At 59.5% G+C, this 57,671-nt stretch carries 43 protein-coding genes and 11 pseudogenes (1 of these 54 running past the window's edge); 19 read left to right on the top strand and 35 right to left on the bottom strand.

Going from position 1 to position 57,671, the window contains the following annotated elements:
• A pseudogene (locus AC0L17_RS28150) lies at window positions 1–470 on the top strand (hypothetical protein); the annotation flags it as partial.
• A 195-nt stretch (window positions 471–665) separates the two neighbouring features.
• Here AC0L17_RS28150 and AC0L17_RS28155 read toward each other — a convergent pair.
• The 3 genes and pseudogenes from AC0L17_RS28155 to AC0L17_RS28165 all read right to left on the bottom strand — a co-directional run.
• A pseudogene (locus tag AC0L17_RS28155) lies at window positions 666–1,088 on the bottom strand (DapH/DapD/GlmU-related protein); the annotation flags it as partial.
• Between the two features lie 74 nt (window positions 1,089–1,162).
• A complete protein-coding gene (locus AC0L17_RS28160; RefSeq protein WP_473518173.1) occupies window positions 1,163–1,771 on the bottom strand; it encodes a hypothetical protein in 609 nt (202 codons plus the stop codon).
• Between the two features lie 327 nt (window positions 1,772–2,098).
• Window positions 2,099–2,798, bottom strand: a pseudogene (locus AC0L17_RS28165) (transposase); the annotation flags it as partial.
• A 169-nt stretch (window positions 2,799–2,967) separates the two neighbouring features.
• Between AC0L17_RS28165 and AC0L17_RS28170 the strand changes: the two are divergent.
• Entirely contained in the window at window positions 2,968–3,960 is a 993-nt protein-coding gene (locus AC0L17_RS28170; RefSeq protein WP_473518174.1) for an HNH endonuclease, read from the top strand.
• 306 nt (window positions 3,961–4,266) lie between these two features.
• Window positions 4,267–4,764 (top strand): hypothetical protein, encoded by a 498-nt coding sequence (locus AC0L17_RS28175; protein ID WP_473518175.1) that lies wholly within the window; start codon window positions 4,267–4,269, stop codon window positions 4,762–4,764.
• Between the two features lie 329 nt (window positions 4,765–5,093).
• Here AC0L17_RS28175 and AC0L17_RS28180 read toward each other — a convergent pair whose 3' ends face one another.
• Window positions 5,094–5,318, bottom strand: a complete 225-nt coding sequence (locus AC0L17_RS28180; protein ID WP_473518176.1) for a hypothetical protein — start codon at window positions 5,316–5,318, stop codon at window positions 5,094–5,096.
• A gap of 211 nt (window positions 5,319–5,529) precedes the next feature.
• Window positions 5,530–6,507: an IS5 family transposase gene (locus AC0L17_RS28185; RefSeq protein WP_473518177.1), complete on the bottom strand. Its 978-nt coding sequence runs from the start codon at window positions 6,505–6,507 to the stop codon at window positions 5,530–5,532.
• A gap of 116 nt (window positions 6,508–6,623) precedes the next feature.
• Here AC0L17_RS28185 and AC0L17_RS28190 point away from each other — a divergent pair, with 116 nt between their 5' ends.
• The 3 genes from AC0L17_RS28190 to AC0L17_RS28200 are packed head-to-tail and all read left to right on the top strand — an operon-like array spanning window position 6,624 to window position 8,851.
• The gene (locus tag AC0L17_RS28190; protein WP_473518178.1) at window positions 6,624–6,821 is read left to right on the top strand and encodes a hypothetical protein; all 198 of its coding nucleotides are present in this window, start codon (window positions 6,624–6,626) and stop codon (window positions 6,819–6,821) included.
• The gene (locus tag AC0L17_RS28195) at window positions 6,805–8,250 is read left to right on the top strand and encodes a DNA cytosine methyltransferase (RefSeq protein ID WP_473518179.1); all 1,446 of its coding nucleotides are present in this window, start codon (window positions 6,805–6,807) and stop codon (window positions 8,248–8,250) included. The genes AC0L17_RS28190 and AC0L17_RS28195 overlap by 17 nt, the downstream gene beginning before the upstream one ends.
• Entirely contained in the window at window positions 8,204–8,851 is a 648-nt protein-coding gene (locus AC0L17_RS28200; protein WP_473518180.1) for an endonuclease III domain-containing protein, read from the top strand. Before AC0L17_RS28195 ends, AC0L17_RS28200 begins: the two co-directional genes overlap by 47 nt.
• Window positions 8,852–9,015: 164 nt before the next feature.
• On the opposite strand, the gene AC0L17_RS28205 is transcribed toward AC0L17_RS28200, so the two are convergent.
• From AC0L17_RS28205 to AC0L17_RS28240, 8 genes are all read right to left on the bottom strand, one after another.
• Entirely contained in the window at window positions 9,016–10,788 is a 1,773-nt protein-coding gene (locus tag AC0L17_RS28205; protein ID WP_473518181.1) for a DEAD/DEAH box helicase, read from the bottom strand.
• Complete coding sequence (locus AC0L17_RS28210; RefSeq protein WP_473518182.1) at window positions 10,778–12,304, bottom strand: ParB N-terminal domain-containing protein; 1,527 nt, start codon at window positions 12,302–12,304, stop codon at window positions 10,778–10,780. Before AC0L17_RS28210 ends, AC0L17_RS28205 begins: the two co-directional genes overlap by 11 nt.
• Window positions 12,301–12,921 (bottom strand): RNA polymerase sigma factor, encoded by a 621-nt coding sequence (locus AC0L17_RS28215; protein ID WP_473518183.1) that lies wholly within the window; start codon window positions 12,919–12,921, stop codon window positions 12,301–12,303. Before AC0L17_RS28215 ends, AC0L17_RS28210 begins: the two co-directional genes overlap by 4 nt.
• A gap of 192 nt (window positions 12,922–13,113) precedes the next feature.
• Complete coding sequence (locus AC0L17_RS28220) at window positions 13,114–14,457, bottom strand: hypothetical protein (protein WP_473518184.1); 1,344 nt, start codon at window positions 14,455–14,457, stop codon at window positions 13,114–13,116.
• A gap of 65 nt (window positions 14,458–14,522) precedes the next feature.
• Complete coding sequence (locus AC0L17_RS28225) at window positions 14,523–14,918, bottom strand: helix-turn-helix domain-containing protein (protein WP_473518185.1); 396 nt, start codon at window positions 14,916–14,918, stop codon at window positions 14,523–14,525.
• Window positions 14,918–15,289 carry a type II toxin-antitoxin system RelE/ParE family toxin gene (locus AC0L17_RS28230; RefSeq protein WP_473518186.1) on the bottom strand — a complete coding sequence of 124 codons (372 nt, stop codon included), beginning with the start codon at window positions 15,287–15,289 and terminating at the stop codon, window positions 14,918–14,920. The genes AC0L17_RS28225 and AC0L17_RS28230 overlap by 1 nt, the downstream gene beginning before the upstream one ends.
• Window positions 15,290–15,417: 128 nt before the next feature.
• On the bottom strand, window positions 15,418–15,990 hold the full coding sequence (locus AC0L17_RS28235; RefSeq protein ID WP_473518187.1) for a tyrosine-type recombinase/integrase: 573 nt from the start codon (window positions 15,988–15,990) through the stop codon (window positions 15,418–15,420).
• Window positions 15,918–16,541 (bottom strand): hypothetical protein, encoded by a 624-nt coding sequence (locus AC0L17_RS28240; protein ID WP_473518188.1) that lies wholly within the window; start codon window positions 16,539–16,541, stop codon window positions 15,918–15,920. Before AC0L17_RS28240 ends, AC0L17_RS28235 begins: the two co-directional genes overlap by 73 nt.
• 275 nt (window positions 16,542–16,816) lie before the next feature.
• Between AC0L17_RS28240 and AC0L17_RS28245 the strand changes: the two are divergent.
• Window positions 16,817–16,940, top strand: a pseudogene (locus tag AC0L17_RS28245) (transposase); the annotation flags it as partial.
• A 213-nt stretch (window positions 16,941–17,153) separates the two neighbouring features.
• Here AC0L17_RS28245 and AC0L17_RS28250 read toward each other — a convergent pair.
• On the bottom strand, window positions 17,154–19,400 hold the full coding sequence (locus AC0L17_RS28250) for a heavy metal translocating P-type ATPase (protein ID WP_473518189.1): 2,247 nt from the start codon (window positions 19,398–19,400) through the stop codon (window positions 17,154–17,156).
• A gap of 70 nt (window positions 19,401–19,470) precedes the next feature.
• On the opposite strand from AC0L17_RS28250, the gene AC0L17_RS28255 reads away from it, so the two are divergent.
• On the top strand, window positions 19,471–19,893 hold the full coding sequence (locus AC0L17_RS28255) for a MerR family transcriptional regulator (protein ID WP_473480639.1): 423 nt from the start codon (window positions 19,471–19,473) through the stop codon (window positions 19,891–19,893).
• A 518-nt stretch (window positions 19,894–20,411) separates the two neighbouring features.
• Here the strand turns inward: AC0L17_RS28255 and AC0L17_RS28260 are convergent.
• The 3 genes and pseudogenes from AC0L17_RS28260 to AC0L17_RS28270 form a co-directional block, all read right to left on the bottom strand.
• Complete coding sequence (locus AC0L17_RS28260; RefSeq protein ID WP_473518190.1) at window positions 20,412–21,527, bottom strand: Fic family protein; 1,116 nt, start codon at window positions 21,525–21,527, stop codon at window positions 20,412–20,414.
• A gap of 180 nt (window positions 21,528–21,707) precedes the next feature.
• Window positions 21,708–22,647, bottom strand: a pseudogene (locus AC0L17_RS28265) (IS481 family transposase).
• Window positions 22,648–22,834: 187 nt separating this feature from the next.
• Window positions 22,835–23,816, bottom strand: a pseudogene (locus AC0L17_RS28270) (LLM class flavin-dependent oxidoreductase).
• Here AC0L17_RS28270 and AC0L17_RS28275 point away from each other — a divergent pair.
• Window positions 23,745–23,939, top strand: a complete 195-nt coding sequence (locus AC0L17_RS28275; RefSeq protein ID WP_473518212.1) for a hypothetical protein — start codon at window positions 23,745–23,747, stop codon at window positions 23,937–23,939. The pseudogene AC0L17_RS28270 and the gene AC0L17_RS28275 overlap by 72 nt on opposite strands.
• A gap of 11 nt (window positions 23,940–23,950) precedes the next feature.
• Here AC0L17_RS28275 and hisC read toward each other — a convergent pair.
• Together hisC and nifA are read right to left on the bottom strand one after the other, a co-directional pair.
• A pseudogene (hisC, locus tag AC0L17_RS28280) lies at window positions 23,951–25,107 on the bottom strand (histidinol-phosphate transaminase).
• Between the two features lie 232 nt (window positions 25,108–25,339).
• Complete coding sequence (gene nifA / locus AC0L17_RS28285; protein WP_473480733.1) at window positions 25,340–27,124, bottom strand: nif-specific transcriptional activator NifA; 1,785 nt, start codon at window positions 27,122–27,124, stop codon at window positions 25,340–25,342.
• A 1,152-nt stretch (window positions 27,125–28,276) separates the two neighbouring features.
• Between nifA and AC0L17_RS28290 the strand changes: the two genes are divergently transcribed.
• The 3 genes from AC0L17_RS28290 to AC0L17_RS28300 all read left to right on the top strand — a co-directional run bounded on the left by AC0L17_RS28290 (window position 28,277) and on the right by AC0L17_RS28300 (window position 33,037).
• Window positions 28,277–29,578: a dicarboxylate/amino acid:cation symporter gene (locus tag AC0L17_RS28290; protein WP_473518205.1), complete on the top strand. Its 1,302-nt coding sequence runs from the start codon at window positions 28,277–28,279 to the stop codon at window positions 29,576–29,578.
• A gap of 282 nt (window positions 29,579–29,860) precedes the next feature.
• Window positions 29,861–30,925, top strand: coding sequence for a LacI family DNA-binding transcriptional regulator (locus AC0L17_RS28295; RefSeq protein WP_473518206.1), 1,065 nt, complete (start codon window positions 29,861–29,863; stop codon window positions 30,923–30,925).
• Window positions 30,926–32,356: 1,431 nt separating this feature from the next.
• On the top strand, window positions 32,357–33,037 hold the full coding sequence (locus AC0L17_RS28300; protein ID WP_473518191.1) for a transposase: 681 nt from the start codon (window positions 32,357–32,359) through the stop codon (window positions 33,035–33,037).
• A 424-nt stretch (window positions 33,038–33,461) separates the two neighbouring features.
• Here AC0L17_RS28300 and AC0L17_RS28305 read toward each other — a convergent pair whose 3' ends face one another.
• From AC0L17_RS28305 to pdxR, 3 genes are all read right to left on the bottom strand, one after another.
• Window positions 33,462–34,304 (bottom strand): TIM barrel protein, encoded by an 843-nt coding sequence (locus tag AC0L17_RS28305; protein WP_473518207.1) that lies wholly within the window; start codon window positions 34,302–34,304, stop codon window positions 33,462–33,464.
• Window positions 34,305–36,018: 1,714 nt separating this feature from the next.
• A complete protein-coding gene (locus tag AC0L17_RS28310; protein ID WP_473518192.1) occupies window positions 36,019–36,741 on the bottom strand; it encodes a B3/B4 domain-containing protein in 723 nt (240 codons plus the stop codon).
• Window positions 36,742–36,926: 185 nt separating this feature from the next.
• Window positions 36,927–38,465, bottom strand: a complete 1,539-nt coding sequence (gene pdxR, locus AC0L17_RS28315) for a MocR-like pyridoxine biosynthesis transcription factor PdxR (protein WP_473518208.1) — start codon at window positions 38,463–38,465, stop codon at window positions 36,927–36,929.
• A 68-nt stretch (window positions 38,466–38,533) separates the two neighbouring features.
• Here pdxR and AC0L17_RS28320 point away from each other — a divergent pair, with 68 nt between their 5' ends.
• Together AC0L17_RS28320 and AC0L17_RS28325 are read left to right on the top strand one after the other, a co-directional pair.
• Window positions 38,534–39,772, top strand: a complete 1,239-nt coding sequence (locus AC0L17_RS28320; RefSeq protein ID WP_473518193.1) for a trans-sulfuration enzyme family protein — start codon at window positions 38,534–38,536, stop codon at window positions 39,770–39,772.
• Window positions 39,773–39,812: 40 nt separating this feature from the next.
• Window positions 39,813–40,715: a dihydrodipicolinate synthase family protein gene (locus AC0L17_RS28325; protein WP_473518194.1), complete on the top strand. Its 903-nt coding sequence runs from the start codon at window positions 39,813–39,815 to the stop codon at window positions 40,713–40,715.
• Between the two features lie 280 nt (window positions 40,716–40,995).
• Here AC0L17_RS28325 and AC0L17_RS28330 read toward each other — a convergent pair whose 3' ends face one another.
• Window positions 40,996–41,265: a DUF982 domain-containing protein gene (locus tag AC0L17_RS28330; RefSeq protein WP_473518195.1), complete on the bottom strand. Its 270-nt coding sequence runs from the start codon at window positions 41,263–41,265 to the stop codon at window positions 40,996–40,998.
• Between the two features lie 377 nt (window positions 41,266–41,642).
• Here AC0L17_RS28330 and AC0L17_RS28335 point away from each other — a divergent pair.
• Both AC0L17_RS28335 and nodU read left to right on the top strand, forming a co-directional pair.
• Window positions 41,643–42,586, top strand: a protein-coding gene (locus AC0L17_RS28335; protein ID WP_473518209.1) for an IS630 family transposase whose coding sequence is annotated in 2 segments (ribosomal slippage) — window positions 41,643–41,979 and window positions 41,979–42,586 — 945 coding nt in all. Because the reading frame shifts where the segments join, the coding sequence is not laid out codon by codon here.
• A 178-nt stretch (window positions 42,587–42,764) separates the two neighbouring features.
• Window positions 42,765–44,450, top strand: coding sequence for a nodulation protein NodU (gene nodU / locus AC0L17_RS28340; protein WP_473518196.1), 1,686 nt, complete (start codon window positions 42,765–42,767; stop codon window positions 44,448–44,450).
• Window positions 44,451–44,802: 352 nt separating this feature from the next.
• Here the strand turns inward: nodU and AC0L17_RS28345 are convergent, their stop codons facing one another.
• Window positions 44,803–44,952 carry a hypothetical protein gene (locus AC0L17_RS28345; protein ID WP_473518197.1) on the bottom strand — a complete coding sequence of 50 codons (150 nt, stop codon included), beginning with the start codon at window positions 44,950–44,952 and terminating at the stop codon, window positions 44,803–44,805.
• Window positions 44,953–45,040: 88 nt separating this feature from the next.
• Between AC0L17_RS28345 and AC0L17_RS28350 the strand changes: the two are divergent.
• Window positions 45,041–45,902: pseudogene (locus AC0L17_RS28350) on the top strand (MFS transporter); the annotation flags it as partial.
• A gap of 301 nt (window positions 45,903–46,203) precedes the next feature.
• Here AC0L17_RS28350 and AC0L17_RS28355 read toward each other — a convergent pair.
• From AC0L17_RS28355 to AC0L17_RS28370, 4 genes and pseudogenes are all read right to left on the bottom strand, one after another.
• Window positions 46,204–46,337, bottom strand: a pseudogene (locus tag AC0L17_RS28355) (nitrogen fixation protein NifQ); the annotation flags it as partial.
• Window positions 46,338–46,421: 84 nt separating this feature from the next.
• Window positions 46,422–47,327 (bottom strand): LysR family transcriptional regulator, encoded by a 906-nt coding sequence (locus AC0L17_RS28360; protein ID WP_473518198.1) that lies wholly within the window; start codon window positions 47,325–47,327, stop codon window positions 46,422–46,424.
• A gap of 51 nt (window positions 47,328–47,378) precedes the next feature.
• The gene (nolL, locus tag AC0L17_RS28365; RefSeq protein ID WP_473518210.1) at window positions 47,379–48,500 is read right to left on the bottom strand and encodes a nodulation factor fucose acetyltransferase NolL; all 1,122 of its coding nucleotides are present in this window, start codon (window positions 48,498–48,500) and stop codon (window positions 47,379–47,381) included.
• A pseudogene (locus AC0L17_RS28370) lies at window positions 48,500–49,087 on the bottom strand (GNAT family protein). The gene nolL and the pseudogene AC0L17_RS28370 overlap by 1 nt, the downstream one beginning before the upstream one ends.
• 115 nt (window positions 49,088–49,202) lie before the next feature.
• Here AC0L17_RS28370 and AC0L17_RS28375 point away from each other — a divergent pair.
• Window positions 49,203–50,138 (top strand): LysR family transcriptional regulator, encoded by a 936-nt coding sequence (locus AC0L17_RS28375; RefSeq protein ID WP_473489059.1) that lies wholly within the window; start codon window positions 49,203–49,205, stop codon window positions 50,136–50,138.
• A gap of 14 nt (window positions 50,139–50,152) precedes the next feature.
• Here the strand turns inward: AC0L17_RS28375 and AC0L17_RS28380 are convergent.
• The 6 genes and pseudogenes from AC0L17_RS28380 to AC0L17_RS28405 all read right to left on the bottom strand — a co-directional run bounded on the left by AC0L17_RS28380 (window position 50,153) and on the right by AC0L17_RS28405 (window position 54,173).
• A pseudogene (locus AC0L17_RS28380) lies at window positions 50,153–50,998 on the bottom strand (TIM barrel protein).
• A gap of 218 nt (window positions 50,999–51,216) precedes the next feature.
• On the bottom strand, window positions 51,217–51,864 hold the full coding sequence (locus AC0L17_RS28385) for a LysE family translocator (RefSeq protein WP_473518211.1): 648 nt from the start codon (window positions 51,862–51,864) through the stop codon (window positions 51,217–51,219).
• A gap of 28 nt (window positions 51,865–51,892) precedes the next feature.
• Window positions 51,893–52,516 (bottom strand): FMN-binding negative transcriptional regulator, encoded by a 624-nt coding sequence (locus AC0L17_RS28390; protein WP_473518199.1) that lies wholly within the window; start codon window positions 52,514–52,516, stop codon window positions 51,893–51,895.
• 465 nt (window positions 52,517–52,981) lie between these two features.
• Window positions 52,982–53,641 (bottom strand): chitooligosaccharide deacetylase NodB, encoded by a 660-nt coding sequence (gene nodB, locus AC0L17_RS28395; RefSeq protein WP_065010656.1) that lies wholly within the window; start codon window positions 53,639–53,641, stop codon window positions 52,982–52,984.
• Complete coding sequence (locus tag AC0L17_RS28400; protein WP_473489080.1) at window positions 53,638–53,745, bottom strand: hypothetical protein; 108 nt, start codon at window positions 53,743–53,745, stop codon at window positions 53,638–53,640. Before AC0L17_RS28400 ends, nodB begins: the two co-directional genes overlap by 4 nt.
• 92 nt (window positions 53,746–53,837) lie before the next feature.
• Window positions 53,838–54,173 (bottom strand): hypothetical protein, encoded by a 336-nt coding sequence (locus AC0L17_RS28405; protein ID WP_473518200.1) that lies wholly within the window; start codon window positions 54,171–54,173, stop codon window positions 53,838–53,840.
• Window positions 54,174–55,065: 892 nt separating this feature from the next.
• Here AC0L17_RS28405 and AC0L17_RS28410 point away from each other — a divergent pair.
• Window positions 55,066–55,200, top strand: a complete 135-nt coding sequence (locus AC0L17_RS28410; RefSeq protein WP_473518201.1) for a hypothetical protein — start codon at window positions 55,066–55,068, stop codon at window positions 55,198–55,200.
• Window positions 55,201–55,634: 434 nt separating this feature from the next.
• On the opposite strand, the gene AC0L17_RS28415 is transcribed toward AC0L17_RS28410, so the two are convergent.
• Window positions 55,635–57,671: the 3' portion of a carbamoyltransferase family protein gene (locus AC0L17_RS28415; RefSeq protein ID WP_473518202.1), read on the bottom strand. 3 nt of this gene lie beyond the right edge of the window; only the last 2,037 of its 2,040 coding nucleotides appear in the window; its start codon lies beyond the right edge, outside the window; it ends in the stop codon at window positions 55,635–55,637.

Consider the following 57,671-nt stretch of genomic DNA (forward strand, 5'->3'; position numbering starts at 1 on the left):
CGAACGCGGATGAAAGGCGTAACGGACAATCTTCTTTGCCTCGCCATCCTGATAACGGGCATTATGAGCCCAGTCCGACCGGAACCGGCAAGTCGTGGCTGGCCGGCGCCTTCGGCCGGCAAGCAGCAGGGCTCGATCGTTTCGTGCTCTATGTGCGCGTGGCCCTGTTGGAGGATTGCGCTCGCCCATCTCGATGGACGCTTCCCAAGCCTTCGATCAGGATCGCCCGCTCGCAACTGCTCGTCCTGATGGCTCGGAACCCTTACCGAGCAACAGCGCTCGCATCTGTTCGAAATCGTCGAGGAACGATATCGCCGCACCGCCCAGGTCCCGGTGGCCAGATGGCACGACCTCATCGCACCTTCACCGTCGCCGACGCCATTCTCGAACGGATCGTCCAAACGCACACCGCACACCGGATCGTGCTCCAGGGCGACAGAATGCGGAGAGCAAAAAGGCCGCGCCCCTAAACCGGCCTCAAACCGGCGAAAGCAACCATCCGTGAACGCAAAAGGCACCCAAGGACGGTCGCCGCCAAACTGCCCGGAGATTGGCCAAACACTGTCCCGCTTTTGCGAAATGCGCATCGATGCCCAATCGGCATTCACCAGGCAACATGGAGCTCCCAGGTTTCGCGTCGAATCGCCTGCTTTGTCCTCACCAAGTCATCTTACCCGAGCCGGACTTCCCATGACCTTCGCAGCTGCGGCAACCTCTCGAGTGACCACGCTGCCAGCGCCGACGGCCGCATCATCGCCAATCGTGACGCCCGGCAGAATGATTGCTCCATCACCGATCCAGGCACGACTGCCCATCCGAACAGGACGCCCGAACTGCATCCCAGATTGTCTCTGCTCGGGATCATGTTGATGATCGGCTGTATAGATCTGCACGGCAGGGCCAATTGCCGTTCCTTTGCCAATTCTCACCTTTGCCACGTCAAGGATGACGCAGTTGAAGTTGAGGCAGACGTCGGCCGATGGAATTGAAACCTTAATCGCAGAAAAAGGCGGACGGATGACCGCTCCGGGTCCAATCTCTCCGAGCCGCTCGGACAAGAGCGTATGCCAATGATCCGCAGTCGGCCCAGTCCATCATGGGCGCCACGGCTACTCTATCGTCTTGATTTCGCCATTTTTTCTCTAACATCAAATCGTTAGACCTACCGAGTGCACACAAATTTACGCCCGAATACGACCCTCTTCGCCATGCTTCGTTCTCTCAGTGCACACGGAGCGCACACGAAAAAGTGGCTACCTACACAAAGCTCTCGTCCGGTTCCTTGCGTGTCCAAGTCCGTCGCAAAGGTCGCTACGTCAGCGAGACCTTCCTGCGCCGAGACGACGCACGGCGCTCGGCGACCGAAACCGAGCGCCAAGTCGCTCGCGGTGAGACGCCCACGAAGTCCCGTATAGCGCGCCTGAAAACTTTCGGCGAACTCATCGACCTTCATATCGACGACATGTGCGATGTAGGCAAGTCCCCTCGCCGCTCCAAGGCCGCAGCCCTCGATATGCTGCAGAGGCATCTTGGGAAGTGCAGCATCGCCGCTCTCGATCGCGAACGGCTCATTCGCTTTGGTCGTGATCGAGCCGCCCAAGGTGTTCATGTCAGGATGAATAGCCCCATCACGGCCAACAGCAAGCGCGGCTGGGCAATGCTCAGCATCCGCGCCGCGGACAGGAATGCCGCAGCCGACAAACCCAGAGATGGAAAGCTTGGGTCTGGCAGCAGGCTTGCAGCGACCGGCGCGCGCTTCCAGTGGCGCCATCGAGCCTAAGCACCCGCTGTGCGAGAGGATAGCGCCAGCAGACAAGCCTGCGCTCGGCCGCCAACATACGGCCGACGCTGGCGACGTCAGCTCTCGTCACGCCGCAACGTAGGCTGCCTCGACAGCCGGACCGACCGCCCATCACGAGTCACGGGAAGCCCCCTCGACGAGGTTTGATGTAGCCGATCCACCGCCTAATGACAGCCGACCAGAGGCCACCTTAGCGACCTACCGGGGCCTGTTCCGAGAGTTCGTTTCCGGTCGCGCGAGGCTCCGTCGCCCCTAGCCGCGCCCGCTTCCCGGCACAGCCTTCGCAAGTCCTGGCTCGACGTCGCGCGAGCGGCGGAATCGCGTGGGATCGTCGATCGCCGTCATGAACGAAAGCGTCGTCACCGGCCCGACGCCGGGGATCGCCATGAAGCGCCGGCACGGCTCGCTGCGACAATCGTCACGACGAGATCATGCAGCCGGCAATACTGTTTCCACAACGCCGCGCGTGCCGACAGCATCACGTCCATCAGTTCGGCCGACAGCGGATCGTCCGCCGCCGCCTGACGCACGGCTTGTTCGAAGGCGCCACGTCCGACCTACTCAAGCGGATGCCGAACGACTTCAGCGAGTGGCGGACGGCATTCTCCAGGTCGAGGAACTTGGCCTACAGATTGCGTCGGTGGGTCAGCAGAAGCCGCGTGCGGTAGCAGCTCTCCGACTTGATGTAGGCCTCGCGGAACCAGCCGGTGCCTATGATGTGGCGATGCCGAGCGCATCGGCCTTGTCGGTCTTGTTGCGCTGCGCCGGCATCGCGGCGCGCGCATGCTGCGTCTCCAGGCAGATCACTGGCAGGCCGAGTCTCTTGAGTTCCGGACGCAGCCAGGCAACAGCGAGACGGCCTCGTGGCCGACGCGGCGCAGTCGCGTCAGAAACGGCTTCAGCACCGCAGCGCCTCGAGTCGGTCATCACCGCCATCTCCAGATGCACCGCGCCTTGATCGTCGACGACGCAAAACCGCCGTCTGGTCCATCGCCATCGTCCACCTCCGGCGCTGTTTGCAAGCAGGTTTTAATTTGCAGCGGCTCGGCTGTGATTGGGCTTGGCTGGCCCCACAATGGCCGATGATCACCGGCAGTTTTGGGAGCTGCGCTTTTCGAAGCATGCACTCGCTACCCATCTCGTAAGATGTAAATTAGGCTTCGCCGATGCGTCGATTCTGGTGGGTTAATCACAATCAGACGGCCCGCCAAGAAATCGACGGGCAATACCTTTGGTCGCCTAAGGTCGAGAGGAATGGCGCGCGTAGCGAGTTTTACAACAATATGCGCCGCGCCACGCCAGGTGATTTGGTATTGTCTTATTCCGACCAAGCCATCAGGTACGTAGGGCGAGTAGCCGAATTCGCCTTTGCTGCACCCAAGCCTGCAGAGTTTGGTGTCACCGGCTCTTACTGGAACACCGACGGATGGCTCCTACCGGTCTTCTGGACCCCACTGACACCTCCGGTGCGACCTCAGCGAATAATGGAAAGGCTTGGCCCCCTCCTGCCGTCCAAATATTCCCCAATCCATCCGAAGTCTGGCTCGGGCAATCAAAAGGCCTATCTCGCTGCAATCCCGGATTCGGTTTTCAGTGAGATTGCGGCGCATTCCCATTTTGATCGAGACGTCTTAGCTCGCGGAGGATCGAACAGCCTCACGTACCAAGTGGTCACAGAACTCCTGGACGACATCGTGGAAAGGCAGGTGCTGGATGACGTTCGATTGAGCGCCACGATCAAAGAGATGATCGTCAAAGCGAGGCGGGGCCAAGGCAAGTTTCGAGCAGACGTCCAGGCCGTCGAGCGAGAGTGTCGCTTGACGGGGGTAGACAAACCCTCTTTGCTGATAGCAAGCCACATAAAGCCCTGGCGACTATGCAGTTCATCCGAAGAGCGCTTGGACGGGATGAATGGACTGATGCTTACACCCGACGCTGATCTGTTGTTTGACCGCGGCTTCATCAGCTTCGAGGATGACGGTGAGATTTTGGTCTCGCCGCGCTTTGACCGCGACGACCTTCGGCGTCTCGGCTTCCAACGACATACCTGGGAGCAGCTTGAATTTGCCGAAGTCCCGACTCCTTGGCGGACAAAAAGTTTCGTGGCGCCTCAGCGCACCTATTTGGCCTTCCACCGCTCAGAAGTGTTCGTTGCATGATTCCACAAGAGAATGCGGCATAGCTCGAGGGAGATGGGGCGGGCTTGATAGCAAATCCAATTGAGATTATCAGACTTGTGCGAGAGTTTACCGGGCCTGACTTGACTCGGACTTTGTCCCGCATCAGGGCACCGTGCGCGGCGTGAGCGCTGCAAACTGCGCGAGCTTCCTCGAAAGCGCGGGCGCGGGCCGAGAGGCACTGGCCGCCGCGGCAGAGATGAAGCGGCTGGCTGGTCAGATTAACGTCACAATCCAGCGCTCGGCATACTGTTGTGCCTACCACACATTCTAGAACCCGGCGAGCATGTGGAATATGTATCCTTAGGTGCCGGGAACACTGGACGACGCTTCGATCTCGAGACCAACTTGCGGGTGGTGGAGTTCAAGTTCATCCACTGGCGCGGCGGGCCTGAAGCTATCCGCCAGAATTCGGTCTTTAAGGACTATTTCCTACTCGCAGATCACGTCACAACCAAACGGAAGCAACTTTACCTGCTTGGCACGGAGCAGGGGCTGGCCTATCTGAGAGGAAGACGAGCTCTGAATAGTGTGTTGAGCCAAAATGAGAAGGTGCGTTCGGTTTTTGCGGAGCGCTTCGGCGAGCGCTACCGTACTGTGGGCGAATACTATGCCGAGCATGGCAGTGCTGTCGTGATTGACGATACATCACTATACCTTCAGAATTGGCGGAACATCTGGTGGAAGAGACGACACTGGACACCGACGGCTCCTAAGCGAAGACACTCGTGGGGTGCGGATAAGATCGCGGGGGGCATGGCGTCGAACATTCAGATCGGTCAGTAGGCCTATGTTTGTCGGAACCGGCTTCCAGCGCTTCCCGACCAGGGAAAGGCGTTCTATAGGGGCGAGGTCAACTCGGGATGGGCGATCCGTTCGCGTCCGAATGCCCGATGGGACGGACAGCGATCTGGTAGCGACGAAGTTCGTTCATCACCGCGTCGGCGCGGCCATTCTTGAATTTGGTGACTTTAGTTCGGAAGCCACGCTTCTCGACCCGCTAGCGAAGACGTTCTACAATACTGCCGCCTGCTTTTCGGAGATGACGACTACGTCCGCTCGTTCAAAATCCGGAGCCGGACCGAACTTCATCGCCTTTGTGAAACAAGCAGCTTTCATCCCTTCGAGCACATCGTTGGCATGGCAGCAAGGATGGCGAGATCTGCGCTGCTGTGGAAAATGTTGCGGTTGAGGCAGCGATTGGAGAGTTCGCTCTCAACAGCCCTCAACCGTGGGATTTCACCGTCCTTTGTTGCTATCTTGGGCGAACCGCATTCGGCAATAAGTTTTCGAACGCCGGTTACTGCAAGAGCATGGTCGCCCCCGACAACAGTGTCCATGGTGCCGTGTCAGCGCAGTTTGTCCAGACCTATCTGATCAAAGCTCTGCTGGAAGGAGGGCTTTGCACGGGGGCCGAAGTTTGACGCAGATGGCGCATGGGGCGTTTTTTGAACCGCAATCAAGCCACATTCGCCCGGTTGCAGGGCATTTTTGCCCGCCTCGGGGGCCCAATTGGCCCCCCTCGGCGGATTTTGGGCAGACTCCGCCCCCTCATGCCGGCTTCCTCACCGGGAAGAGAACGGCGGTCGCCCGTTGCAGATTGTAGCTGCAGCCGGCAAGCACGCACTGCGTCCGGTTGGTCGCCAGGTTGAAGAAGCGCAGCCGCCGCATGCCGTAGCGCTGCTCGAACACCGCAAACGGCCGCTCCACCGCCGCCCGCACCTTGGAGATCAGGCGGTTGCGCTGCTTCTGGCGCGGCGTCAGCGGATGGTGCTTGTTGGGCCGATGCATCAACCGGTCCTTGATGCCGGCCTGCTTAAGCCGGGCATGCCGGGCATGGGTGTAATAGGCCTGGTCGCCATAGGCCGCCTCCTCGTCGCCGCAGATCAACGTGTCGGCCGGCTCGGTGTCGGTGATCGAAGCATCGGTGAAGTGCATCCGCCGGATCAGCGTGTGAGCCTCGTCGACGCCGTTGTGCACCTTATAGCCGAACACCGTCTTTTTGCCCTTGCGTCCCCAACGCGCATCGGGGTCGGCCGATGGCCGCGCCGACGTCTCCTCACCCTTCTTCGGCTTCGCCGGCGGGCGGGCGGCGGCCTGCATGAACGATGCATCAATCAGCGTGCCGCGCTTGAGGATCAGGCCCTTCTGCTCAAACTGCCGGGTGATCTCATCGAACACCCGATCAATCAGCCCGTCGCGCTTCAGCTCTTCGCGGAAGCGCCACAGCGTCGAATGGTCCGGCGTGCGGTCCGACAGGCTGAAGCCGGCAAAGCGGCGGAACGACAGCCGGTCGCGCAGTTGCAGCTCAAGGGCGGGGTCGCTGAGATTGTTCCACACGCCCAAAAACAGACAGCGCAGCAATGTCTCGGCTGGATAGCTGGTGTTGCCCTTGCCCGGCCCGCTGCGCTGACCAAGAAGTGCCCGGATCGGCATCCAGTCGATGACGGTCGCAATCTGGTCGAGCTGCGTCGTATCCGACCACGCCAGCCCGTCCGCCAGACTAGTCTCTGGCGGCGAGGCAGGCATGAGGCTTGATCACTGGAGCCACGTCCAACGCTGTCTGCTGCCAGCGCGAGATATTTGGTGACCTTTGGTGAGTTCTGGTGTATTATTGTGCCGAAGCACGTCGGGGTATACGCGATATGTCAAAGGACGAGCCGCGGCTCACCGTCACGGTCGAGCCTAAGATCTATGAAGGTTTGTTAGATGTCACCGACCGTCGACACCCGCGGCTGACGAAACGCTATGTGATCGAACTCGCCCTCACCCGCCTCTTTGAGGACGTGAATCGTGGGCAACTACAGCTTGGCTTGGAGGTGCAGAGTGGCCGACGCAATTGACGCGCCGGATCTCCCGGTCATCTCGCTTTTCTCAGGGGCCATGGGGTTGGACCTTGGCCTGGAGAGAGCCGGCTTCCGTGTGGCAGTGGCTCTTGAGTGCAACCCCTACGCGGTGGCAACGATCCGGAAGAACCGGCCAGATCTGCCGCTGATCGACCGTCCTATCGAGGGTGTGTCGACCGAGGAGATCCTAGAGGCAGCCGGCCTAAAGCCGGGTGACCCTGTTGTGGTCGCCGGCGGCCCTTCATGTCAGGTTTTTAGCACGGCCGGAGCTCGCGGCTCCCTCGGTGATCCGCGCGGGGAGCTCTTCGAGCATTTCGTCCGAGTGGTGCGCGAGAGCCAGCCACGGTTCTTCGTCATGGAGAACGTTCGCGGGCTTCTGTCGGCAGCCGCCCGGCACCGGCCGCTGAGCAAGCGTGGTCCGGGACACCCTCCCCTTGCACCTGACGAAGAGCTCGGTTCGGCATTTCAGGTCGTCGTGGAGCACCTGCGCGATTTGAAATACTACACTGTCTTTGACATCCTGAACTCCGCGGACTACGGGACTCCCCAGACGCGGCAACGTCTCCTGTTGCTGGGGAGCCGCGACGGTGAGGCCCTCAAGATGCCGGTGCCGACGCACATGCGGGAAGGTGCGGACGGCAAACCCCGATGGCGTACTCTGCGAGATGCCGTAAGCGGTCTCACGGATCCGGTTCCAGAATTCTATACGTTCTCCCCAGCCAGGGAGAAGTTCTTGAAACAGGTACCTGAGGGCGGCAACTGGCGCGACCTGCCACATGAAGTGCGCAAAGAGGCGCTCGGTCGCGCGTTCGACTCATGGGGCGGTCGGTCTGGCTTCTTCCGCCGCCTTGCCTGGGATCGACCGAGTCCGGCCCTCACGACCCGTCCCGATAGCAAAGCGACGAGCCTCTGTCACCCGACCGAGCTGCGTCCGCTGAGTGTACGTGAGTATGCTCGTGTCCAAGAATTCCCTGACGACTGGACATTCGCCGGCCCTGTCCGCAAAAAATACGAGCAAGTTGGTAACGCTGTCCCCCTCGGTCTCGGCGAGGCAGCCGGCCGTGCGCTCCGCAACATCATGTCCATGCCTTCGGTTGCCGGACGGTTTGGGCACGTCGAGTGTTTCAACCTTGACCTGTTGACGAAGCTCACGAAGCGTCCGCGGACAATCGTGAACCCACCGCGTATGCGGAACGATACCGAGACGGAGACGATCACTGGCTGGTACAAGGAACCGGGCCGGTTGCGGCGAGATGCGCTTGCCTACGCGGCGCCTGAGATCGAGGATGAACTCCGCGCGCTTATGCGCCTAGCCGCAGTCGCGGAGGTACCTGATCTGTACGAGGAGTCGACGAACTGTGATGGAGAAGGCGCGGCGGGTGACTGGCCTGCTGAAGGCGAGGTACCGCTCGCCGCGGCTGAATAATAAAGACGACGCTCTCGACGAGCTCTTTTTTATCCTCTTGTCGCAGATGACGACAGGACCGAGCTATGAGCGTGTCTATAACCGCTTGAAGGCAGCTGTACCGAACTGGTCGCAACTGCTGAAAATGGATCTGACTGTCCTGACAGCCCTCATTGGAGACGCCGGTCTCGCCAACCAGAAAGCACCACGTATGGTCGCTATCGCCAACCAACTCGCGCGAGACTTTGGAGAGGTCACACTCGAACCGCTCCGACGGATGACGGACACAGATGCAGAGACTTTCCTCACCACGCTGCCCGGCGTCGGACTGAAAACCGCGAAGTGCGTGCTCATGTACAGCCTCGGTCGCAAGCTGCTCCCGGTCGATACGCACGTCGCCCGCGTGTCCCGCCGACTGATGCTCGTTGGAGATGCGCCGAGCCGGCTCTTCGTCGCCAGTCTGGAAGCAGCGGTGCCGCCGGACTGTAGGTACGACTATCACGTAAATGTACTCCAGCACGGTCGAGAGCTGTGCCGGCCCTTGCGTCCCAAGTGCCCAGAGTGCCCGCTCTTAGCGCTATGTCCTTCAGGATACGATCAGCGCCAAAGCAACGCGGGTTGACCAAGGTGGGGGCTCGCACCAAGCCGCCCCACGCGGAGAGCCGCGACAAGCCTCTCCCGCCCGGGTGGACGTAAGGGTTTAGGCGAAGCGCGGCAACCTGTCGATGACTGTCAATGTGTCCGTCGGTAGCGGCGTTTCGTGCTGGTGGCTTGGCACGCCCAGTGTCAATCTTTCATCAGGAGGTCAGCGGCAGCTCGAGCCTCTTCCAGGAAAGTATCGCGGGTGGGCGGAGGGGTGACCACGTCTCCGAGGAGCGACTGTGCGGCCAGTTCCTTGGTTACGAGCCGCTCATACTCCTGGATCTCGAGGGTCTTGTCGCAGAGCAAGATGAGATACTCAACGTCCCGCTGCTGGCCGCGCCGATGGATGCGGTCGAGACTCTGCAGGTAGTGCGCCGCTTGGTTGGACAGCGATTCGTACACTGCAAATCTTGCACGATGTAACGTGAGGCCGGCCCCGGCAGCCGCTGGGTTGGCCACCAAGATCATCGACTCGTTGTCCTCCTGAAAGCGGCGGACCGTCTCTCTACGCGTATCGGTGTCGGTAACCTGCCCGTCGTAGCGCATGGCTCCATGCGCCTTATAGCGCTCGACAATAGCTGTGATCGACTGCGTATAGAAAGACCACACTAGCACCTTTTCGTTCGCCGACATCAACCGGCTGACCACGGCGTCTAGCGCTTCGAGCTTCGCGGGCGTCTCGCTGTATGAGGGATCGATCGCCGAAGGGTTCGAGCACAGCTGGAGGAGCGCAGATCTGCGGGCGAGGAAGTTGGCGTATCGGCGCCCGAACCCCTTCTCGTCGGTCTGCTCGATATCCGAGACCAACTCGTTAAGGGTATGCTTGTAGAGGCGTCGCTGCTGCCGGGCGAGCGGGACGAAGATGCGTTGAAAGCTCTTCGCCGGGAGGTCGGGCAGCACCTCCGCCTTCAGGTGTCTAGTGTATAGGCCACGCTTGTCGATCACGGACTGCACGACGGGAGCCGCCTCCGCTCGATCAGCAGGGACTTCGACACCTTCGAAGGCGAGGCCGAAGTCAACTAGGCTGAACTGCTGGACAAGGTCCTGTGGAGCATTCGGCGCAGGCGTCCCGCACAGTACGTAAGCGCGACCACACCACTCCCTGAGCCTCCGGATGGCGCGGGTCCGCCGCGCGTCCATGGACTTGATAAAGAACGACTCGTCGACTGCGAGGACCGTACGGCCTGGACGACTGCGGAGCAGTGCAGAGAGTTCTTCCTCCATGCTCACGGCAGTTTCGAAGTTAGTGACCAGTACCTCGGGGTCATCCTGCAATACGCGACGCTTCTCGCGTGCAGATCCTGAGACCACTGCTATGCGATAGAGGTCTGGCCTGAACCGCCCGAAGTCCTTCGGCCACTCGGGCACCATGCTCTTGGGCGCAATGATCAGGACGCGATCAGCCTCATTCCTCGCGGCAAGGAGGTCGAACGCATAGATAAGGGTGACTGTCTTGCCCGCGCCCTGCTCGTCAAAAACGCAGAGCCCGAACCCTTCCTTGATCGTCATGGCCGCAACATTGAGCACCTGGTGCGCGTCGAGAACGGCAAGACCCGCGCTGTCCTCGACCTCAGTCCGGGCTGCGCCCAACCCCTCAGCCTTGAGCCGTTGGACCTGACGCACCGATTCGTCAAAGATCTCGGAGGCACGACGCCTGTTCTCAACGAAGCGGCGTGCCTCTGGTGTCCACCGAAGGATAAGATCGTCAATGCGCTCGAGCTGACCGGCAAGCTGGTGCGGCACGAATATTCCGTTCGCAGAGCGTCGCACCGAGTTACCTCCACCAAGCGCGGCCTTAACAGTAGCCAACAGCCCTACCGCGTCTCGGGAATCTCTCCCGGTTAGGTACAGACCATCGAGCCCATCGCCGACACGCACATCGGCGGCGGTCTGAGCAACCCACTGTTCATGCCGCATTGTGGGCCTCGCTCGAGGTCGACGCATCGGAAGGCACGACGTAGCTCTCAACAAGCTTTAGTGCGCGGTACAGGCGATGGAGGTTCTCCTGGGAGAGCGCATCGGGAGGGCCAGGCCGAAAAATCTTAACGGGTGCGTTCTCGAGCCATTTCGTGAAGACCTCTACACGCTTGTTGGCTCCGACCGTACGCTCGACCTCTCGATTTGCTTTCGAGAGCGCGATCCCCGTATCGATTAGCTGTTGCCCCTCCTTCCGGTTACGCTCTCCGGCTTCACGGAAGCACGTCATTGCCTCATCATCTAAGGAGACGGCGCGCAGTTCGCGGATCTGGTTCCAGTTCTTGAACTTGTCATCGTACAGTAGGTCGTAGACGAGGCTCTTGAAGCTCTCATCGTCGTTCAAGGCTGCGAGCACGCCGTTACGCCGACCCTTGCCGAGTTCATCGAAGTACTGGAAGTACTTCTCTGCCTTGTGCTTAACGGCGTATTTGTCCTTCTTTCCTTCCGTGACATGGTAGTCCTCGAACTCCGATGCGAGCTCGATCATCCCGACGTAGCGGCTGACCTCGTCCGTGGCGATCGCGAACTTGCGAGCGATCTCCCGCCGAATATCCTTCTGCCGTCCAGGCGCTGGATTGGCGCGTCCTTCTAGCGCGAGGAGGGCCTGCCAGTGTTCGTAGACCTTCCGCGCCTTCACGTACTGAGGCCAGTCCTGCTTGTGATCTGGCTCGAAATTGAGCGACACGATGACTGCCTCGCGGTCGTCCTCGGTTGCGTGTTCTGTCAGCTGCCACACCTGCACCCACTCGGCGCGTCGCTTCTGGTCAGCGTCGAAGTCGTTGCTGTTCAAAATGAAGTAACAAGCCGTGATCCGACGGTTGCCGTCCAGGAGGTTGCCTTCCCGGTCGATTATGGGCGGTTTGCGGACGCCGTTTGCCGCGATGCTGCGTGCCAGCACTTCAATCTCGAACTGGTCGTCCTCAGCGAGCCCCGGCAGACTCATCTTCCCGAGCATGATCGCCAACAGCTCGTCTGCCTTAGGCGTCCGACCGTGGACTTGGAAGAATTGGTTCAGGTGAATATCGATGCGCTGATTCTCACCCCAAAGATTGATGTCACGCGTGCGAACGAAGCCCTCCCATACAGGGACGCTACGTTCGTGGAATACAGGCGTGGGGCGGATGGGTCGCGGTTCGACGCCGTTGTGCCCGACGAGCCGTACGCTTGGGTGGTCGGCTGGGCTCTGAGGGCGGAGTGCGAAACGCACGGCCTCGACGCGGTCGATGAGCGTGTCGAGATCCGCGGTCATCTGTGCAGTGACCACACGATCCTCGCGCGCCTCGGCGCGTTCGCGCATCACGGTGAGCACGCGACCAAGCAGGGTGCGGGCCTCGTCTCGGTCGAGAGGCTGATCAAGGCCAGCCTGCAATACGTCGCGGACGATGTTCCCCATGTCGGTAGAGACGCGCTCTGCTGCAGCGATGAGGTCGCGGAACTCTTTGGAGAGGTCATTCATTGGTAGGTTTCCTCTTCGATAGTCTCGGAGTTGTCGTTGGCGCCCAGATCGGACGGGATTTCTTCTGGCAGCTCGATCCCATAGGCTCGAGCGGCGGTCTTGAGGCGGTCAAGCCCGCGCGACATCAGCGCGCGCGTGGCGTCGCGGCTGATGCCGAGTGTGTCAGCCACGACTTCAGCAGAGAGGTCGGGTTCGCCTGCCTCGACAGCCTCAATGACGAGTTCCATCACATCTCGAACCTGACCGTGACCGATCGCGCTGAGCAGTTGGCGTGCGAATCGCACTGCTTCGGTCCGGCGGTATTCGGCAAGATCGTCGGCCTGACGTCTCTCGTCGGGGGACAGTTCCGCATCGCCGGCACAGTCCGATACGTCATCGATCTCACGCATATCCAGGTGGTCGCGGTTCCATCGCTCGTTCGCGATGTTGTCTGCCGCCTTCCAGAGCCAGGCACCTATGCTGCCGACCCTGCGGCCTGTCGAGACAGCGGAATACGCGCTCTCGACCGCCTCGGCGACGCTATCGTCAACGTCGGCCGCTGGCAGTTTGGACCATTTGGACTGGAGCATACGCTTCAGACCGGCAAGGTAGCCACTCGCATGCAGCGCCTCGATCATGCCTACTGCGTCCTTCGCCCCAGCTGCTGCCTGGGCATTCGACAACAAGGCCGACGCCTTCGCGATGGGATCTGACCCCAGGGGTTCTTCCTCGTTCAACCTCGCCGCCCCTTTTTTTGCGAACCAGCGGGTTGCCGGTCACCTACATACAGTAGTCTAGGGGCGAAACAGGGTCAGCAGGAGCGCAGCGAATCAAGGCTTAGGAGCCCATTTTGCGTAAAGGCTCTTCGAGGCTGTGGGGACCGTCTTCGCATCAACGAGAGCGACGAGCGCACGGAACCGCTTCTCGCAGCCGCTATTCGAGTTGATACGACTTCCGACGAGGGTTGAGGCCTTCGGTAGATCCAGCATCAGCTTGACCTCGTTTGGCGAGAACGATTTGACCATCTCACTGTAGGATGGCGAGGCCGCGTTCGATACGCCGTAGGAGTTGCCCGTCGCAGCCGTCACGACTGCCTCCACAAAAGTGGCTTGCGCCGTTTCCGGGACACGGTTTTTCCGCGACAGCTTGAGGAGCCTTTCGGCGAAAGGCGGCTCGTTGTGGAAGTTATCCCAGCCGTTGTGCACACTTAAGAGCTTTCTACTCGCTGATGTGAAGATACTGTGGACCTCGACTTCGCTCAGCAGCGACAATTGGCCCAGTGTCTCGAAGAACTGCAGCGAAGCCTTCTGACGGGCTTCGTCGCCTTTTGCCTTATAGTCCTGGTGTCTATCCACCAGCGCCGACCTGGTCCTGGGGCTGAGCTCGCTACTGAACGATTCGCAGATTGCGATGGCGTTCAGGCGCGCCTCCTCTCCCGACGCCGGGTCACAGTAGATGCCGTGTAACATGACGAAGATCAGCTCGCGCTGGGCCTCGAATGTTTCCTGGATACGGCGTTCCCATTCTTGTCGTTGATCCTTCTTGAACTTCGTTGTTTTCAGCGCGACGAGCAGGGACTTTGTGTCCACCCCCTTTGGGTTGTGGGCGCTCGAGAGCGCGTGCTTCTGGCAGCGGCTTAGGAAGCTCAGGAACTCGTCTTCATCGACCGTCCCCGCAGCCGGGTGTGCGATAGAGAAACTGTTGCGTGTGGCCCTGCACTGGTCGAGGAAGAAGAAGTCGTCGTCACCGATCAGGTTGAGCTTACGGCAGAGGTCGAGGAGCTCGGCGTCCTTGAGGTCGAGGAGCGTGTCCTCGTCGAAGGACTTGTCGTCGAGGATCTGAGGGACGACGTTGATGCCGAACCGTCGCACCTTGTCGCGCAGCTCCACGACGGCCGCGTTCCACACATAGTTGATGGCTGCGTCGAATAGGCCGCTGGCGACCGCAACACACATTTTGACGATCCGCTCATCGCGCAGGTGCGGGGGGATCTTCCTGATCAGGCGTGGGAGCTGGGACCAAGCATGGTCGATCTGATCGTCCTCGGCGAGCACATTGCGGGGGACGCCCAAAGCGGCGGTTAGTTGGGCTAACATGGGCGAGGAGAGAGGTGTCACGTCGGGTAATGTGACAGCGGGCAGGTCAATCTTTGGCTTAACTAGGGCTTTGCTCATACCTACTCCCAGCATCGACGAGACCATCTCGCCCCATGGTAGTCTCTAGCCGAAACAGGGTGAGTTCAGCCGGCGCGTGCGGTCTTCGTGCGGTTACGTCCACCTGCCGCTCTTTTAGCTGTACGCACGGAGACGGTTTTGGGAGCCACGACGTCGCCGAGCCGCTCTATACGGAGAGGCGGGCGCGAGGGGAGGCGAACGACGAGGTCGAGTTGCCCCCCGATCGCCTCGACGTAGCTTTTAAGGGTAGACAAATACATGTCGGCTTGTTTCTCGATCTTGGAGACCGAAGGCTGCTTGATCTTGAGGGTCGAAGCGATTTCGGCCTGGGCCTTTCCAGCGGCACGGCGCAGCTCGCCCAGGCTCTCAACTTCTCCCTTTAACTCTTCGAAACGTGCGTCGACACGCTCCCGACGATCCTCGGGGAGCGCAGCGATTAGGTCGTCAAGCCTACGTCCCATCACTTCTTCTCCTTCTTCGCCGCCGCCAAGCGGTCGAGATGTCCTTGATAGCGCTTGTCCGCCTTGGCGATCAGATTTTTATAGAAGCGCTTCTCACTCACGCCTGACTTGTCGCCGGCGACGAGCAGGATCGCCTTCCGCTTTCGGTCGAATGCGAACGCAACCCGCCAGACACCATCATCGGCGTCGAAGCGCAGTTCCTTCATGTTCGCGAACGACGACTCATTCAAGGTGTCCGCATGTGGTCGCCCCAGCTGGGGCCCGAACACACCGAGCAGCTTAGCCGAGGCCAATAGCTCATCTTGGACTGTCTGGGGCAACGCCTCGAACTCCCCATCGAACTCATCGCCGAAAACGACTTCCCAAGTCATATATAGCTCCTAGGCTATGTGGTCAATATCAAGCTGTCGAACGATAGTCTGCGGCCGAAACAAGGTATCGGTAGAGAACGCAAGAACGCTCTATACACTTGGTGTCGCCGAGAGCCGAACGAGCGAGATCAACGTTTAGCGGCGATCATGTCCGTCACGATAACCTTAACCCGTGCGGCATCAATGCCCTCGACCAAGAGGCGTTTGGATAATGATTGGATCAACCGATCGAGGTCAGCCAAACTCCCCGGAGCTGCGGATTCCCCCAAAGGCTTGCGCGAAGCTTGGTTACTTCCTGCGAGCGCCGCAGCAATTTTCTTCGTTACTCGATTAGCGGCGCGCCGAGACGGGTCGTTCTGCACATCAGCGCAAATAGCTGTCGAACGCGGATTTGAATGGCCCAGGATCGCGCCCGTCAACGCCAGTGCCTCACCCGTTGAGATCGCGGTCGAGCCGATAGTGTGCCGAAGTGTGTGAGGCGTAACGCCGGGAAGCTCAGCTTTCTTGATCGCCTTCGCCCAGATGCGCTTGGTGCCTTGGAAATAGCTGTCGCCACGTTCAGCCGGGAATACGAAATTGCTGCCTGCCTCACGCGGCAGGCTTTCGAGCAGCGCAACCGCAGCAGCTCCTAAGGGTCGGATTGACTTATCTTGCGATCGTCGAGCTGCAATGGTCCATCGCCAAGATTTACCTCGGTCCATTTGAGCGCCGCGATCTCCTCTCGGCGGCAGCCAGTCAGCGCCCAGAGCCGTGCAATATTGACCGCCTTTGAGTTAACCCCTCCGGCCTCTAGTTCATCCAGCGCCGACCCAAGGCGCGTCACTTCGTCGAGGGCGAGGAAGCGTTTTCGCTGATTGTCGGTCTTGCGGACAGCCGCCGTCTCGCAAGGATTCCGCTGGACGATCTCGCTGCGGATCGCGAAGCTGAAAACGGCAGACAAGTCTCGAACAACCTTACGAGCCGCGCCCTCACCGCCGCGTACAATGATGCGTTTGCGCGGAGCGATCTTCTCATCTCTGTTCGTCTTGCCAGCGGTGACGTCACGGACGAAGCGTTCGATGTCACCGGCATTCAATTCGCTGACGCGCTTATGTCCGAGCAACGGCACGACATGGTTGCGCAGGCGTGCCAGTGTGAGTTGCTTGGTCAACGGTTTCATCGGCTGACCTTGCCGCTGTCCGCGCTGGATAACGCAGCCTTCTTCTTCATACAGGTCGATCAGGCCGCAGATCTTCATCTCACGCCGCTTCAAGCGGCGCTCATCCGCTGGATCCTCGCCCTTGGCGACACCGCCGAGAACAATCTTCGCCTGCCTGCGTGCCTGTTCGGGAGTGAGAGGGCCAAACCGGCCTATCGTGACGAAACGCTGGGCCGCCGATCTACCACCGCCTTCGGCACGCTACCGGGCAAACGAAGGTCTTGGCGCCGCTCGTTTCGACCCGCAGGCCGAAGCCGGCCAGTTCGCTGTCCCAAATGAAGTACCGCTGGTCCCTCTTATCGGTGGCATCAACCACCCGTTTTGTAAGAGCTATCCCAGGTGTCGGTCCGGTGACGGCGCTTTCGCTCATGACTTCGATCGATGATCCGACGCGCTTCCGCCGCTCGCGTGACGTTGCGGCCTACTTCGCTGACGTCGCGGCGCTGGCAGTCGATGGCCATGAAGCGCCGGCACCGCTTGCTGCGAGATGCAGCAAGAGACCTACCCCATCAGCACGCCGGCTAGCATCAGCCGGGCGCAGCTGCTCACCCAAAAGGGCAATCGCCAGAAATGCCCCGATAAACGGCGCGGGCGAATAATAAGCGCCGCTTCGATGCGAATGGTTGTTGCTCATCGGCCATCCCAAACGACATAGAAGGCGGCAATCTACACCCCACCTTTCCAGCGCAACAGCCGCATGGCGTTGGCTGTCACCAGCACCGTCGCGCCTGTGTCAGCGAGAATGGCGGGCCACAGGCCGGTGATGCCGACTACGGTCGTCACCAGGAACACCGCCTTGAGCCCCAACGCCATCGTGATGTTCTGCTTGATGTTGGCCATGGTCGCCTGAGACAGTTTTATCATCGCCGCGACATCGCCGACGCGGCCATGCAGCACCGCCGCATCTGCCGTCTCCAGGGCGACATCGGTGCCGCCGCCCATGGCAATGCCGATGTCGGCCGCGGCGAGCGCCGGCGCATCGTTGATGCCGTCGCCGACCTTAGCGACCGTCAGCCCCTGCCCTTTCAACTCGCCGATAATGCGCTGCTTGTCTTCGGGCAGCAGGTCCGAGCGCACCTCGATATCGAGGTGCTTGCCGATTGCTGCCGCCGTGCGCTGGTTGTCGCCAGTCAGCATGACAGTCCTGATGCCAACATCGGTCAGCGCCTTGAGGCCGGCCTGCGCGTCCGGCCGAGGCTCGTCGCGCATGGCGATGAAACCGGCCAGCACATCGTTGATTAGCAGCACCGACACCGACTTGCCCTGGTCGTTGAGTTCGGCGATGCGGGCCGCCTGCTCGGCCGGCAGCGCGACCTTCTCGCCTCCAGCGATCGGCGAGCCCAGGAACACGTTCTTACCGCCAATGCGACCTACGACGCCCTTGCCGCCGAGCGCCTTGGCCCCCGCCGCTGGCGGCATCGGCACGCGATCGGCCTTGGCCTTTCGCAGGATAGCCAGGGCCAGCGGATGGCTCGATCCGGTTTCGAGTGCAGCGGCCAGCGATAGCACCTCTTTTTCGCTGATCCCGATGGCCACGACATCCGTCACCACGGGCTTGCCTTCAGTCAGCGTCCCGGTCTTGTCCAAAGCCACGGCGGTGATCTTGCCCAAGCCTTCCAGCACCGCGCCGCCTTTCATTAAAAGACCACGCTTGGCGCCGGCCGAGAGCGAGGCGGCGATTGCCGCCGGCACCGATATGACGAGCGCGCAGGGGCAGCCGATGAGCAGCAGCGCCAGGCCTTTGTAGATCCATTCGTTCCGGTCGCCGCCGAAGGCCAGCGGCGGGACGACGGCCACCAGAGCCCCCACGGCGACGACTGCGGGCGTATACCAGCGTGAGAAACGGTCGATGAAGCGTTCCGTCGGCGCCTTTCTTTCCTGGGCCTCCTCGACCAGCTTGACGATGCGGGCGATGGTGTTGTCGGACGCCGCAGCTGTGACGGTGATGCGCAACACGCCGTCGCCATTAATGGTGCCGGCGAACACGTCCGCGTCGACGCCCTTGCGCACCGGCACGCTTTCCCCCGACACCGGCGATTCATCGATGGCGCTTTCCCCCTCGATGATCTTGCCGTCGGCTGGAATGCGATCGCCCGGCCGCACCAGAATGACGGCGCCAACCCCAAGGACTTCGGCCGGAACTTCGCGCGTGGCGCCATTCTCCTCCAGGAATGCCGTCTTGGGCACCAGCGTGGTCAGCGCCTGGATGCTGGAGCGCGCCTTGCCGGCGGCCACGCCTTCCAGCAACTCGCCGACGAGGAACAGGAAGACCACGGTGGCTGCTTCCTCGCCGGCACCGATGATGACGGCGCCGATCGCGGCGATGGTCATCAGCATTTCGATGGTGAAGGGAATGCCGGCGAGCGCGGCCATCACAGCTCGCCGTGCAATTGGCACCAGTCCGATCAGCATGGCGGCAATGAAAAGCCAGACGCCGGTGGCCGGCCAGACATAGTGAATCGCAAAAGCTGCGGCCAATGCGGCGCCGCTGGCGATGCTCAGCCGGCCTTTGGCGCTGTTCCACCACGGCCCCGTGGCCGGCGTGCGGTCGTGGCCATGCAAGCCCTCCACGTCGTCGTGGTCATCTTTGGCTGTGCCGGCATGGTCGCGGCCAGCATGGTCGTGGCCAGCGTGGTCATGGCCGCCTTTGGTGCCGTGCCCGACCGGCTTGGCAATCTGTCCGGCTTCGCTCGTGAGCTGAGCCACAGAATAGCCGAGGCCCGTCACCTTCTTTTCGATCGCGGCGAGGTCGCTTTCGGCAGTGTGCCTGACGGTCATGGTGGCGGCAGTGACCGAGACGTTCACATCCCGGACTCCATGCATGCGGCGCACCGCGCTATCGATTTTCGTCGCGCAGCCGGCACAATCCATGCCTTCAACGCGATAACGAGTTTGTGCGGCGGTTGCAGCCATCGTCTCACTCCTTGAACCATTCCAGCGGCACGCTACATTCTCTAGCGACTAGAGGAGCAAGCGAAAAATCATGCGCAGTGTCCCGATTGGCGAAGCGGCACGACAGAGCGGCGTGAAAGTGCCGACCATCCGCTACTATGAGCAGATCGGCCTGCTGCCCGCGCCGAACCGCAGCGAGGGCAATCGACGGCACTATGAAACCAGCGATTTGCGCCGGCTGGCGTTTATTCGCCATTCACGCGAGTTGGGGTTCGACATCGAAGCCATCCGCACCCTGCTGACGTTGCAGGATAATCCCAGCCAACCCTGCGCCACGGCCGACACCATAGCCCAGGCGCGGCTGGCCGACGTCGTTCAGCGGATACGCAGCCTCACGGCATTGAAGGCCGAACTGGAACTCATGGTCGAAGGCTGCCGGCACGGGAAGGTCGGCGAATGCCGGGTGATTGAGGTGCTGGCCGATCACAGTCAATGCGAACACGCCCGGCACTGACTGGACCCGATCTCGAACGATCTAATCATTCGTGAGCCGGCCTTTCCGCCACCATCCAGGTCATGAGGCGCGACTGCACGGCGAGGTGATTTTTGACCACGGCGAAGCCACGAGCTGAAGTGCGGCTTGCACTCCGGCAATTGTCCGGAAACGGTAGCAGCGGCCCTCTATTCCTTTGCATCGGCGCGTCACAAGGACGTGATTTGCTTTGCCCATGTAACAAACCAGATGGGCCAGACCGAAGGTGATTTGAGAAAGGCGGAGCGGCACCGCCGATGCGTTGGCCGTATCGCTTCGGTCGCCCGAAATGCCATGAACATTGCCGACACTTGAAGATAAAAACAAGCTGGGACCGCAACCGTTGCCCTGAAATTCTCAGCGAAATGCAGACGGACCCGTTTAAGTCGGACTTGGTGCCCAGGCGTTGCCCAGCGCGATCCTGAATTCATAGACCTTTTTGCTCAAAACTTCGGACGTGTAGCTGCGCGAGTAAGGTGGCAATAAATCTGTGCTGCGGTTTACCTGCGGTCATCCAGAATGTTCAGGGCGTAACGCGTGTGTCGCCGTTCGCCAGTTCTTGTCATCGCGCCCTTGGAAACGAGGTCTTGCAGATCTCTTGTCGCCGTCGCGCGCGATGCTTGAGTGATGGCGATATAATTCTCGGCGCTGAGCCCTCCTTTGAACCCGTCGATGCCTGCGCGGAACATTCGGGCGATGACCTTTTCCTGCCGCTCGTTGAACTGGTTTCGGTAGCGTTCGTAAAACTTGGCTTTAGCTACGGAGAATTCGACGCGGACCAGCGTTACGCGTTGCGCTTCAAGGATCGTGTTGGCAAAGTAGAGCAGCCAATTTGTTACCGCGTTGCTCTTATTGCTGGCCTGCAGGTTGTCGTAGTAGGCCTTGCGGTGGCGTTCGATCGTGTATGCCAAAGCGATGAGACTTGGTTCACCCAGGCTTTGAGCAAGCGCCTTTTCGCAGAGGGCACGGCCAACGCGGCCGTTGCCATCCTCAAACGGGTGGATGCTCTCGAAATAAAGGTGCGCGATACCGGCTCGCGTCAACGCCGGGAGCGGCGTCTTACCTTTAGGCGCGGTATCGTTGAACCAAGCGGTGAAAGCATCCATTTCGGCTTTGACCCGCGCTGAGGGAGGTGCCTCGAAATGCATTTTGGGCTTATCCAGCCGATTGGAAACGATCTGCATGACGTCGGCATGCTGGCGGTAATTGCCAATGGTCTCAATACGCCGTTCCCCCGACATCACCATCTTGTGCCAAGCGTAGAGAGTGCGATGCGAGAGGGCATGGCCAAAATGTAAATACACGTCGGCCATCATTTCCGCGATGCCGCGCTCGGCAGGCGGAATGCGCCTGTTCTCGCTGCCCAGCCCAAGTTGCTGGCGCAGGGATGATTGCAGGCTCTCGCGGTTGAGGTATTCCCCTTCAATCGCGGATGTCTTCAAGGCCTCTTCACTGATAAGATCGATGCGTATCTGGTCGCGATCGTCAGAACCGACGTGCCGAAAGACACCCAGGAACTCACCCGATCGGAGCAGGAATTCGCTTTCCAGCGGTTCCGATTCTTCCTTATCGTAGGTAAAATGCGGCCAGTCAGCCTGCTCCCAATTCCATACCATGAGTTATAGCGCACCTTTCTATAACTCATAGTGCGCTAAATAATGAGCTATAGCAATCTTCCCTATGCCTCTCTATGCCTCAGAAGCTGGGGCTTTGCCCTGGTACGCACAAGTCCGGCCCTCTCTCGCGAAACGAAATCGGGGCGATTTCTTAATCGGCAGGCCGGTCGCTCCAAGTATCTAGGTGTTTAGTCCCGGCATTTGATGGGTGGGATCGAATCGGAACCGTTCAGGCTCTTTTGCCCAGATTTTGCAGATGAACTCGTGGGGTGTGAGGCCCTTGAGGGTCTTAAGCCGGCGCGCGAAATTGTAAGAAGTCGGCGAGATGCCGGCGCAGTTGATCGTGATCGTCATAGTGGAAGCGCTTGACGGTGGCGTCCTTGATGGTCCGATTCATCCGCTCGACCTGGCCGTTCGTCCAGGGATGGTTGATCTTTGTGAGCCGGTGCTCGATGCCATGTTGGTCGCAGATGCCGTCGAAGATGTGCTGAAGGGCATGCCGGTCGCAGGTCCGGTTGGTGAACTGAATGCCGTTGTCGGTCAGAATGGTATGGATGGCATAGGGCACGGTCGCGATCAGGTTGCGAAGGAATTGGGCGACCGCCATCTTGCCCGCCGTCGGGTGCAATTCCGCATAGGCGAATTTCGACGTCCGATCGATGGCCACGAAAAGGCGCAGCTTGCCCTCGGCGGTCTGCACCTCGGCGAGGTCGATATGGAAATAGCCGAGCGGATAGGCGTTGAACTTCTTCCTGGCCGGCTTGTCGGCGTCCTGCGGCAGCCGCGAAATGTCATGGCGCTGAAGGCAGCGATGCAACGACGAGCGCGTCAGATGCGGGATCGAGGGCTGTAGGGCATAGAGGCAATCATCCAGCGCCAGCAACGTGTGCTTGCGAAAGGCGACGATCACCGCTTCCTCTTCGAGCGACAGCACTGTCGATCTTGGTTTCTTCGGGCCGGTGGGAAGATCGGCGGTCGAGGTCCGGTTCCTCCACTTTCTAACGGTCTTCTGATCGATGCCGTAGCGCTTGGCCAGCGCTCTCAGGCTCTCTTGACTATGCTGTATCGCTCGACGGACTGCCTCTGTCGTCGTGGCGCGGCGGTGTAGAACCTGTCCCATAGCGCATCCTTTGATTCGGACGGCAATGATGCGCCATTAAAGTCCGGGATCAAACATCTAGGGCCTCCACAAGCGTGCGCGCCCTCCACCCACACACCAAGCACTATATCGGCATCATGCGCGGGACCGGGAAGGTGATGGTGCGCCGGAGAAAATTCAACTCCGAAGGCGGAGCGCGCATTCCACGTCAGGTAACTCGAGCCATGATTTCAGATTGGATCGTCCTTGCGGTGTATAGCGAAGCGTCTAAGGACAGATTCCCAAATGCAAGTTGGCAAAGTAGATAATTAGCACCGGCCTCTTCGAGCTGATCAAGAAGAGCTTGTCGCGCGGAAGATGCCGTTCCCACCACGCACAATTCGCTTTCGATTGCTGCATCCAAGCTCAGCGGCAGATTTGGGGGCGTCTGGAGCGCATTGAGGTCGTAGAGGAACCTGAAGCTCTTGAGCCATCGTTCGTAAGCGGATGCCGCGAGCGCATATGCATCTGTTTCCGATCGCGCGATCACGACCATGCGGAGCATTCCAAGAAATGGCCCTCGCTCGTCCGCGTCGGCACTGCGCTCCCGGCAGGCTCGGAATGCATCTGTGATTCTGCGAACAGAAGAGGCAGGTCCCAGGCACGCGATATTGGCGCCACTTGAAGCGGCCCAGCTGGCCGACTCGGGTCTATTGGTGGCGATCCATGTCGGTGGATGGGGGCGCTGATAAGATCTCAGCGTCAAAGGGACGTCATTCAGCTCAAAATGGCGGCCGCGATAGGACAGCGTGTCGCCCTTCATCGCCTTGATGAGGATTTCGCTGGCTTCCGCGTAGTGACCTGGCGCCGCCTCCGCAGCAATCCCGAAGTAACCCAGTTCGACTGGGAGAGAGCCGCGCCCTATACCCAGTTCGACCCTGCCACCACTCAATTGGTCCAGCATGCAGATCTCCTCGAACGCACGCAGCGGATGATAAAGGGCAAGGAGCATTACCATCGGGCCGACGCGAAGGTGCCGGGTGCGCTGGACGACGCTAGATAAGAACAGATTCGGCGATGGGGCCCCTCCCGTGCGGAGTGCAGTGGTGCTCTGCCAGATGATATGCGTAGAAACCAAGGTGATCGCAGGCCTCTGCCAAACTCAGGCGATCGGCGTATTGCCGGGCAATCTCGCAGCCGTCCTCGTCCAGATGGTCGAATATGCCGAAGGTCAGGCCCTGTGGGAAGGCATTCTTCACGCGATTTTCTCCAACTCTTTGCAACAGTTCGTGGCTCGCAATGATGCAAGCAAATTCAAATTATCGGTCGCTTAATGGCCGGGGAGCTATCGACTGGTTAAGGCAGCAGCCGCTGACCGCCGGCACAGCGGGATCGTTTCCTCCGCCCTTCCTGCTATCTCTCTGGCGGCGTCAAGGAATTCATCCATCTCGGTTTTTGTACCGATGCTGATGCGGATGTAATTTTCCAGCCCTGCATCCGGAAAGAAGGCGACGAGTATCTTTTGCCTTTCCAAGGCTGCTTGCCACCATGAGCCTTCCTGCCCCGGTGGAACACGCGCTAGCAGGAAATTTGCGTGAGAAGGTATTACGGAAAATCCGAGTTTCGACAGTGCCACCGTCACTCGCTGTCTTTCATCCCTGATGTGCTTGTGGTTCTCGGCATAGGCGCCGCGGTGCCCAAGCACACTGATGCCAACAGCCTGGCCGATCACGTTCATGTTGAAGACGTTCTGGAGATCCCGCAGCCTGCCAATGACTTCGGGGTGGCCAAGTCCGAAACCGACGCGAATGCCGGCGGTGGCATAGCTTTTCGAGAATGTTCTCAAGATCAGGAGGTTTGGATAGCGATCGAGGAGATGCAGACCATTGTCCGGTGCAAAATCGACATAGGCCTCATCCAAGACAATCAGACGGTCTGATTGTGATACCAGGCGTTCAACATCGGCCACAGGAACAAACGTTCCGGTCGGATTGTTTGGGTTGGCCAGCAGAATGAACTTGGCATCTTTTGCCGGTCCCAAAAGCAAGTCTTCGACGGGCAAGGAATGATCTGCGCACCATCCGATTTCGAGAAATTGAGCACCCTGCAAACGGGCAAGTTTGCGGTTGAACGAAAACCCCGGCGACATCATCGCCATTCTGTCTCCTGGAACCAGGAAAGCTCTGTAGATAAGCCCGAGCAGTTCAGACGATCCGTTTCCGGCGATCACCTGATCCTTCGAGACGCCGTAGGCTTCCGACGCTGCTTGCCTTAAGCTGACGTTGTCGTCTTCTGGATATAGATTTCTGGATATAGATATTGCCGTTCAAGAGCCGCCATCGCACTTTGCATTATGGCTTTCGGCAACGGAAACGGGTTCTCGTTCGTGTTTAGCTTGACGCAACAAGGATCCGGCGCCGGTTTGTCGGACAGCAGAACATCTAACTGTCCCGCTACCTGCGAAAGGGAAGAAAGCACAGTTTGCAGTTTTGCATCAGACATCAATTTTTCTCCGTTTCAGTCTCAGTGCGTCCGGCACGAGCTGGTGATCAAGACAGGGCCTGGACCACCGACGATAGCGCTGCCGTGAGACCCGGGTGCACGGTGGGGCGACGACCGCGGGGGCAGCGCGGTCTGTGCGATCGGATCGGAATTGCAGGAGCCCCGCATCACTCCTCAAGGGCGCCAAGGCACGAATACTTGATTGTCCCAGCTACTCGGCTCGGTGATTTGTTCAAAGACGTTTGATCACGATGCCGTATTTCCTCAACACGTAGCCGATCTGGCGCGGCGTCAGTCCGAGCAGGCGTGCCGCCTTTGCCTGGACCCAGCCACATCTCTCCATCGCCTGGATGACACGTTCGGCATCGGCCATTCTCGCAGAGTGGACTACCCCGACTGGGTCCAGCGGCGGCTGCCCTTCGGTCGCTGACGGCGGTGGGACGGCGGCAGAACTAACCCCAGCAGCCGGCGGTATGGCCCGAACCACTGGTAGCGGCCCGATCGGCGAAGGTTGCAGCGCGACTTTGCCAACTCTGCAATTATGCAGCGCCTCGGCGAAGCATTTGCCCTGGCAGCATGCAAAGTCGTCTTTCCCGATTGATGGCCCCGCCGCCAGAACCGCGGCACGATACACGCAGTTTTCCAGTTCGCGAATGTTGCCGGGAAAGTCACAGTTTATCAGTACTTCGATCGCGCTCGGATCGAAGGTCAACATAAGGCCATTCTCATCGTTGAAATTCTTGAGAAACTCAGCTGCAAGTAGCGGAATATCGCTGCGCCTTTCGCGAAGCGGCGGCACCAGCAAGGGAACAACACTGATGCGGTAGTAGAGGTCGGCACGGAACTCGTTTCTGGCAACTGCCTCTTCCAGGTTCTTGTTCGTGGCGGCAATGATGCGGACGTCGACTTTAATGGTTTGGTTGCCCCCGACCCGCTCAAACTCCTGCTCCTGCAGCACGCGCAAGAGCTTTGCCTGGAACGAGGCCGAAATCTCGCCAATCTCGTCTAGGAACAATGTCCCCTTGTCGGCGAGCTCAAAGCGCCCCTTGCGCGAGTTGAACGCACTTGTGAATGCACCCTTCTCATGGCCGAACAATTCGGATTCCAGCACAGTCTCGGGTAGCGCCGCGCAATTGAGCTTGATGAAGGGCCGCTTGGCGCGCGGGGACAACTCGTGGATAGCCTTGGCGACCAGCTCCTTACCGGTACCGGATTCGCCTCGCAACAGAACCGCAATCTTGGCCTTGGCTACGAGCGCGACCTTCTCAAGCAGACCTCGCAACGCCAAACTGTCGCCAATCATCCCCTCCACGTGAGTGTTACGCTGCGGGGCCAGGCGCTTCTGCTTTGGCAGGGAGTCCTGCTTTGCCATCGGTTGCTCGCGGTCGCCCTCGAAAGAGCGATGCGACTTCACTGCCTGCCCTACCAGGTTGGCGACTAGCGGGAGCAGACAGAGGCTGTAATCGAGCCAAACTCTTGAGCCATGGCGCAGTACGTGGTCGATAGTCAGCGTGCCCACGACATTTGCATCGACGCTAATGGGAACGCCGATGAAGGACACTGGTATGTCGTCGGAAGCCCCGAGCACGTCCATGTCGGCGGCGGTGAAAGCCGGATGAACCGCGATGTTCTCGGTGGCCAGGGGCTTGTCCGTCGCCAAAACCTGGTCGATTGCATTCCGCGGAAGGTACGTCCGGCAGCGCTCACTGCAGCTCTCGGTCCGGCCAGCGCCTGCGATGATTTCCAGTTCGCCATCACCGTCGAAAAGAGAGATGATGCCGTGCCTCATCTGCAGAAACGATCGCAGCAGGTCTACAACCTTGGCCAGCCTGACCTCGAGCCCGGAGGGGGCGGTGAGCGCTTTCGAAATTTCGTAGATGCCGGCAAGCGCGCTCGCGCGCGACGGCAGAATGGCGGGTTCCAAGTCATCCCTTTTGGTGTCGTGGAGTGATGTGCAGCTTGACGAAGTCTGCTCAGCACTTTCTTCAGATTGGCGACCATTGTCCTGATCTAACATGTCATCCTCGATCTTGGGGCGCGACAGCAACGCCGCGCCATCTGGATCTGCGATGTCCCCGGCGTAGACGCATCGTCAGATGGCATCAGGGCCCGAACCAACGATGGCCGGCACCAACAAGAATTTCTTCGCCCCGCGAGCCGCAGCATGATTGGCGCACTTGCTTGCGGGTGGGAGCCGCTTACCGGAACGCTTGAGACGTTGATGCAGGTAGTCGTGAGGTGTCGGCGGCAGGACGCCAGAGTTCCGCAGGCGACATACTGCCTTGCATAAGATCAAGTGTGGGTCACGGTTTTGGGCGTCGGTCAGGCCCTGACGAGGGGCAAGCCCGAAAGACGCCGGAGGCAAGGCTTGATGCATGGCTCGGCTATTCCTTACTGAACTGGGGCGCGGTTCAGGCTTCCGGAGCGCAGCCACACGTTGCCCTACAGAGCGGGAATGAGGATGGCTAGTCAACCGAGCTTTCCTCGCATTTCTGAAAGGAAAGCACGAGGACATGATAGAATTCCATCAACTTAGATTTGCCGACGGATGGACATCGAACGGCAGAGTAACCGCGGCGTGTTCACGGAGGACCGGCGCGGTGAGCGTACAAGGTCGACGCCCCCGGGATGCTGTCGGCATTAGGGCGGCTGCGTCGACACTACGGCCCGAAGTGTCGTCGAGCGGCTAAAGTGTTCGCGCTATGAAGCATCTTCTGAGTCGCACCGATGCGCACCAAGTCCCGTGAATCATTCCGTCTTATCGACGACCCGTCGAGAAGCCACGGCTGCAGCGGGAGCGCGGTAAGAGCCCGCTCGTGTAGGGAATCCTCCACTTCCGTGCCCGGCCGGGTCGCAAATGCGACAAAGAAGCGAGCGGGCACAGCGGATCGCAGAGTTACCGACTGGTGGCTGTCAGGCTAAAGCAATGGGTGCAAAGCTGGCGTTAGTGTGGGATTTCGCCCGAGATGACGGCAACAGTGCGGAAGCTCGCACAACCCGCCCTTACTGAGGCTGCCTCACCGAGCGGAGGAATACCTTATTGGGCGCGGGCCTCCACTTGGCACAACACTTGCTGTCGACATGCCAGCAGCGCGTGACCGGAGCGCCGCGATGGGAGAAGCGCGGGAAGGGAGGAGGCCCCACCCCGATCCGGTCAGGGAGAGAAAAGCTGTTGGCTCCACCAATCCGAAGCGCGGGTCCCGTGCCCCGCAAGGCCTTCTACGCCCAGCTCTACATTCAGGTGCTTACCGCCATCGCCCTCGGTGTCGCAGTTGGCTATTTCTACCCGGAGGTCGGCGAGAGCCTGAAGCCGCTCGGCGATGCTTTCATCAAGCTTGTCAAGATGATTATCGCGCCGGTGATCTTCCTAACCGTGACGACCGGCATTGCCGGCATGAATGACCTCAAGAAGGTCGGCCGGGTCGCCGGCAAGGCAATGATCTATTTCCTCACCTTCTCGAGCCTCGCATTGATTGTCGGTCTCATTGTCGCAAATGTCGTTCAGCCGGGTGCCGGCCTGAACATCGATCCGGCGTCGCTCGATGCCCAGGCCGTGAAGGGCTATGCCGCCAAGGTCCACGAGCAGTCGGTGACCGGCTTCCTGATGAACATTATTCCCTCGACGATCGTTAGTGCCTTCGCCGAAGGCGACATCATGCAGGTCCTGTTCTTCTCGGTGCTGTTCGGCATTGCCCTGGCGATGGTTGGCGACACGGGCAAGCCTGTGCTTTCTTTGCTTCAGGCGCTCCTCGCGCCGGTGTTCAAGCTGGTCGGCATTCTGATGAGGGCCGCGCCCGTCGGCGCTTTCGGCGCCATGGCCTTTACCATCGGCAAATATGGCATCGGTTCGGTGGCCAACCTCGCCATGCTGGTCGCCACGTTCTATTTCACCGCCTTCCTCTTCGTATTCGGGATTCTAGGCGCGGTCTGCCGATACAACGGCTTCTCGATCTTTTCTCTCGTGTGCTACATCAAGGAAGAGCTGCTGCTGGTCCTAGCAACGTCCTCCTCGGAGGCCGCGCTGCCTTCGCTCATCGCGAAGATGGAGAACGCCGGCGCGAAGCGTTCCGTCGTGGGTCTCGTCATCCCGACTGGATATTCCTTCAATCTGGACGGCACCAATATCTACATGACGCTCGCCGCCCTCTTCATCGCCCAGGCAACGAACACGCACTTGTCGATTCCCGATCAGATTTTCCTATTGCTTGTCGCGATGCTTTCCTCGAAAGGCGCCGCAGGTATAACAGGGGCCGGCTTTATCACCTTGGCTGCTACGCTCTCCGTAATACCAAGCCTTCCCGTTGCTGGGATGGCCCTCATCCTTGGCGTGGACCGCTTCATGTCCGAATGCCGAGCGCTGACGAACGTAATCGGCAATGCGGTGGCCTCGCTGGTTGTCGCCCGCTGGGAAGGCGAACTGGATGAAACGCGCATGAAAGCTGCCTTCTACGGGAGCTTGCCGAGAGATTAAACCGACCACGCGCCCCAGCAAGATTGCTGCAGCGCGACCAGCCAAGTCGCCGGCTCATCAGCCACCAAACAATCGGCTCGCCGGGTCTAAACAGCGGTTCGCGGGCCACAGATCAGAAGCATCAAATGCGGTGAGGACAAGAAACATGGACGCCCTATGGAAACGGACCGCAGACCGAGACGCGCCCGGGTGCGCCTGGAGCGCTGATCAATGTATAGGCCGTCGATCGGGGAGGATGCCGAAATCACTTTGCCGCCCCAATCCGTCGCCGGCATGCACCGGATGACGGAGCGCCAGCCGATCAAAATCGGAGCGACGGCAAAGCGCCCTACAATTGCCGATCTCGCCCGCGAAGCGGGGGTGAGCGTGGCAACGGTCGATCGGGTGCTGAACGCTCGCCTTCCGGTGCGGGAGGAGACCGCGCGTCGCGTCCACCACGCGGCCCACGCGATCGGCTATCATGCTGCGGGACTTATCAAACAGCGCATGGGAAAGGACCTGCCCCGCTACCGGCTGGGCTTCATCTTGAGGAAACCGGCCCAGCATTTTTACCAGGAGTTCGCGCGCGAGATCGAGGCGTCGGTCAGTTCGGCCCACTGCTTCCACGGCATTCCGCTCATCGAATTCGCGCCGTCACATTTGCCTGGGGATCTGACGGCACTGCTTAAGGATCTTGGTAGCCGATGCCACGCAATCGCCATGGTGGCGCCAGACCACCCGAAGATCACGGCAACAGTCGAGGAGCTCAAGGCGAAAGGCATCCCCGTCTTTTCGCTACTTTCTGACTTCGCCGCCGGCGTGCGCGAGGGCTACATAGGTCTCAACAACCGCAGCGTCGGTCGGACGGCAGCTTGGATGTTCTCCAAGGTCGCTAAACGGTCTGGCAAGGTGGCCGTGTTTGTCGGCAGCCACCGTTTCCAGGGTCATGAGCTGCGGGAAAGCGGGTTCCGTTCCTATTTCCGTGAGAACGAGCCAGCATTCGAGGTGCTGGATACGCTCGTCAATCTTGAGAAGCGACAGATCACTTACGAGGCGCTGCTGGATCTTATGCAGCGGGAACCTGAGCTCGTCGGCTTCTACATGGCCGGCGGTGGCATGGAGGGAGCTATCTCCGCGCTCCGGGAAGAGGGCAAAGGCCAGGATCTCGTTGCGATCGTGAATGAAATCACGCCGGAGTCGCGGGAGGCCCTCGCGGACGACATCATCACGATGGCGGTGGCGACGCCACTGCGCCGACTTTGCCAGGAGCTGATGTTGCTGATGGATCGCGCCATCAAGACCGGCACCGCGGAGACGCCGGGGCAGACATTTCTCCCGTTTGACATCTATCTGCCGGAAAACATCTGAAATGATGTGATCTATCGCCATGGCCGACATTCCTTTCATGAATGCCTCGCAGTCCACTCCACTCGGGACGGTGTGCGCATTTCAAATGAAGTGTTCGCTCTGCTCATTCAGATCGAGAGCGAAGCCGTGCTGGGGGGATCTCCTCAATTCAATCACGTTAGATGAAGCTAAGCGTGAAGCTCTTACAAAGGAGCTTCGTCAGTTGTGGGAGCAGCGCTGCATTCAGCTGCATCCCTCACAAGCTGCTCGCGTCCGTCAAGGCGCCGATCGTTTGCTGGACGAAGCATAACGGGCCCACCAAAATGGCTCTTTCGCTTCATGCGGTGTTCCGAACAGGAGCGGTGTGTTGCCCAGAGTCGGCCCGCTCACTAATGGTCAGGCGACGCCGAGGCCGATCGGGGGCAGTTTTTGGCGCCGTTTTGCAGCAATGCTTGCTGATGGCTCAGCGAAGCCCCCCGTGATCGCCGGGCTGCCGGAGAGGCAACCAGGCGTGCGCCCTTCAGCATTCCCAAACCTGATCGTCGTCGGCCTTGAGAACGCGCCATCGATCGAACGCGAAAAGCGGGTTGGCCGGCCTTCAGGAGGAGGCGAACACAAGTGAAGCGGCTTGAAGCTCGGCGTGAAAGGGGAAACAACTTTTCCGGACATATCGTGAGCGCGGCAAACTCGCTCCCAAGAAGTATAGCGGCCCGGTAAAGGCTCGGGGAATTCATGCACTCCGCGGGCCACGAAAACGTCCTGCCCAGGGCAAGCCTATATTGGCTTTCCCGATTGCGCACGACGCCGCTGCGTGGCTCCGCCAAATCCACTCGGTCAGTACCGGGACGACGTTCCGACCAGGCGGCCGCCGCGGTACTCGTGGAAAAAGGGTCGCCCCAGCGACGACTGCGACGACGAGTAGCTTCGGTCAGGCTCCGTTCTTGTCGAAGGAGCCTGTCATGCTCTGCCGCTGCTGGACGACGCTCGATGCGAGTTCGACTCGGCTCGTGCCCTCCACTCTCCCAGCGCGCCAATTCTGCGCAGCTGTCCGTTCTTCTGCGCCAACCGATGTCGGTTCATGTTTTTAATCAGCGGGCTAGCGTCGGTAGCACCGGCCTTCGGAGGGTATGCCGTCCTGCACTGCCAGCGCAGATTGGATCGCAGCTCTTGAGCAGCTCCTTTCAGTTCGGATGCCAGCCGTCGCTCTACCATCGAAAACACGGGAGATAGCTTTTGCATGCTGCAGGAATCCACCACCTCCTCGGTCCCGAGATGGCATTTCTACTTGCTCTTAGGTGCTCATAGGAACCGGTCTGTTCCGGGGTGTGCGTCGCCAGCGGGGCTTGCTCGGGCGGTCGGATGCATATAGCTCGGCTACAGAAGAAGCGGCCAGACCTTCATTCGCCGTCTGCCGCGACTTCCTCCATAATTCGTGTTCACAAGGAACGACCTATGAGGCGGCAGCCCCGAGCATTCACGGTGGAGATCAGACAGAAGCGCAGTTCTCAAAAACGGAGTCGTTCGATCTGGAGCGATGTCGATCTTACCGCAGCAATGGCCGAGACAACAAGGGAACTCGAGGAGATGGAGTTGCCAAATGGTCGCCCTGTTGACTCAAGTGTTGTAGCGCTTGATGCTGAACGCTTGCACAAACCGCGAGCGGAGTATCTCATGGCAAATCCCCTGGACGCAGAACCAGAAATAACTGCAACGCAACCGGCAGCGAAGGTAGAGGGGCCTCAAAAGAAGAAAGCCAAACGGTCGCCGAGAGCGAAGGCTGAGCCTAGGCCGCCTGCTCGGAAAGCGCCCAATGCGGCGTCTCAGGCGGAGGAAGCACCAGCAGCGACCGTGCGGGCCGGACGTAAGATCTACTCTGAAAAGGAGCGCGCCCAGATGCTCGCCCTGATACAGAAGTCCATCAGTGGCGGCGCCACCATCAAGAGCGCCGTAAAGCAGGCCGGCATTTCGGAACAGACCTACTATCAATGGAAGAAAGCTGCGTTGCCCGCATCGGTTGGTGACGATCTGAAGGACCTCGTCGCGCTTGAGGAAGAAAACAAACGACTGAAGAGCCTGCTCGCGGAACGCCTGCGCAAGGAGAACGCGGAACTGAAGAGGAAGCTGGGGTTTTAATAACGCTGAATCGCAGATCGGAGCGCCAGAATTCTTGTCCGACGCGCTATCGAGAGCTCATAGCTACGGGTCTGGTATCGGCAGTTCTGGCCGGAGGAAGCGGTCGTCGGTGATCCCGGAGAGGCCGCCGAGGTGAAGCAGCAGCTGCGCGACCGCGGTCCTAGAAAAAGATCACCTCAGGACCACCTGCGGTTGGCTCGCGCACTCGCCCTGTCCGCCACCAGTTGCTCTTCGTCCGAAAATTCCGATAGTCCGCCGCCCTCAGCATCAGATCCAACCATCGCCTTGCGGGCCCATCGAACTGCGCGGCCGCCCAAGGCAGTCCAATGGCCAGTCTTGACAATGGTGATCCGGCAAGCATCCGCATGAGCGGGATACAGGAGCGATCTCGAAATGACTTCTCCGCTCAATTTGCCTACGCGCCTTAGACCGGCACTCGCGCCAGTAGCCCGTGTCGGATGAGATCGATGCTGGCGGCAAATGCGCCTGCAGTGTCATTCAATGCGTGGACTTCCTCGACGAGCTCAAGAGAAAAGGGACCCGTATAGCCGCCATCAAGTAGCGCCCGGATCTGGCTGCAATTGTCGGAACCTCCCAGGAGGCGATCCGGGTGAACCCACAAGGTTGGATCGTTTATGCCTGAAATGTGCACGAGACCGGTCAGATCGCAGAAGAAGGACGTCTCGCCGGCGAGTGTGTGGTGGAATGTATCGTGCACAAGCCGGAAGACGGACTGGCCATCAACCCAGGCAATAGCGTTAGCCGCTTCGTTCTTCGACCGAAGCGAGGAGGTCTGGAAGCCAAGCGGTTCGATGAGCCCAATCAGACCCCGCGACTGAAGTATCGGCTTGAGCGCCTTCAAGGCGACGCGGAGATTGCCATTGCGCTCGCCATTGGCGGACCACGAACCGTCGTTCACCGGCACCAGCATGAGCGCCTGGGCGCCACAGGCGGCCGCATAATCGGCGAGCTTGCTGGCCTCGGCCTTGCGGGCGGGAGTCCATTCGTTGAACCGCTGTAGAGCGTTGACTGAGATGATGGTGACGCCCGCTTCGACAGCGGCAGACCGAACATCCGCCGGCGGCTTGCCGCGCACAACAGCCTTACTGCAGGGATTATTCCGGATTTGCACGTCGGTCAGATCGAGATCGCGGGCGAGCGCGAAGAACGTCCTGACGTCAAGCCCGGGCGTCGCCATGTAGTCGAGTGCAAACCGAAGTGGCGCCTGGCGCACGGAGTGGCTTTCCTTCATGAAGGCGGCCGCCATTCTCGGCTGACTGGCTTCTGCCGTTTGTTGATTTACGAGGCCGAAATGATCGGCATAGGGAGGCGAGTCAATCAAACTGACCCGCTCTTCATTCACACGATTGTGCTTCATTGTGAGCCGACTTTCACGCAACGCATACTACCGCGCCTCTTGAGAACATTGATCTGCTAGGCGAAATGACCGAAGATCGATCGAGGCTATCCAGCTGCTTCCGCAGAGTAGGCGCCAACCCGGAAAGATGCTGAACCGATCCGGAGCCAAACTGATGTGGCAAGCTGCGAAATCGATATCATCATCTCGGAAGGCCGGAGGGGTGTACATCGGGGAACTTCGTGTGTGCGTTGCAGGTCAGATACTTGCAATCTGGCCCTCTGGAAACAGCCAGTTCGTTGCAATTGAAGCCGTCCAGTTGGTGAAGTGGCATGGCGGGGGATCATCGGGCTAACAATTTGGGCTCCAACAATGAGGCCCTCCGGCTTCTGCGCCCCCGACATCTCTTGGCTTCGCCCAACCGTCCGTGGCTCCGCCGTAGCCAGCGTGGCCCTACCGATCGAGTTGCCGGCGATAAAGATAGAATCAGGGGCAACCTTGCTGGCGGCCCTGATGGGGTGCTGTTGAAGACACCTACCCGGAGATGGCGCATCTCGTGCGGCTCGTTCAAGGGAAGGAGGAGCGGCCAGTGCATTATGGCCCACGGTCACAACGAGCGCATGCTGCTGCCGATCGAGCGTGGCACGGCGCACGGTGCCGTGATGCCATGCTGTCGGCCGGCCGGCTTAGCCAACTGCGCTACTGATGGAAGGTCGGGCGGCAGCAGGGGTTCGCCGCGGTGGCTGGCTGTTCCCGGGGCAGCACGCGATTACCCGACGCTGCAGATCCACCGGATTGTCGCCGAGAATGCAAAAGCGCCAACACCGTCAAGGGGCCCGGCCGGCACACGCTGCGTCACAGCTTCGCCACGCCTGGAGGGCCGGCGTCGATGTCGGAGTTACCCGGGTCCTGCTGGGGGACGCAAGCTCGACACACGGCCCTCTAAGTAAGCTCGACCCGCAGATATGCTGCAGGCCAGTCAGCTCGAGAACTTAGCCTTTTCAAGGAGGCGGAGAGCTCGCCCGACGGGTGAGCGTGCGGCGACTCGATCGAGATCGCCGATATGCTCCGTGCTGCCCGGCCTGCCTATCAGGTCGCGTATGCAGGCCAGCTCAGCCTCGGCAGCTCAAGGTCATTTCGGCGATCGAGCACTGCCGCACGGCAGGCGTACGCGGCCAACGGCGGATCGGGCACAACTGCCTTGGTCGTCACACACGTCGATGAGGTAGGCGGAAATAAATCGTCATCCGCATCCCCCCTCGGCGGAGAGCCACGAGTCTGCCCATGCATGGCAGATGTCTCGCAACCGCTTCGATCCGAATTAATCCGGCTTTCGCGACGAGATGTTATGCTGGCTCGGAGTGCCCGGACTGAAGCTCGCCCCGGAGCGTCTGACGTCGAGATTGATCAAAGCAGCAACCCGAAAAGGTGCGCAATCTTTGGACCGTGGCTATCCTGGGCCGATTCGAATTATGAATGCGGTGCACCTTCCGCTGGCCTGCTGAGTACGAAATGGCCAGAGGCGTTACCTCCTATCGACCTTCGCACCCCCAGGAGACCCAGCTCGCAAAGGAACGCAGACTGCTTGCGAGTGAACCGATTATCATCGGGGCGGGCACGTTCCTCAACCGACCCGCCTGTCGAGACTAGCGACCGAGGCTTTAGCGGTGGTGATTTCCTGCTTGTAGACCTTACACCCTGGTGCCAGCTCTCTCAGACCGCTCACGAGCATCTTAGCCGCCTGCTCGAGCGCCTCTTCCGGCATCGCTGCCAAGCTTTCCAAAATAAACCACATGCGGCCGCCCACCGTCTCCAACCGGGTGCGCGTGCCCTGCCGCCAATTCCAGCGGCGACATGTAGCTCCCAGATCGTCGCGCCAGATGACCTCCCCCTTGGAAGCGCTTTCGACGACTGCTTCCCCATTCAAAACAGTGTGGAAGGACTCCGTTCCTACGGCAATCGTCAGCCGCGGTTTGCCGACATATGCATCGAAATTTTCGCCGCCAATGGGTATTGAGAAACGCAGGCTCACTGCATTGTAGAGGTCAACGACAGGATTTATTGGTGGGATGCGGCCATCCTTCTCCACCCGTTTTTTCAATGCCTGCGCCGAGCACGGCGTCCGGTTTGGTTTCGCGCCGAACCGGACGTATGCCTCCGCCCAATTGGCCAAGTGCGCTTCTCCCCAGGCGGGTCCCCCCGCTCGGGCGAAATCGCAAGCCTCTCCCAACACGTCCCGAGCCATGACGCCTTGCGCACTGTCCTCTGCATCAACAAGAATGCTGATTGCGCGAAAGTCAGGTGCGATCTCTGCTATTTCTTCGTCGATCAGCGGAAAATCCAACAACGCTTCCTCCTTTAAGCCGGCCGCGACGGCGCCTTGCTTCCACCGGATTTGAGAGTCTCCTCAAGAATTCCTTTCCCCAGGTCCCAAGGTCAGAGTCCTGCCCGAGACCCGGACTGGCCGACAGAGCCAGGTCCTGGCAAGTCTTGCTGATTCAGTCTGCGATCAATGCCGGCGCGACTCTGGGGTCACGAGGCAGGCCCGCTCGCTGTCAGGGCGGGTATTGAGCATCTTGCCGAATCTTCGGCAAAGCTTCTTACCCGTTGGATAGCTCCAGTAAGGAGCCGAACGCCATTCTCGATCTGCCGAATCGTCAGGGCGGAATAGCCCATCACCAGTCCAATCCGGTCAGCGCGGCCTTCATCTCGGATGTACAGCGATGAGATCGGATGGATGCCAACCCCAATCCGCCGCGCCTCTTCAACCAGGACGTCCTCCAGCGACCGAGAAAGATCCTTGAACCAGACGACGACATGCAGCCCTGCATCGGCCCCCTCGATGGCAATGCTGTCTGCGAACGCGCGTCGCAGGACGGCAAGCAGTGCCTCTCGCCGTTCGCCGTTAAGACGGCGGACGCGGCGCACATGGCTTTCATAACCACCGCTCTCGATGAGTGAGGCCAAGGCCTCCTGTTCCGCAACCGGAGAATGCCTGTCGAGAAGCTGCTTGGCCATCGCAAAGACGTCTTGCAACTCGGCCGGAACCACTAGGTAGCCGATGCGCAGCATCGGCGACAGTGTCTTGGAGATCGTGCCAACATAGATTACGGAACTGCGGTCTTCCAGCTTATGCAGCGGGGGCACCGGTCGAATGTCGTACCGGTACTCGCCATCGTAATCGTCCTCGATAATATAGGCGTCATTGCGCCGAGCCCATTCGAGGAGCTGATACCGCCGCGAAATCGACAAGACGCCGCCGAGCGGGAACTGGTGCGACGGGGTGACATAGGCCAGCCGCGCTGGGACCTCCTGCAGCAGCTCGGTCTTCATGCCCTCGCTATCGACGGCGACAGCGACGGGCGTGGCTCCTGTGCTGGCAAAGACTTGGCGCGCCATTCTATAGCAGGGATCCTCGATCACGAAGCTGTCAGAAGGATCGAGCAGCAGGCGCGCGCACATGTCGAGGCACTGCTGTGATCCGCTGACGACGAGGATCTGCTCGACCTGGCAGCTAAGCGCTCGGGCACGCCACAAATATCCCTGCAGCGCCTGGCGCAAGCGATGCGAGCCGCGTGGATCGTGATAGGCCAGCCTTCCGGGGCTTTGTGACATCGCCGCGTTCATCGCACGCTTCCACGTCAGCGCCGGGAAATCAGATAGGGCGAGGTCGCCATAACGGAAATCGACCTTGAGGCGGTTGGGGAGGTAATCGCGCCGTGGCGGACTGGCGCGCAGTCGCTCGCCGTAACAGGAAAGGTGGATCGGGCCAGTCCGTTTCGGCACCGCGCTGGTCTCTTTACTCCGGACTAGCGAAGATGCAACGCGAGGTCTTGCGCCTTGAATGACCTCGATGAAACCTTCGGCGACCAGCTGATCATACGCCACGGTGACCGTGGTTCGCGACACACCGAGTTCATTTGCGAGGCCACGTGACGACGGCAGCTGGCTGCCCGTTTCATAGATCCCACCCAGGATCTGCTCGCGAAGAGCTTCGCAGATCTGGCGCGCGCCGAGACCTTGCGAGCGAGCTGTCGACGCGGCAGGAGAAGGCTGGACCATTTCTTTCATCGCCAACTGGACGTTCCATCTGAGTTAGTGTGACGGCATTGTCCCCGAAATCAAGAGGGCTAAAGCCGATGGCCAGCGCCGAAGATCAGCTTGAAGCCGAGGCAACGTCAACGCCGTCCCGGAACGACGTCGGTCTCGCATTCGCCACCCGGGCCATCCATCATGGCTACGATCCGGCCGGCTTTTCCAATTCCGTTCAGACGCCGGTGTTTCTTACATCGACCTACGGATTTGAAAGCGTGGCAGCAAACGAAGCCGTCGCCGCGCTTGGCGGAAGGCTCTACGCACGCGAATTCAACCCGACCACCGAGATCCTCGAAAGGCGGCTCGCCAATCTCGAAGGAGCCGAAGCTGGGCTGGTACTCGCTTCGGGGATCGCCGCCTTCGGCACGCTGATCCTTTCGCTGCTGTCTCAAGGTGACGAACTCATTGTCCACAAGACACTCTATTCGAATACGCTCGCCATGGTCGAACAGGGTCTGCCGCAGTTTGGCATCAAGGTCGTTGCCGTCGACCTGTCGAATCCGAGCAATCTCAATGGCGCCATCACTGACAGGACCCGGCTCGTGTTCTTCGAGACGCCAATCAACCCGCTGATCCGTATCCTCGACATCGCTGCCATTGCCGAACACGCCCATTCTCGCGGCGTGAAGGTCGCCGTCGACAGCACCTTTGCCTCGCCCGCCCTCCAGCGTCCGCTGGAACTCGGAGCCGACATCGTGATCCATTCGCTGACCAAGTACATCAATGGCCATGGCGATGCTCTGGGCGGTGTGATACTGGGCGATGCGAAAACACTGCACCTGCTGCGCGAAACTGGCCTGCGCTATCTCACCGGGGCAGCGCTCTCGCCCATGTCGGCGTTCCTGATTTTGCGCGGGCTGAAGACACTCACGTTGCGTACGGAGCGTCACAGTGTCTCTGGGCTTGCGGTCGCTCAGGCGCTCGAGGCGCACCCGGCTGTGGCTTGGGTTAGCTATCCATTTCTCGGCTCTCATCCCGACCATGAGATCGCGCGCAGGCAGATGTCGCAAGGCTCGGGCATGTTGGCTCTCGGCCTCCAAACGGGGTTCGAGGGCGCGCGCCGTATGATGGACCGGCTCAAGCTGATCATCAGGGCGGTCAGTCTCGGCGACGCTGACAGTCTCATCTATCATCCGGCAAGCCTGACCCGCTCGCGCAAGTCAATCCGCGAGGACGCGCATTTGCCTGACGGAGTCGGCGACGACCTCATGCGTCTGTCGGTAGGGCTCGAAGACGCCGCCGATTTGATCGCGGATCTAGAGCAGGCGCTGGACGGGGTCTGACGCCCAACGCTTCACCCAATGTAACAACGGGAGCTTCAGCATGGCTTTCCTGAGCGGCCTTTCGGCCTTCCCAATAACGCCAAGCGACAGTGACGGCGGCGTCGATGTCCTGGCGCTTCGAAAGCTAATAGCGCGGCTTTGCGCAGCAAAGGTGGATTCCATCGGCCTGCTCGGTAGCACCGGCACCTACATGTATCTGTCGCGCGCGGAACGCCGCCGGGCGATTTGCGAGGCGCTGGACGAGACGCGTGGACGAGTCCCGCTCGTGGTGGGCGTGGGCGCTTTGCGCACCGATGAAGCGGTACACTATGCAAGCGATGCGAAGGCCCTTGGCGCAGCCGCGGGGTTGCTCGCGGCTGTTTCTTACACCCCGCTTACTGACGACGAAGTTTTCGAGCATTTTTCGACAGTGGCGCGCGAAAGCGGCCTGCCGATCGTGATCTACGACAATCCTGCAAACACGCATTTTCGCTTCACGCCAGCGCTCATCGAGCGTCTGGGACGGCTGCCTGAGATCCTCGCTATTAAAAACTCAGCCGACCGGGGCGATGCTATCAAAGGCCAACTTGCGCACCAGAAAAAAATCGTGCCGAAAGGATTCTCGATGGGCTACAGCGGCGACTGGAACGCCACCGAGGCCCTGATCGCCGGCGCCGATACATGGTACAGCGTCCTCGGTGGCATCTTGCCCGACCCCTGCCTTAGGATGGTCAGAGCCGCTCAGCACGGCGACCACACAGAAGCACACCGGATCGACGCCACCCTGGCCCCGGTGTGGGAGCTTTTTAAGACGTTCTCGAGCCTTCGCGTCGTCTACGCAATCGCCGAGCTCCTCGAAATCTGTTCCGCCGAGCCCCCACGGCCAATCAAGCCGCTTTCCGCTGCGGCGAAGGGCCAGCTCGCCGGCGTCCTGGACCGTCTAGGATCAGGTGTCGGATCGTAAGCCGCGCGACTTCATATTGCCGAGGGAAAAATTTACGTACCGACCCTTTCGATGACTAGCCGAGATGTTCTCCACAATCTGATCGGGAACAATGCGCGCGACGTCCTGATCACCGATGGATCGACAGGTCTCGACGCCAATCACGTCCTCGTCAACGTGTTCGATTGGCAGAACGTCTTATCGGCGAGGGAGGTAGGCGTTCCGGGGCCGCCAACGCCTACATTTCTCCGGAAGAGTGTGCAGGCCAGACGACTTCCACTCGAAGCATCAAAGCCTTGAGCTAACAGCATTCAACGCTGCGCAGGATCTTTGCTTCAAGCGCGGCTGCCACAAAAGCCCTTCGAGCAGCTGGTAGATGGGCCTCACCACGCAATACCTGCAGACAAGCGGCCCAGCTCGTCTTCTTTGCCGAGCCGACACTGCATCTGTGAGCCGAGAAACAATGCCCTTTGACCGACCCCCCGCTAGCCTCACACGCGCTTAGCCGCTCTGTTCCGCTGCCGATCTGCAGGCGGGATCCACCGGTTGTCGGAGGTTGTTCCTCCAACATGACGGCGCGATTCAAAAAGCCGAATAGGCCCTTTGGGCGCTGCCCTCGCCATCGAAAATCCTTGTCGATAGAGACCTAAAGAGTAGCTTGATCAGGGAAGGCTCGCTTGTAGCGCGACCACCTTCGTGCTCAGCACGCGCGGTGCCGAGGGAGCGCGGCACCTCCCGTGGCGCGGGTGATGTGTGACCGTGCAGATCCCTGCCCAGCGCTTGCAGTGGCCAGCCCTTCTACAGTGCCGCACAGCGCTGCCTCGCAATTCTGGTGATTTTTGCGTGTCAGCCATTTTGTTCTAGAGCACGTCCTGTGATCGATGAATCGATTGTGATGTGACGGCGGCCTTGGCAGATGATTCAACATCCACTTTGGTGAGGTGGATGATGGGAAGATCACTGAGCGAGGATCTCCGGCTGCGGGTCCTGAAGGCGTCTGACGCGGGCATGTCGGCCCGGCAGGCTGCGGCGCGGTTTGGGGTCGGGATATCGAGTGCGATCCGCTGGATCGCGCGGGCGAAGATCGGCGAACTGGCGCCGCGGCCGCAAGGCCGCCGCCGCGCGTCCAGCCTCGATGCGCATGAAACCTTCATCGTCGGGCTGATCGATGAGCGCAAGGACATCACGTTGAACGAGATGGTAGAGCGGCTGGAAGGCGAGCGGTCGGTGCGGATCAGCCGCAGCGCCTTGAGCGCATGGCTTCGCGGCCACGGGTGGACGTTCAAAAAAAATCCGCACACGCACTGGAGCAGGACCGCCCCGACATCCTGAAGCGCCGCCGCGCCTGGTTCGACGGCCAACTCGATCTCGATCCGGCGAAGCTCATCTTCATTGACGAGACCGGGCTGTCGACCAAGATGGCCCGTCTGCGGGGACGTGCGCCATGCGGTGAGCGCTGCCGGGCCGGCGTGCCGCACGGCCATTGGAAGACGACCACCTTCACCGGCGCGCTGAGGTTGACGGGTATGACCGCACCATTCGTCTACGACGGTGCCATGAACGGCAGTGTGTTCCTTGCCTATGTCGATCAGGTCCTGGTCCCGACCCTGGCGCCGGGCGACGTCGTCGTGATGGACAACCTGCCGGCGCACAAGACGGCAGGCGTGCGAGAGGCAATCGAACAGGTCGGCGCCAAGCTCTTGTTCCTGCCGCCATGCTCGCCCGACTTCAATCCGATCGAAAACGCCTTCTCAAAACTCAAGGCTCTCATGCGCGCCAAAGCCGAGAGAACCATCAACGCCCTGTGGGACGCCGTCGGTTCGATCCTCGACCAGTTCACACCAGCCGAATGCGCAAACTACTTCAAGGCCGCAGGATATGACCCAGATTAAACAGGATGTGCTCTAGATCGCGCGGCAGACCTTATCATTCATCGCGCGGATGCATCACATCCAAACAATCTAATTTACCGGTTTCTTATGATCCTGCATAGCGCGACATCAAAACCCACGACCATGTTTTCCAGCCGTTTTCTGCGGTTGCTCTAGGTCACCTCGACAAGGATCTGCTATGCGCATTTGCGGTATCAAGCTGACGCACGACGGGGGAATTGCTGTCGTGGAAGACGGCAGATTAGTCTTTTGCATTGAGCAGGAGAAGCTCGACAATAACCCACGATACCAACATATCGAGCGGCTTGAGACGGTCGTCGCCGTTTTGGCGGAAAACGGGCTTGCTCCGCGCGATATCGACCGGTTCGTTATTGACGGATGGGACGGTGAAATCCAGTCAGAATTCCAGGTTCTGAGTAATGGCTCCCCTATCACTCTCAACGGCGCGCCATATGTGGAGCGGGACGCCGAAAATCCCCTGACAGCCTATCAAGGTTCCGGTCTCATGCTCGACAGTGGGGTATGTTCTTATGAAAGCTACCCGCATGTTGTTGGGCACGTGGCTTCCGCATACTGCACCAGCTCATTCGCCAAAGCTGAGGAACCGGCATTTTGTCTGGTATGGGACGGCTGCATCTTTCCGCGGCTTTACTACGTCGAGCCAAGTGGAGTCCGATTTGTTGGGTGCCTGTTTCCGATGATAGGCCATGCCTATGCGGCCGCGGGCCAACATTTCGGTCCTTACAGGCAAGAACTGCGGACTGGCTGGAATCTCGGTATCGCCGGCAAGTTGATGGCCTATATTGCGCTCGGAGTGGTCCATGAACACATCGTGAATGTGTTTCAGGAGCTTTACGACGACCATTTTGCCTGGGATACGGACCTTGCTTTTGGCTACGGGAACAACAGCCACAGCGAAGACGCGTTACTCACGGCTGTGCACGACTTCTTCGATGCAAGCGCGTCGCGGTTAATCCCCGAAACGCCCGAGGACATACTTGCTTCCTTCCATGCCTTCGTGGAGCGTCTTCTCGTCCAGGGGATGACAAGGGCGCTGCGTGGGTACTCAGTCCCCAAAACCCGAAACCTGTGCATAGCCGGCGGATGCGGGCTGAACATCAAATGGAACAGCGCTCTTCGGGCGAGCGGTTTGTTCGACGCAGTCTGGGTGCCTCCGTTTCCAAACGACAGCGGATCGGCGATCGGTGCCGCTTGCTGCGCGCTGGCCGCCGACAAAGGTTTCGTGCATCTCGACTGGTCAGTTTACAGCGGGCCAAATGTGAGCCATGGCAAGGTTCCGCCTGGTTGGCAATCTGCTGCTTGCAGCCTGAAAGAACTTGCCAGCGTGCTCGCCGACAACAAGCCTGTGGTGTTCCTTGCAGGTCGCGCAGAGCTTGGTCCACGTGCTTTGGGAGCCAGAAGCATCCTGGCGGCCGCAACTTCGCCGGAAATGAAGGACCATCTCAACAAAATCAAAGTTCGAGAGCACTTCCGACCGGTAGCGCCAATATGCTTGGAGGATCGTGCACCTGACATGTTTGACCCCGGCACGCCGGATCCTTACATGCTGTTCGATCACCGAACCCGTTCGGAGTGGAAAGAAAAAATCCCGGCGGTCGTCCATCTCGACGGGACTGCGCGACTTCAGACAGTTTCGAGAACTTCTGAACACCCAATTGCAGAACTTCTGATAGAATATGAGAAACTCACGGGCATTTCGCTGCTCTGCAACACGAGTGCAAATCTCAATGGACGTGGTTTTTTTCCGGATGCGGCTGCCGCCTGTGAGTGGGGATGCGTAGACCACGTTTGGTGCGATGGGTTGCTGTTGACCAAGACAGGTGCAAGTCAATTCGAGGGCTGAGCGGCGGGCTGTAACGAACTTGAGTTACCGCGCTCTAGCGCTGCAATCGCCGGCAGCATAGCTGAGGGAGCCGGATAATGCGGGTGTGTGCGGTTACGGCCCTTGAAGCTGCCCTGATCTGACGAACGAATCTGATCGTCATGGCCGATAAAGCGCCGAGACTGTGCTGTTGAGCTGGCAAGCACGCGAATGCTTTTGCTTAGCGATGTGAATGGAGGGTTCGAACACCAGGGCCTGCACGGCCCTGCCGACCGGCATGCCATTCGTCTGCTGCGGTGGTGGCAAGCTTGAGCGAATTAGCTGTTTGAGCTCCTTCTGCCAACGGAATCCCGCATTGCCTGCGCCAGCCGCGTTAATCCCTGGGAGCGTCCGCCTTGCCGTCCGCGACTTTGCTCAGCACCGAACCACTCCGCCATGGCGCCGGCATGTGGCCGACCACGTTGACCCCGACACCCTCCGTCAGTGTCAGCAAGTCGGAGTAGAGGTCCACATTCTCGAGCACGCTCCTTGCAGGACCCATAAGTGCGAGATCGGTTGCAGCAACCCGATGCCGAAGGGCACAATTGCCAGCGCACGGTCCTGGTGCCGTCGCGGGGTCACTGCCGGTTCTTCTGACCGCCCGCGTCGTGCTCGGAATAGCGCTCGGAGGCTTCTGGTCGATGTCGGCAGCGTTGGCGATGCGGCTCGTTCCAGGTCACCTCCTGCGGCGCGCCATGTCGATTATCCTCACCGGCGTACCGTCGGTCCAATCGGCGCCTATGTCGGCGACGTCTGGGGGTGGCGAAGCGCCTTCATGATCGCTGCAGTCTTCGGCGCGTTACACTGGTAGTGCAACTCACGGCTTTTCCGAGGCTGCCTCCGATTGGAGCGGCCAGCTTCCGCAGTCTGCTGGATGTGGCCAAGAATCCGATGATCAAAGTCGCGATTTTGGTCGTCCTGCTGGTCGCTTCCGGGCACTTCGCCGGCTCCATCTATATCCGCGACTTCCTTGAGAATGTTCCCGCGCTCAACATCGAGACGATCTCGCTCGTGTTGCTCGCCATTGTCATCGGCGGCTTCTTCGGCAATTTGGCCGGCGGATCTTGGCCGAGCACAGCCTCAAGGCAGTCGCGGCCCTGCCGCCCCTGCTCATAGCGATGGCCGCTGTCTCGCTGCTGACGTTGGAAGCATCGGCCTGGGCCTCGGCGGTTGCGGTACCGTATGGGGCTTGCCTTCGGCGCGGTGCCGGTGGGACTGCAGAAAATGCATGGTGCTGCGCGCCGCTCCCGAGCAGGCCGAAAGCGCCGGTGGGCTGATGGCCGCAACGTTCCAAGTGCCATCGCCACCGGCGCGATTTTCGGCGGACTGCTGGTGGACAATACCGGCGTTGCTAGTGCCTTTGCCTACAGCGCCGTTGCCTCGTTCCTCGCTGCCCTGACAGTGTTCTTGCTCGGACCGATTTGCGAACCCTAGAGCACCTGACACAGGCCAGTGCAGCACGGCGAAAGATGCAATCTCATCAGCCGCGCGGTGCGATCCTGCTCACGATTTTTTGGCGGTTGCAGCCATCGTCTCCGCGCGATCGCACGTTGTTGTCCGGTCGATTTCGACCGGCGGCGGCGTTTTGAATGATGGTGCGGACGAGAGAAGCTAAGAGTGCCGAACCGAAGCGGACCGCCTCGCCGTCGACCGCTCGCCTCGTACGGCTATTAAATACAAGGGCGAACCCGTGCTTGATCCGTGTGAGGCGGCTTTTCCATGCCTCCGGGCCGAATCAGCTTTTGAAATCATTGCATTCCCGGCAATTGGGCGCGGTGCATAGGGTAGACCTTCAGACTCGCACAGCCTGCGGCAAAAGTACTTCTTCCACTTCATGGTTTTGGTGTTGCCGGCTATCAGCATCGGAAATCAGCACCACACTGTCATGCAAAAATCATCGAATTGGAGTCAGACTCAATTTTTGCGTGCCGTTCGCCAGGAGCGCCCGCGGCTTCACATGCGGGATGCCTCCTGCAACATTATCTGCCGCATCCAGGTGCTTGCCGGATCACTGTTGTGAAGGGTGGGCCATTGGACGGCCTCAGTGAACGTGGGTAGTGGCAGGGGAAGTTCGACGATCCGCAGAGGGAAAGTCTTTTTGAAATGCTGAACCAGCCGGAAGGGCATGGTCGCTATACGATCTGTGCCTGAGACCATCGGCGGGATAATGCTAAAGGCCTGCACGATAATCTCGACACGTCTCTTGAGACCATGTTCAAGCAAAAACCGTTCCTCGATGGATGGCATCTGCGGACGGCCGACCCTGAACGCAATGTGCTTCATCGACACGTACCTCTCGAATGTAAGCTGCTGTGGCAGCTGCTTGTTCGTGGGGCAACCTACGCACACGAATGTCTCGTCGAACAGCGCCGCTCTTGGATGCGCGCTCGACATGAACAATTCCGGAAGAATCAGAAAATCGACGTCACCGCGCCGGAGAAGCTCATCGAGATCGTCGTCGAGCGGCAGCAATTCGAAGCTGACGGCGGGTGCTTCCCGTGCAACACGCTCCACGACCTTTTCTAAAAACACGAGTGTGGCGAAATCGGAAACCATGATCCGGAAGCGGCGATCGGATTGAGCCGGTTTAAACGGATCCCAAGAAATAATCGAGCACTGGATGTGCAAGAGTGCGCCGCGAACAGCGGGGGCGAGTGTTTCCGCACGTGGGGTTAGAACACGTTCGCGGCCGCTCATCGTAAACAGTTCATCGTTGAAATAATTGCGTAGCCGGCCGACGGCCGCGCTCATGGCCGGCTGACTTAGGTTGATGCTGCTTGCCGCCGCCGTGAGGTTGCGCTCGGTCAGCAGTGCGTCGAGCACAACGAGAAGGTTCAGATCAAGGCCTTTGAAACGCATGCCTTATCTGTCCGTAACGTGGTTGCTTGTCATCGCGACCATTGTGGGTGGCTAATTTATTGCAGATTGAGATTTGAGCAGACTTGGGCGTGGCGGCGCTCCGACAAGGATCTGCGACACATATCCAAGGTCGCGCGCAATCTTGCGAATTGCCAGTGCTGTGACGACAATCGCCACTCCAAGAACACTTGCGAACGCGATTCTGGTCGTGAGATTCCAGACTTCTCCAAACTGTATAAAATCCGTGAGGCGAAACACGGCACCCTGAACCAGATAAAGCAGCAGCGTGCTCTGACCAAGCTCCACCGCGACAAAGTGAGCTATTCTGGTCGAATAGACAATTCTCCAGCATTGGAACATAAGCTGCACCGCTACTGCAGAAGCTGCTGCCGAGCCAGTGAACATCAGAAATACTTGTTCAGCCGACTGTTTATCATGAATTAAAACGAGATTGTTGTAGGCGTAAGTCTCCTTGCCCCACAAAATAAAGCATATGAAAGCTGTTATCGACAGTAAAACTACAAAAATCGATTTGTGTGCCCAAATGATAATTTTCTGCCATCCGATCGGCTGCGCAAGCAAGAACCCGAGACAATAAAATGGGTAAGTGTATCTTAATGACGGGGTTATTGATAATGTGATGGGCGCGAATGCGACCGCAATTGCAGATGCGCTTATAATCCACATCGATACGCGATTGGAAATTGTAAACAGTCTAATTAGAATGAACGAGATAAACGCCGCCCATATGAACCAGTATGTTCCAATGAGTTCCTTCGAAAAGTCCAGCAATCCATCAGTTAAGCTTGTCGCAGGAGGGATCATGGCGGACTTTAGTGTCCAAATTAACGCACACCAAAAAAGCATTGGTAGTAGTAACTGCGTTGCTCGATTGCCGACCCCTTGAATGAACGGTTTTCGCAAAATTGCCCCATAAGAAAGATATCCGCTTATTGCCATAAAGAGAGGCATGTGAAACATGTAGATCGACTTATAATACGGAGACGTCCAGAAATCGTCAGTGCCTCGATAAATTAAATATTGTAATAAGTGTCCAATTATCACTAAAGTAATTAGTATACCTTTGACGAAATCAAGGCTTAGGTCTCGGTCGTTTGTCTCTGCTGGGCGCGAGCCGCGCCCCTTCGCTCCGACTGTTATTTGATCAAGCATCAGACTCCAGCCCATCTGTTGCGGTTGCTACGGCCGTTTCTGGGCACGGCGAGCACGCCAGTTTCGGTGAAAAGATCGAAATTTACGCGGATCGCGGCGTGGTATCGAGGGCCGACTGGCTGCAACCGAGCGGACGAAATCCCAGTGCCTGATCGCAAACCTGGAGCGCAGTGGCGGTCGCGATCATGTGTGGCGACGCGATGGCCCGGCACTATGGTCGCCAGGACGTCTCTGCAGAACCTCTCAAGATAATTCCGCAGCGCATGCCGAACCGTGCCAAAAGCGAACGGAATGCCAAGCTGCTGCTGCACCGGACGCATGACGTGGATAGAATGGCTCATTCCGAGTCTCTCAAGATCCGGATGCACCCTGTACAATCCGAGTTCGCCTACCAAGAAATCAACCTCGCCAACGTGATGAACGGCGCAGCAGGTCCAAGTAAGCCGCTACGCCGTGCACATTCGCGAACCTCCGGCCTTGCACCGGCCCAGCTACGACCGCCTGAAAGCCCCTGTCGGCCCATAGGCCTTTCGGATGAAAGCGGAGAGCTCGACATGATCGGCTACTTGCAAGTCATGTCCCAGCACACGCTACAGAAGCCGTGGCGTCATCGGGTGCATGTTCATCTATGCAGCGCCCTGGAAGTTTGGTAAAATCGATTGTTTAGATCGCGAGCATTCACGCTATGGATAAGTGAAAGCGATGCGCTTCAAAGGCCTTGATCTGAACCTTCTCGTCGTGCTCGACGCACTGCTGACCCAGCGCAACCTGTCGGCGGCGGCAAGCAGCATCAACCTAAGTCAGCCGGCCATGAGCGCGGCCGTCGCCCGGCTGCGCGATTATTTCAACGATGAACTGTTTACGATGAGCGGCCGCGAACGTGTTCTAACCCCACGTGCGGAAACACTCGCCCCCGCTGTTCGCGGCGCACTCTTGAAAATCCAGAGCTCGATTATTTCTTGGGATCCGTTTAATCCGGCTCAGTCCGATCGCCGTTTCAGGATCACCCTTTCCGATTTCGCCACACTCGTGTTTTTTGAAAAGGTCGTGGAGCGTGTTGCACGCGAAGCACCCGCCGTCAGCTTCGAATTGCTGCCGCTCGACGACGACCCCGATGAGCTTCTCCGGCGCGGTGACGTCGATTTTCTGATTTGTCCAGAATTGTTCATGTCGAGCGCGCATCCAAGAGCGGCGCTGTTCGACGACACGCTCGTGTGCGTAGGCTGCCCCACGAACAAGCAGCTGCCGCAGCAGCTTACATTCGAGAGATACATGTCGATGAGGCACGTTGCGGCCAAGTTCGGGCGGAAGCCCTCCGTCGAGGAGCGTTTTTTTCTTGAGCATGGCCTTAAGAGACGTGTCGAGGTCATCGTGCAGGCCTTCAGCATGATCCCGCCGATGGTCTCAGGCACAGCTCGTATAGCGACCATGCCCTTCCGGCTGGTTGAGCATTTCAAGAAAACCTTCCCACTGCAGATCATCGAACTTCCGCTGCCGCTTCCCGCATTTACCGAGGCCCTCCAATGGCCCGCCCTTCACAACAGTGATGCGGCAAGCGTCTGGATGCGAGAGATATTGTTACAGGAGGCGTCTCGAATGAGTTCTCCGCGGGACACCAAAAAGGGTCGCAAGCCCTGATTGACTACCGCGTCTCACACCGGCACTCGTTTCAACAGGCGTGTCGAACGAGATCGATAGTCGCGGAAAGTGCGCCTGCGAGGTCGTCCAGCGGGTGGGCTGCGTCGACAAACGGTGGGAATGAGAAGGGGCCCCCATAGCCGCCATCAAGCAGCGCCCGAATCTGGCTGCCATTGTCGGTACCGACCAGGACGCGATCCGGGTAAATCCATTGGATCGGATCGCTCACGCTTGAGAGGTGCACGAGACCGGTCAGGTCGCAGGAGAAGAACGGCTCCCCGGCGAGCGGCGTGATGAAACGTGTCGTGCACGAGGCGGAAGACGGACTGGCCATCAATGGCGGCAATGGCCTTAGCCGCTTCGTTCTTCGATCGAAGCGAGCAAGTCTGGAAGCCGAGCGGCTCGATGAGACCGATCAGGCCGCGCGACTGGAGGATCGGCTTGAGCGCCTTCAAGGCAAAGCGGAGATCGCCCCGGCGCTCGCCATTGGCGGGCCAGGAGCCATCGTTGACCGGCACCAGCATGAGCGTCTTGGCGCCGCAGGCCGCCGCATAATCGGCGAGCTTGCTCGCTTCGGCCTTGCGGGCGGGTGTCCACTCATTGAAGCGCTGCAAGGCATTGATGGAAATAATCCCAACGCCTGCTTCGGCGGCGGCAGACCGGACGTCCGCCGCCGGCATGCCGCGTGCAATAGCATTGCTGCGCTGTTGGCTGCGGATCTGGACATCGGTCAGGCCCTGGTCACGGGCAAAAGCGAAAAGTGCCCTGACGTCAAGTCCGGGCGTCGCCATGTGATCGAGTGCAAAGCGGGGCGATGCTTGGCGCATGGCTTGGCTTTCCTTATATGAAACGGCAGTCATTCTCGGCTGACTGGCTTCTACCGTGCGTTGATTCGCGAGGGCCAAAATGATGGTCATGAGGAAGGCGAGGCAGTCGAACTCACGTTTCCCTCACTGTGGTGCCGCGCCTGAGACATCGCCTGAATCGGTGTAATGACCGAAGCTGGCTCGCAGCCATCCATCTGCTTCAAACTAACCCGCCGACCCGGAGAGATGCCCAACCAGATCCGATGCAAAATTCAGGCAGCAGGGTGCTTCGCCAGAGCGAGGCCGACGCCCAGCGCAATCATCGCGCCGCCCGACGCCTCCCTCAGGCGGCGGATCAACCTGGGACGCGCTGCCGCGCCGTCTTGAATGCCGCTGGCCACGAAGGCAACCACGATGTCGGCGAGCGTGTTGAGCGCAATCGACACGGAGCCAAGCACCACGAGTTGCAGAGCTACGTGCCCTGCGCTCGGGTTCACGAACTGCGGAAGGAAGGCTAGAAAAAAGGCTGCCGTCTTGGGGTTGAGAGCCTCGACCAGCACCCCTTCACGAAAAGCCCGCTGGGGTCCGACTGAACGCACCGGGGCGCCATCATCGCCAGTCGCTCCCTTGCGGCGCGCGGCTTGAAAGGTGCGAAAGCCTAGCCAGACGAGGTAGACCGCGCCGAACAGCTTCAATGCGGAGAACAGTTCCGAGCTCTCGAGCACGATCGCGGAAACACCTAGGCTTGCTGCGAGGACGTGGATCATGCCCCCCAACCCCGTGCCGAAGCTGGAAGCGATACCCTCCGGACGACCGCCGGCGAGCGTGCGCGCGGCAACGTAGAAGATGCCCGGACCGGGCGTGATGGCGAGCACGGAGGCCGCGGCGAGGTACAGGGCGAATGGGGTCAGTTCTGGCATCATGGGTCGATTCCGACAAAGTTCATGATTATTTTGGGATGAGAGCGGCGAGCTCGCGGTCAGATGCCCGCTCGCTCGCCGCAAGGCCCGCGGCCACGCCATCGCGGTCGGCCGCGTTCCGGTTCTGACTCAGTTTGCGCTTGCCCTCCAGCCTCGTGATCGGCATGCGCAAGCCAACGATTCCGCGGAGTTGCGCCTGTACAAAATCCGGCGGCGCGTCCGACACCGCCCAAGGCAAGGCGCGCTCGCCCTCGTGGTGGTCGGTCAGACGATTCACGACGTCCAGCAGTCTTCCCGCATGCTCGAAGAACTCGACCGGACCATAGGCGTGGACGGCGATGTAATTCCAGGTCGGGACGACCTTCCCGGTTTCCCGCTTGGTCGCATACCATGCCGGCGTCACATAAGCGTCCGGCCCCATGAAGATGGCTAAGCCGTCGCCCAGCGGCGGAACATGGCGCTGGGGATTGGCCTTCGCTAGGTGCCCGTAGATCACCCCGTGCTCGCCCTCGCTCTCATCAAGGAAGAGGGGCAGTGGCGTTGCGAGCGGCCCTTCCGCCGTGACTGTAACGAAGTTCGCCAGCACCGCCGCGCGGATGGTCGCGCGCAGGGTCTCCTTGTCGTCGTCGCGGAAAGCGGGAGGGATGTACATGGCGAAACTCCTTGCGTGACCAGTCAGATACCGGCACTCTGGCCTGCTGGAAACAGCCAGTCAGAAGCTATCGACGTGGTCCAGTTTGTGAAAGATGGCATCGTGCCCGATCATCGTGACGATCGAGGAGCAGATCCACAGCGGGGTGTGCGAGTCGGAGAACCCCTGGTCCTTCGCAGCCGAGGGGTCGGGCATATCCCGGCAATGGCGACTAGTTTGCCAAACCTTGTGAACGCAGCCCGCGATCCCGGAGACCATATTGAAAGAATCGTCGAAGAGGTTCCGGCGATGCCAGGCAATGCCGAGAGGCTGCGCGGGTCCTCATTGTAGCAGGTGACAACAAACGTCTACGCTTAGTCAACGGGTCGGAGCCGACAGTTCGTCCGATGTCGACGAAGCCTGTAAGCCTTCATAAGCGAGACCCAAGGCACTGGCTGGGAAAGCAGGCCCATAGGATCTCGCATTTCAGTGATGTTCTGGAAGCGGGCGAATTTCATATCCGCAGGCATCTAATGCTGGAATCAGATTGGATAGCGCCATAACGGTCTGGTTGCGCAGACCGGCTTGAGTGCTCCTTCTCGACTCGTCGGGAGGACAACCGTCGTGCAAGAGCACGATTGCGCCGGGCCGGACCGAGGCGAGCACAGCATCGACGATCGCATCGGTGCCGGGGCGCGACCAGTCTTTTGGGTCTATCGACCAATGAAGGGCCGCCAGCCCGGCGATCTCTGACGCAGTGAACACTTCTTCGCTCCAGGCGCCGTATGGCGCGCGAATGTAGCGGATCGAGGCCTGGGGGCATGCTACCATGATGGCACGGTTCGCCTCAAATACCTCACGTTGGACGTCGCCCAAGCCGCATTTGGACAGATCCGGATGAGACATCGTGTGGTTGCCCACCTCATGCCCTTCTGCGATCATTCGCTGGATGAGGTCCGGGTGCTCTGCGGCGTAGGCACCAATCACGAAGAAAGTCGCTGGCACCCGATTTTGCGCCAGCACATCGAGTATCTGTGGTGTGAAGAATGGATCGGGACCGTCGTCAAACGTCAGATAAACGCTCCGACGGCCGGTTCCATCAGCGCATTCACTCTGCACCTCCCATCCGTCATCAAGATGTTTCATAGCTCCGGATCCTTCCGGTCAATTGTTGCATCGGTCGGCCATTCGCTCATCGGCCGCGCAATCGGCATAATCACGAGGAGCACGTCCTCCACGCGAGGCGGCATGTCGAGATCCAGCACTTCTGAGTGGGACCGCACGCGAACATCGACACATCGTGGCCGGGCCGTCTCTGCAGAACGTCTCAAATTACCAGCGCCTAGCTTTTCATTGCAGGGTCAGTCCCCCGATAGGGTTTTCGGAAGATCTCGGAGAGTCCGATATGATCGGCTACTTGCAACTGGTTCTCCCGGCACAACCTCCACCGTCCTTGGAGCGCATGGGAAACCTCGACTTGTTGATCCTTGGGGTAGGCGCCTACGCCAGTTGGGGCTTGTGGCGAAAGAGCCGACGCGATGCAGCTTGCGCGATCACCGACGTACCTGGTCGAAAAGGGGATCGGCTCGCTTAATGTTCGGCGCAGACCAGAATGCACACACCAGAAAAATGCTCCTCGGAGCCAACCGCATACATCGACAATCTCCCTAGCCTGCATCCTTGAATTCTTCCTATGCAATGTCCTGTCCGATAGTCAAAATCGAATGTTTCGATGACAAGCATCCACGTTGCGGATAGATGAGACAATGGCCCTTGATGTGAAGCTCCTCGTCGGCTCCACGCACTGCTGACCGAGCGCAACGGCACGGTGGCGGCAAGCCGCATCAGCTAATTCAGCCGGCCATGAGCGCGGCCGTCGCCCAACTGCTTTCAACGATGACCTGTTTACGATGAGCGGTCGCGAATGTTTTAACCCCGCGTGCGGAACCGTCGACGTCTCAGAGTTGAGCGACGACGTCGCGCAGCATCTCGACGCTGCCGGTGTCGTAGACGCCTCTGAGTATCTGCTCACGAAGCGCTTCGTAGATCTGGCGCGCCCCCATGCCATGCGGGCGGATTGAGCACCGGGGGCTGGAGACTGGACCATTTCTTTTCCTGCCAACTGAACCAGTTTGCAGCTACTCTTCCTGAAAGCCAAGAGCACGTCCGAAGTGGATGCCCGAGCCCGCCCACCGATCCAAGACTGGCCCGGTCTGCGAACAGCCAATCGGCTTCGCTACCCGCGCGATCCTGCTACGATCCGGCTGGTGTTTCCAGTGCCGTTCAGCCATCCGTCATCCTGAACTCGACCTACGGCTTCGAAAGCGTTGCGGCGAAGGGGCCGCCGCCTTGGCGGCGCAATCCTCGGCGGCGCGGAAACCCTCCACACGGGCTTACCTACATCACCGGCGCCGCGCTCTCGCTAGTTCGGCCTTACCTGGTTCTGCGCGGGCTGAAGACTCTTGCGCTTCGCGAAGGGCACAGACCATGACGCTTGCGATCGCGCAGGTGCTCGAGGGGCGCTCCCCTTCCTCGACTCCCATCCCGATCAGGCGATTGCCCGAGAGCAGATGTCGGGCATCGCCAACGCTAACCCCTGCGTGACCTTGCCAACAGATCCTCGGTTTCCTGAAGATGGCGTCGTCGAAATCTGCACCGGCGTGGTATTGCCGTTAATCAAGGATGCCAACAACAGGGCCGGATGATTGGAGGCCGAAGCATCAAGCCGCATTAAGACAAGATCGTCGCCCCACCGACGCATTTTGCCAAAAGCAGCTCAACGACGAACATGCCGGCTTGGCGCGCCGAAGGGCCGCCGCCATTCCCGCAAGCGGCCCGCCCGCTCGCCACCGGGGTCAACCCACGCCAATCTATCCACCAACGCTCGTCCCATCCGCTACGCGTAACACCAAGCTGATGTCGCAGGGGCGGTCACCGACCCGGTACGCCGTCGAGACACGACGAACTGGTGCTGTCTTGAGCCACCGGCAAGCAAATCCATTGCTGATCCGCGACTGCAATAAGCGTTAGCTGGAGCGAACATGCATGCTCGCGGCAGACGCAATCATCAGGACCCTTGCCTCGGTCAATTGGATTGGAGACCGTCATATGAAGGTGCAGACCGGTGTTTGGGCAGCTGTTATCGGTCGTCCCGACTTTGGCATGAGTTTTGGTGGACGCGAGCAGCTTGCGAGGGATGCATCCGAACGTGGCGCTGCTCCCACAATTGTCGCAGCTCTCCTGTGAGAGCCTCGCGCAGGCCCTGATCCGGCGTAATTGTGTCGAGGAGATCCGCGAGCACGGCTTCGCCTTCGATCCGCGTCAGCAGATCGAACAAGCCATGTGAAATACGCGCACAGTCACGGTGATCCGTTCGGATTTCGCAGACGGTCTCGTGGCGATCCTGCGCCGTGTATGCGCGGACTTTATGCAGGGATACATAAGGCGGCAATGAAACCGCGAGCGCAGTCCAATCCTGCAGCGTTGCGGCCCGTTTTTTGACGAGGTACGGCCCGACCACAAGTCCATCCAGCTCTGTTGTCAGGAACGTGGCAATCGAGTCAGCAACTGAATCTACGATCGGCTCTGCATTGTTGTTAAAGGACGTATTGAGCAGAATTGGGATGCCTGTCCGCTGCTTGAAGGCATTGATAACGTCCCAGTAGGCCGGACTGGCCTTGCGCGATACTGTTTGCAGCCGAGCCGTACCGTCGACATGCGTGATGGCGCCGAGCAAATCACGCTTGGAATCGCGCACACGAACTACGAAATTCATGAAGGGAAATTCGCACGCACCGCCCGGGAGGTCGAAAAATTCGCGCGCATCCTCCTCCAACACTGATGGGGCGAACGGGCGATATCCTTCCCGCTTCTTGACCATAGCGTTGATCCGGTCCTTGTTTGAAGCGGGCCTGGGGTCGGCAAGAATGCTGCGATTTCCGAGCGCTCGCGGCCCGAACTCCGAACGACCTTGCACCCAGCCGATCACGGCGCCACCGACCATCCACTCGGCTGCCCTATCCGCCACCTCCTCAGTGCGTTCAAACTCCAGGTGCCCCGCCCATGCCTTTAGTTCCTCTTCGACAGCGTGATCGCTCGCGAGTTCCGGCCCCCAATAGACCTCCTGCAATCGCGTACGCGGCGCTGGGCGGCCCAGCTCATTAGACGCGATTAGCGCGGCGCCTAATGCGCATCCAGCGTCATGCGATGCGGGCTGCACGAAGATGTCTTCGAAAAGTCCTGAATAGAGCAGCTTGCCGTTCATGGAGCAATTATGCGCAACTCCGCCGGCCAGGCACAACCGCGTCATCCCGGTGGCCTCACGATAATGGCGAAGAATGTGAAACACGATGCGTTCGAGCGCTTCCTGTAACGACGCACTCACATCCATGTGTTGCTGAGTGAATGGCATTCCCTTTTGCCGAACCTGAATGCTGCGGAGCAAAGTTGGACCGATCCGGTCCAGGTGGACGCGATACTCGCCGTTTGCAGAGAGTTCATAGAATTGCTCGAAAAGCTCGCGATAGGGAACGGGATCGCCGTAGGGGGCAAGCCCCATTACCTTATATTCATCGAATAAGCCGTAGCCGAGATACCGGATCGTCTCGAGATAAAATTGCCCGAGAGAATTGTTCTCTGGGAAAGTCGCAAGTTGCGTAATTTCAGTACCAGATCCAACCGCCACAAGGCCCGACAGGAAATCACCAGAGCCATCAATCGCGAAAATCAGACTTTGCTCGAAGCCCGACATTGCAAAAGCACTCACGGCGTGCGCCTGATGATGACTTACGAATGAGATACGCGAAGCGTCGAGCTCGGTACCGAACTCCTGCGCCAGCAGCTGCTGCATCAACAGTTTAGCATCCAACGGAATGGAGGCGTCCGGCTGGGAAACAAGCATGTTTTCAAGCATTGCGTTGCTATAGTCTTCGGTAGCGTAGAACGCCACTCGATCGATTTCGCTGAGCTGAACCCCAGCTGCTGAAAGACAGTATTGAGCCGCACTAATTGGGAGCTTGTTGGAATGTTTGATCCGATTGAGGCGCTCCTCTTCTACCGCCGCAATGACCTGTCCGTCCCGGACGAGCACCGCAGCGCCATCGTGCATGAATGTGTTTGGAATCTGAAATCTGTTTTCATAGACTTTGTCCAATCCGCCGTTCAATCCTAGACACAG

This window comes from Mesorhizobium sp. WSM4829 (genome assembly GCF_055811475.1).

Bases quoted from the DNA above. Each gene is read 5' to 3' on its own strand.
- AC0L17_RS28160 (WP_473518173.1), bottom strand. From the start codon at position 1,771: ATGGCGCCACTGGAAGCGCGCGCCGGTCGCTGCAAGCCTGCTGCCAGA.
- AC0L17_RS28170 (WP_473518174.1), top strand. From the start codon at position 2,968: ATGCGTCGATTCTGGTGGGTTAATCACAATCAGACGGCCCGCCAAGAA.
- AC0L17_RS28180 (WP_473518176.1), bottom strand. From the start codon at position 5,318: ATGGACACTGTTGTCGGGGGCGACCATGCTCTTGCAGTAACCGGCGTT.
- AC0L17_RS28185 (WP_473518177.1), bottom strand. From the start codon at position 6,507: ATGCCTGCCTCGCCGCCAGAGACTAGTCTGGCGGACGGGCTGGCGTGG.
- AC0L17_RS28190 (WP_473518178.1), top strand. From the start codon at position 6,624: ATGTCAAAGGACGAGCCGCGGCTCACCGTCACGGTCGAGCCTAAGATC.
- AC0L17_RS28205 (WP_473518181.1), bottom strand. From the start codon at position 10,788: ATGCGGCATGAACAGTGGGTTGCTCAGACCGCCGCCGATGTGCGTGTC.
- AC0L17_RS28210 (WP_473518182.1), bottom strand. From the start codon at position 12,304: ATGAATGACCTCTCCAAAGAGTTCCGCGACCTCATCGCTGCAGCAGAG.
- AC0L17_RS28215 (WP_473518183.1), bottom strand. From the start codon at position 12,921: ATGATCGAGGCGCTGCATGCGAGTGGCTACCTTGCCGGTCTGAAGCGT.
- AC0L17_RS28220 (WP_473518184.1), bottom strand. From the start codon at position 14,457: ATGAGCAAAGCCCTAGTTAAGCCAAAGATTGACCTGCCCGCTGTCACA.
- AC0L17_RS28225 (WP_473518185.1), bottom strand. From the start codon at position 14,918: ATGGGACGTAGGCTTGACGACCTAATCGCTGCGCTCCCCGAGGATCGT.
- AC0L17_RS28230 (WP_473518186.1), bottom strand. From the start codon at position 15,289: ATGACTTGGGAAGTCGTTTTCGGCGATGAGTTCGATGGGGAGTTCGAG.
- AC0L17_RS28235 (WP_473518187.1), bottom strand. From the start codon at position 15,990: ATGGACCGAGGTAAATCTTGGCGATGGACCATTGCAGCTCGACGATCG.
- AC0L17_RS28250 (WP_473518189.1), bottom strand. From the start codon at position 19,400: ATGGCTGCAACCGCCGCACAAACTCGTTATCGCGTTGAAGGCATGGAT.
- AC0L17_RS28255 (WP_473480639.1), top strand. From the start codon at position 19,471: ATGCGCAGTGTCCCGATTGGCGAAGCGGCACGACAGAGCGGCGTGAAA.
- AC0L17_RS28260 (WP_473518190.1), bottom strand. From the start codon at position 21,527: ATGGTATGGAATTGGGAGCAGGCTGACTGGCCGCATTTTACCTACGAT.
- nifA (WP_473480733.1), bottom strand. From the start codon at position 27,124: ATGTTAGATCAGGACAATGGTCGCCAATCTGAAGAAAGTGCTGAGCAG.
- AC0L17_RS28295 (WP_473518206.1), top strand. From the start codon at position 29,861: ATGACGGAGCGCCAGCCGATCAAAATCGGAGCGACGGCAAAGCGCCCT.
- AC0L17_RS28300 (WP_473518191.1), top strand. From the start codon at position 32,357: ATGAGGCGGCAGCCCCGAGCATTCACGGTGGAGATCAGACAGAAGCGC.
- AC0L17_RS28305 (WP_473518207.1), bottom strand. From the start codon at position 34,304: ATGGCGGCCGCCTTCATGAAGGAAAGCCACTCCGTGCGCCAGGCGCCA.
- pdxR (WP_473518208.1), bottom strand. From the start codon at position 38,465: ATGAAAGAAATGGTCCAGCCTTCTCCTGCCGCGTCGACAGCTCGCTCG.
- AC0L17_RS28320 (WP_473518193.1), top strand. From the start codon at position 38,534: ATGGCCAGCGCCGAAGATCAGCTTGAAGCCGAGGCAACGTCAACGCCG.
- AC0L17_RS28325 (WP_473518194.1), top strand. From the start codon at position 39,813: ATGGCTTTCCTGAGCGGCCTTTCGGCCTTCCCAATAACGCCAAGCGAC.
- AC0L17_RS28330 (WP_473518195.1), bottom strand. From the start codon at position 41,265: ATGTTGGAGGAACAACCTCCGACAACCGGTGGATCCCGCCTGCAGATC.
- nodU (WP_473518196.1), top strand. From the start codon at position 42,765: ATGCGCATTTGCGGTATCAAGCTGACGCACGACGGGGGAATTGCTGTC.
- AC0L17_RS28360 (WP_473518198.1), bottom strand. From the start codon at position 47,327: ATGCGTTTCAAAGGCCTTGATCTGAACCTTCTCGTTGTGCTCGACGCA.
- nolL (WP_473518210.1), bottom strand. From the start codon at position 48,500: ATGCTTGATCAAATAACAGTCGGAGCGAAGGGGCGCGGCTCGCGCCCA.
- AC0L17_RS28375 (WP_473489059.1), top strand. From the start codon at position 49,203: ATGCGCTTCAAAGGCCTTGATCTGAACCTTCTCGTCGTGCTCGACGCA.
- AC0L17_RS28385 (WP_473518211.1), bottom strand. From the start codon at position 51,864: ATGCCAGAACTGACCCCATTCGCCCTGTACCTCGCCGCGGCCTCCGTG.
- AC0L17_RS28390 (WP_473518199.1), bottom strand. From the start codon at position 52,516: ATGTACATCCCTCCCGCTTTCCGCGACGACGACAAGGAGACCCTGCGC.
- nodB (WP_065010656.1), bottom strand. From the start codon at position 53,641: ATGAAACATCTTGATGACGGATGGGAGGTGCAGAGTGAATGCGCTGAT.
- AC0L17_RS28400 (WP_473489080.1), bottom strand. From the start codon at position 53,745: ATGCCGCCTCGCGTGGAGGACGTGCTCCTCGTGATTATGCCGATTGCG.
- AC0L17_RS28405 (WP_473518200.1), bottom strand. From the start codon at position 54,173: ATGCAGGCTAGGGAGATTGTCGATGTATGCGGTTGGCTCCGAGGAGCA.
- AC0L17_RS28410 (WP_473518201.1), top strand. From the start codon at position 55,066: ATGTCGGGCATCGCCAACGCTAACCCCTGCGTGACCTTGCCAACAGAT.